This is a genomic window from Lacrimispora xylanisolvens, from assembly GCF_002934545.1.
Classification (GTDB): domain Bacteria; phylum Bacillota; class Clostridia; order Lachnospirales; family Lachnospiraceae; genus Lacrimispora; species Lacrimispora xylanisolvens.
Genome location: NZ_PTJA01000015.1, coordinates 115,344 through 168,079, shown reverse-complemented (window position 1 = coordinate 168,079; position 52,736 = coordinate 115,344). Strand labels below are relative to the sequence as shown.

Here is a 52,736-nt window from a genome sequence, read left to right as displayed (position 1 = left end):
AGGTAGATAGGGCAGAGGTGGAAGCATGGTAACATGTGCAGCTGACTGTCACTAATAGGTCGAGGGCTTAACCAGGTTGGTTTAGGTAAGAGGAAGAACGGATGAAAGATATATAACAATGTGTGGTTTTGAGGGTATATGTATTATATGTAATGCTACTTAAAATAGGAATGCGTAAATCCAGGTGTGGGTTTGCGCTTTTTTTGCTTTCGAGAAGAACTGTTACCAATCATGAAAAAGTGAGATGATTAGAATGAATAAAAATGTGAATAAGAAAACTCCAGTTATATTGATTACCGGGTATCTTGGTTCAGGGAAAACCACATTGCTTCAGGGATTGCTGGAGAGTGGTGATAACAGCGGTCTTGCACTGGTTATTAATGATATGGGCAGTGTAAATGTGGATAGTAAGCTGATAAAAAATGAAAATTGTTTACAAGAGACTGCAAAAATGGTGGAATTACAGAATGGATGTATCTGCTGTACTTTGCGGGAAGAATTTATGAATCAGATAGAAGAACTTTCTAAGGATCAAAGAGTAGAAAAAATATTAGTGGAGGCATCTGGAATCAGCAATCCGGCATCCATAGCGGAGGGGTTTTTGATGTCTGAAGAGGAAACGTATTCTTCAGGCGTATACTTACAATCCATTATTACAGTCGTGGATGCGGATCGGCTTTATTATGAATTCCTGGATGAGATGGAAGAGCAGCTGAATGACGATGGGGAAGAGGAACCTGATATCATTAACCTGGTTATAGATCAGATTGAATTTTGTAGTACAATTATTTTAAATAAGTGTGATTTATTAACTCCGGCTAAAACGGAGCAGGTAATCAGTACAATAAAGCAGATTCAGCCTGAGGCAGAAATTATTAAGACTGCATGGGGGAAAGTAGATACCAGGCTTATATTTGATGGGAAAGAGTTTGATTATGACAGAGTTATGAATTCGTCCTCTTTACAGAAAGCACTTGCCAGAGAGAAGCAACTTGATGATTCTGGTATAGATGATTATGGAGTTTCTTCTTTTGTTTATGAAGTAAGGAGGGCGTTTGACCGGGAAAGTTTTATGGAATTACTGGAAAATAACTATCCGGAAACAATCATACGGGCGAAAGGCTATATCTGGTTTTCTGATGATTCGGTACATGCCCAGCTGTTTGAACAGGCGGGAAAAAACGCCTCCATTTCAGAAGCTACCAGTTGGGTGGCGGCACTTCCAAATGACGAGAAAGAGGAGATCCTTCAGAATTATCCGGATGTGTTGGAAGATTGGGATGAGATCTTTGGTGACCGTATGAATCAGATCGTATTTATTGGCAGAAATTATGATAAATTAGAGATGACGTGCGCTTTAAACAGGTGTATTGATAAAGAACTATAAATTTATAGCAGAGCGTAGTGGAAGGAGAAATATCGAATGATCAAAGTACTATTTGTATGCCTTGGTAACATTTGCAGATCACCCATGGCAGAATTTGTAATGAAGGATCTGGTGGAAAAGAAGGATTTAGCATCTGAATTTTATATTGCATCCGCAGCTACCAGCTCAGAAGAAATTGGCAATCCGGTTCATCATGGTACGAGAAATAAATTAAAGGAATTGGGGATTTCTACAGCAGGAAAGTGCGCGGTTCAGCTGAAAAAGAAAGACTATGAAGATTATGATTATATATTGGGAATGGAGCAGAGAAACATTGCCGGAATTATGAGAATTATAGGGAGTGACCCAAAGAGGAAGATAAAGAGGCTTCTTGATTACTCCTCCAATCCAAGAGATATTGCTGATCCGTGGTATACTGGTGATTTTGATGTGACGTATACCGATGTAAAAGAAGGATGCGAAGCATTACTGGATACTATTCTTAAGGCAGAAGGCATCAGGTAAACATAAAGCAGGTGGGCGTTCCCTTATTCTTTGGTGAACGTCCACCTGTTTCATTTATTCTGTTAATCATCCATGTCTATAATAGTGATATTAAGAGCTTCACTTGATAAATTAATTTCCTTGCCTGCCACACTGGCTGGATTAATGAAGCGAATGATTGGCCGAAGTGCAAATCCTGGAGTATTGTCTTTGACAACAGCTGTGCTTCCATCACTTAATCTGACAATGGTGCCAATCGGATAGGCGGAAACACATTGGAAAAAGGCGGATAACAGTTCCGGGTCAAAATGGGAATTACAGCAGCTGGTCAGATAATCAAAAATCTTTCTTGGATTCCATGCCTTTCGGTATGGTCTTGTGGCACTTAAGGCATCATAAACATCTGCAATAGCAAGGATACGGCCGTATAGAGGAATGTTCTCCCCTGCAAGACCAAAAGGATAACCGCTTCCGTCATATTTCTCATGGTGAGTCTGGATTCCCTGAAGTACTGCCTGGGAAATGGAATTACAGTTAAACAGCTTATCATAGGAAAGACTGGGATGCTGCTTCATAATCTCAAACTCTTCCTTGGTTAAAGGTCCTGGCTTATTGGTAATTTCAATTGGAATATCAGTTTTCCCGATATCGTGGAGAAGACCGCATAGAGCCAGGTCATTCAGCTTTGAAATAGGGAGACCAATATAACGCCCAATAAGTACACTTAAAATACCTACATACAAACTGTGGGAATAGGTATAGCTGTCATAGTCTCTGATGTCAATCATCTGAAAAAGATACTTGTCCATGTTTAAAACATTCATAACGACGGTTTTTGCTACGTCGGCAATATTCTCATATATCTGTCTGCTGGTCTGAAAGGTGACTTTTTTCAGGCTTTCTTCAAATGTTTCCTGTATGCTGATCAGCATTTTGGCCTTTAATTCAGGCTCCACGATATCTACTGGCTCGATTCCTTCAGTCAGTTCAGTCTGAATATAAGCTCCCTGAATTCCTATACTCATCATTCTGTTTATCGTGCGTTCATTCAGGACGTAGCCAGTTACGGCGAAAGGCAGCATTGGGTTTAAACCTGGTATGTTGCGGGCTAATTCCATACCTGCAGTCAATTTTTCAATTGGTAAATAAATCAATTCTTTGCACCTCAACAGACTATATGACAGTCTATTCTTTCTGTTCAGTAGTTTCCTATTTATGTTAGAATTAGAAATAATTGTATATTAATATCTTAAATTATAGTTGGATTTGACAAATGCGTCAATGAAAATTTGATATCTGACAGGTGGATTATTGTAGAAAATTGTGGTTTCATTTTGTACAATAACATGATAAGGTGGTAAAATATGGTAATTTTAATATAAAATTAATTCATAAGAAATTAAAATAGAACCATTCATACTTGACCGTCATCCTGCATAAGTATGTAAAAACGTCCTAGCAGGGGGATTTTCTTGAAGGAATATATTGAAGAACGCGCGGTTGCGATCGCCAACTACATCATAGACTACCATGCAACCGTTAGGCAGACAGCAAAGAAATTTGGGATATCCAAATCTACGGTACATAAGGATGTGACAGATCGTTTAGAGCACATCAATCCGTCCCTGGCAGCCCGGGCCAGGGTCATCCTGGACATTAACAAATCCGAGCGCCATATCAGAGGCGGCCTCGCCACCAAGGAAAAGTATCAGCACCGACTTCAGATGTGCAGTAAAAAAGATTTATAAAACAAATGAGTGGGGGGACAGCCGCTGTTTGAGAAATGGTAGACATTCTCAGACAGCGGCTGTTCTATTTCATGAAAGACAAAAATTTTACAAAAAACTGGTTGACATGAATCCGTAAAATATGTTATTCTTTACCCCAGTATGAAGAGACATTATCGTTTTCATGCAAATATTGACCACTTCGTAAGAAGTTAAGCCCAGACGGACAGGCGGGTCAGCTGCCGAACGTGGGAAACCACATTATTGATTGAGTTAGAAGCTCAAATTTTATAAGTTGATTACTTTATAATCAGTGCATCTGCACATCATCTTGTGAAACGATCAATAATAGCAGGGACAGTATATTTGCTATGTAGACTCGAAAACGGTAATTGTCATGAATAGTTAGCAGACGGAGGGTGACTCCGTTAAAAGATTCATGAGATTTCAGGCAGGTGATGTACATTCACCTGCTTTTTTTGATTGTAAGGAATTTTATTGCAGAGAGGTAATTTGCCATATGAACAGAGACGATCAGATGAGAGCTCCGATTTATGATGCTCTTGAGACATTTAGAAAGAAAAGAGTAGTGCCCTTTGATGTACCCGGGCATAAACGGGGAAGAGGAAATCCGGAGCTGGCACAGCTTCTCGGTGAGCGTTGTGTAGGGCTTGATGTGAATTCCATGAAGCCGCTTGATAATTTGTGCCATCCCGTGTCAGTGATCCGGGATGCGGAACGACTGGCTGCGGAGGCTTTTGGAGCGGCAGATGCGTTCTTAATGGTAGGAGGAACAACTTCGGCAGTACAGAGCATGATTCTCTCTGTCTGCAAGGCCGGAGATAAGATTATTCTTCCGAGAAATGTCCATAAAAGTGCGATTAACGCTTTAGTGCTTTGCGGAGCAGTTCCCGTTTATGTTAATCCGGAAGTAAACAGTATGCTTGGGATTTCCCTTGGAATGGAGATCAGCCAGGTTGAGAAGGCAATTGAGGAGAATCCGGATGCTGTGGCAGTGTTTGTTAACAATCCCACTTATTACGGAATCTGTTCCGATATCCGTTCCATTGTGCGTCTGGCTCATGCACATGGTATGAAGGTTCTGGCAGATGAAGCTCATGGAACTCATCTTTACTTCGGTAAAAACCTGCCTGTTTCCGCTATGGCGGCAGGAGCAGATATGGCCGCGATTTCCATGCACAAATCAGGAGGAAGTCTGACTCAAAGCTCACTTCTTCTGCTCAATACCGGTGTGAACGGGGATTATGTGCGTCAGATCATTAATTTAACACAGACGACCAGTGCGTCCTATCTCCTTCTTTCCAGCCTTGACATTTCCAGACGGAACCTGGCGCTCAGAGGAGAAGAATCCTTTGCGAGGGTGACTGAAATGGCAGAGTATGCCAGGGAAGAAATCAATTCCATTGGGGGATATTATGCATATGGCAGAGATTTGATAAATGGTACCAGCATCTTCGACTATGACGTGACCAAGCTTTCCGTTTATACCCTTGGAAATGGTCTGGCAGGAATTGAAGTGTATGATCTCCTTCGGGATGAATATGATATTCAGATTGAATTTGGAGATATCTGCAACATCCTTGCCTATATTTCCATTGGTGACAGAATACAGGATATAGAGCGCCTGGTAGGTGCTCTGGCAGATGTAGAGCGTCTTTATAAAAAAGACAGGACAGGTATGCTATCAGGAGAGTACATAGCACCAAAAGTGGTGATATCTCCCCAGAAAGCATTTTATTCAAAGAAGGTATCTGTTCCGGTAAAAGAATCAGCTGGTAAGATCAGCGGAGAGTTTGTGATGTGCTATCCGCCAGGGATCCCGATTTTAGCGCCTGGAGAGATGATTACAGAAGAAATTGTGGAATATATCGTCTATGCAAGAGAGAAGGGATGCTCTATGCAGGGAACAGAAGATCCGGCAGTGGAGAATTTAATGGTACTGACAGAGTAATTTCCGGTAAGTGGGAAAGATGGAGGAAAAGATGGAGATATGGTTTTCAGAATTGCATACATCCAATGTTAAGCTTTCCGTCCGGATTGACAAGCAGCTTTTTTCCGGCGAAAGTGAATATCAGAGAATCGATGTATTTGAATCCCAGGAATTCGGAAAGTTTGTAGCCCTTGACGGAGACATTGTTTTTTCGGACAAAGATGAATTTATTTATGATGAGATGGTTACCCATGTACCCATGGCAGTTCACCCCGATGTGAGGAATGTACTGATTATCGGTGGAGGTGACGGAGGTGTGGCAAAGGAGCTTTTGCAGTATCCTTCCATTGAATCCATTGATGTGGTTGAAACGGATAAACTGTTTGTAGATGTATGCCGGGATATATTTCCTGAGGTGGCATGCGGGCTGGATGATAAGAGGGTGAAGGTTTATTACGATGACGGACTTCGTTTTCTGAGAAACAAAAAAGAAGAATACGATCTGATTATTAATGATTCCACCGATCCGTTTGGACATACTGAGGGACTTTTTACCAAAGAGTTTTATGGAAGCTGCTATAAGGCGCTTAAGAGCGACGGAATCATGGTTTATCAGCATGGCAGCCCTTTTTATGACGAAGATGAGCTGGCTTGCAGAAGCATGCACAGGAAGGTTTATCGTTCCTTCCCCATCAGCCGTGTTTATCAGGCTCATATTCCGACCTGCCCGTCAGGCTACTGGCTGTTTGGTTTTGCATCAAAAAAATATCACCCCATTAATGACTTTAAACCTGATAAATGGAACAAAATGAAAATAGAGACATGGTATTACACTACCAATCTTCACACAGGAGCATTTATGCTTCCAAAATATGTGGAAGATCTACTGGAAGAGGAGGAAAAGGAATGAGCAGATTATTAGTAATCGGATGCGGCGGAGTTGCCGCAGTAGCAATCAACAAGTGCTGCCAGAACAGCGAGGTATTTACAGACATTTGCATCGCAAGCAGAACAAAGGAAAAATGTGACGCGTTAAAGGCAAAGCTGGAGGGAAAGACAAAAACAAGAATTGAAACCGCAAGAGTTGATGCAGATCACACAGAGGAAGTCATTGCCTTAATTAAGAGCTATCAGCCCGATGCCGTGTTAAACGTGGCACTTCCCTATCAGGATTTAACCATTATGGATGCCTGCCTGGCTGCAGGGGTGGATTATATCGATACGGCTAACTATGAGTCGGAAGATACGGAAGATCCCCAGTGGAGAGCAATCTATGAGAAACGGTGTGAGGAGCTTGGTTTTACAGCCTACTTTGATTATTCCTGGCAGTGGAATTACAGAGAGAGATTTGAAAAGGCAAACATTACGGCTCTTCTTGGAACCGGATTTGATCCTGGCGTTACCAGTGTGTTTTCCGCTTATGCTCTGAAACATTATTTTGATGAAATTCACACCATCGATATTTTAGACTGTAACGGCGGTGATCACGGATATCCATTTGCAACAAACTTTAACCCTGAGATTAATTTAAGAGAAGTATCTGCAAACGGATCTTACTGGGAAGATGGCCACTGGATTGAGACGAAACCTATGGAACTGAAATCCAGGTACAATTTCCCAGAGGTGGGTGAAAAGGACATGTATCTCCTTCATCATGAAGAGATCGAATCTCTGGCTAAGAACATTCCTGGCGTTAAGAGAATCCGCTTCTTTATGACCTTTGGACAAAGCTACTTAACACATATGAAATGTCTGGAAAACGTTGGAATGCTTTCAACGGCTCCCATTGAATTTAATGGCCAGAGCATTGTTCCGATCCAGTTTTTAAAGGCACTTCTTCCTGATCCGGCGTCCCTGGGACCAAGAACAGTTGGAAAGACCAACATCGGCTGCATTTTTACAGGAATCAAAGATGGAAAAGAGAAAACCATCTACATCTACAACGTATGCGATCATCAGGAGTGCTACAAAGAGGTGGAATCACAGGCAATTTCCTATACAACCGGAGTTCCGGCAATGATCGGTGCCATGATGGTGGTGACAGGACAGTGGAAAAAACCAGGTGTGTTCAATGTAGAGGAATTTGATCCCGATCCATATATGGAGGCTTTAAACAAATGGGGACTTCCCTGGGTAGTCTGCGAAGATCCTGAGACTGTAACTGTGTGGAGACAGGAATAATCATGAAGATAGAGGAACTAAAGACTCCCTGCTACGTAATTGATGAGGGCAGGCTGACTGATAATTTGAAGATTTTAAATGGGGTGAGAGAGAGAACCGGATGCAGCATTCTTCTTGCACAAAAGGCATTTTCCTGCTTTGCAGAGTATCCGTTAATTGCAAAATATATTGATGGAACCACTGCAAGCGGTCTGTATGAAGCCAGACTTGGGAAAGAGGAGATGGGACTTTCAAACCATGTTTTTGCCCCTGCTTATAAAGAAGCGGATTTTGAAGAACTGACAAAAATCTGTGATCACATTGTATTTAACTCTTTTTCCCAATTGAAGAAGTATAAGGACTGCCTGAAGGGGGTAAAAGCCGGCATCCGGGTAAACCCCCAATGCTCCACACAAGATGGGCATGCCATTTATGATCCCTGTGCACCCGGCTCCAGGCTGGGTGTGACAAGGGAGCAGTTTGAGGAGGAGTATCTGCCTTATATCTCCGGCATTCATTTTCATACTCTTTGTGAACAGAATGCAGATGCACTGAAAACGACTCTGGATGCAGTGGAAGAACAGTTCGGAGAATATTTTTCCCGGTTATCCTGGATTAATATGGGCGGAGGACATCATATAACCAGAGAGGATTATGATCTGGAGCTTTTGGAATCCTGTATCAGGAGAATTCAGGACCGGTACGGGCTTCGTGTTTATTTAGAACCTGGAGAGGCAGTCGCTTTAAATGCTGGTTATTTAGTGACAGAAGTGCTTGATGTGGTGGATAACGGAATTAAAACCTTAATTCTTGACGCTTCCGCATCCTGCCATATGCCGGATGTACTGGAAATGCCTTATCGTCCGCCGTTAAAGGACAGCGCAGAACCGGATGAAAAGCCGTTTACTTACCGCCTGTCTTCCTGTACCTGTCTGGCTGGAGATGTAATCGGAGATTATTCCTTTGATCATGAGATTAAGCCTGGGGACAAACTGTATTTTATGGACATGGCTATTTACTCCATGGTGAAAAACAACACATTTAACGGCATGCCCCTTCCTTCCATAGCGATTATGGATCAGGCTGGAGAATGCCGCATTATAAAAGAATTTGGATACGAAGATTTTAAAAACAGGCTGTCTTAATGTGCCTGATATGAGGAATGAAATATGAGAAAGCGATCCACACTGCCGGCAGAGGAAGGATTTTACATGCCGGGGGAATTTGAACCTCACAGAGGCTGCATTATGATCTGGCCCAGAAGGCCGGGCTCCTGGCCATATGGGGCGGTTAAAGCAAGAAAGGCTTTTGCAGAAATTGCAGAAGCCATTGCAGACAGTGAACAGTTAATCATGCTGACCCATGAGGATTCGTATGACAATGCCAGAGCCATGCTTTCTGATCGGATCGAAGTGATGGTGATGGAATCTGACGATGCGTGGGCGAGAGACGTTGGTCCTACTTTTGTGAAAGATAAGTCAGGTCGTGTCAGGGGAATTGACTGGCAGTTTAATGCCTGGGGAGGTAGCTTTGATGGCCTGTATCAGGACTGGGAGAAGGATAATCTTCTTGCAGGCCGGTTTTGTGAAAAGCTGGGATATGAAGTTTATGATGCCGGACATTTCGTTCTGGAAGGCGGTTCCATTCATTCAGATGGAGAAGGGACGGTTCTTGTAACTGAAAGCTGTCTCTTAAGTAAGGGGAGAAATCCACTTCTGACCAGGGAACAAATTGAGGCAAAGCTAAAGGAATATCTGGGAGCAGAGAAAATTATCTGGCTGAAGTATGGCATCTATCAGGATGAAACCAATGAGCATGTGGATAATGTCTGCGCATTTGTGCGTCCCGGTGAAGTGGTGTTAGCATGGACTGACGACAGGGAAGATCCTCAGTATGAAATGTCAATGGAGGATTTAAGGATTCTTGAGAAAGAGACCGATGCAAAGGGCCGGCATTTTGTTGTTCATAAGCTGCCCATTCCTAAGATTCCTGTCTGTATTACGAAAGAGGAACTGGCGGGCTTTGCCTTCGAACCCGGTGAAGATGAGCGGGAACCTGGTGAACGGCTGGCTGCCAGCTATGTGAATTTCTATATTTCAAATGGAGGGGTAATTGTCCCTCAGTTTGAAGATGAACATGACAGGGAAGCAGTGCGTATTCTATCTGGCTGCTTTCCAGAGAGAACGATTTATCCGGTCTATGCCAGAGATATTATTGCAGGCGGAGGAAATATCCACTGCATCACGCAGCAGATACCAAAAGGAGAAATAGATGAGAAAGGTAACAGTTGCGGCAGTTCAGATGAAGTGCTGCCAGGACGTTGATAAAAATATTGCCAGTGCAGAGAAGCTTGTAAGGAAGGCAGCGGCAGAGGGAGCCGAAATCATACTGCTTCCGGAGTTGTTTGAACGTCAATATTTCTGTCAGGAGAGACGCTACGAATATTATGAATATGCAAAGCCAGCTGAGGAAAATGATGCAGTCATTCATTTTTCCCGGATCGCAGCAGAACTTTCTGTGGTAATTCCGGTCAGTTTTTATGAACGGTCCGGAAACAACATGTTTAATTCCGTTGCAGTTCTTGATGCAGATGGGACGAATCTGGGGATTTACCGGAAAACCCATATCCCAGATGACCACTATTATCAGGAAAAATTTTATTTTACCCCCGGAGATACCGGATTTAAGGTATTTGATACAAGATACGGAAAAGTAGGAATTGGGATCTGCTGGGATCAATGGTTTCCGGAGACAGCAAGAAGTCTTGCACTTTTAGGGGCAGAACTGATATTTTATCCCACTGCCATTGGAAGTGAGCCCATACTGGAATGTGACAGCATGGAACACTGGAGACGCTGTATGATGGGGCATTCTGCCTCCAACATTATACCAGTCATTGCCGCAAACCGCATTGGAGAGGAATCGGTATCACCCTGTGAGGAAAATGGCAATCAGAGTTCTTCTTTAAAGTTTTATGGCTCCTCATTTATTACAGACAGTACAGGTGCTTTGATTCAGTCTATGGGAAGAGAAGAGGAAGGCGTAATTCTGGCGGAGTTTGATCTGGATGAAATCAGCAGAGATCGCAGAAACTGGGGACTTTTCCGGGACAGAAGACCGCAACAGTACGAAATTATCTCAGGAATGATTAAATAGCAGAGGGGGAGTTCTCCTCTCTGATAAAAAAGTTTCATAAAAACAGCTTACTCCCCATATAAATAGTAATAATCAATAAGTTGGGGAGTGCGCTATGAAGAGACTGTTTAACAGAAAATGGATGATTTTTTTCGGCCTCGCTATGTGGGTGCTGGTGGTTCGTACCTTAAGCGGGTGTACAGTAAACGGGGATAATGGAAACAAGGTACGGGATCTGGATTTCACTGTGGTTGCAGATACGGATATTCCGCAGGAACTCAAACAGATAATAGCAGAAAAACAACAGTCACCCTTTAAACTGACTTACAGTGATGATAAAAATCTTTACATAGTAGTAGGATATGGAAAGCAGGCCAGCGGCGGTTACAGCATAGCAGTCAATGATCTTTATCTCACTGACAATTCCATCGTTCTTGATACGGAGTTAATCGGTCCGGATAAGGGCGAGAACACAGGGACAGAACCATCTTATCCATTTATCGTGATCAAGACGGAGATGTCGGAACTTCCAGTTGTATTTCAATAAGTGATAATGTAAGAAAATGGCTGTTCTGTAAATAAGTTGCAGAGCAGCTATTTTAAATTTCTCTTTTTTCTTTTGCCGCCATATGTTATACTACATCAAACAGGAGTCGAAAGTAAGGAGAAGAGGAAGGTTCGTATGATAATAAAAGATATATGGCTTGATGTGAAGGCAGTAAAGCAGCGGGATCCGGCAGCCAGGAATGAACTGGAAGTCCTGCTTTTGTATCAGGGGGTTCATGCACTCATCTGGCATCGCTTTGCCCACTGGTTTTATCAGCACAAGATGTTTTTTATTGCAAGAATGATTTCCCAGACTGCCAGATTTTTTACACTGATTGAGATTCACCCCGGTGCAAAAATGGGGCATGGAATACTGATTGATCATGGTTGCGGCGTGGTAATCGGAGAAACTGCGGTTGTAGGGGATAACTGTACGATTTATCAGGGCGTTACTCTTGGCGGCGTTGGTTTAAATAAAGGAAAGCGCCATCCTACCCTTGGGAATAATGTGACGGTAGGAGCAGGAGCTAAGATTCTTGGTTCTTTTGAAGTAGGAGATAACTGTACCATAGCAGCCAATGCGGTACTGTTAAAGCCTCTGGAGAACAATGTGACGGCTGTGGGAATTCCCGCACGGCCGGTAAAAATTGACGGCGTTCCCATACCAAAGAAAGAAAGCAATATGGTTACCATGGAGCATTACTGCATGATGGAAGAACGTGTAAAGGAATTGGAAGAGAAACTTCATAAACTGGAAAACCCGCTTTCAGAAAAGGAAACACAAAATTCAGAGGAAGAGGAGAAATCCCAGGATTAGAATAAAAAAAGTATATTGGAACATGCACCTGCATACACTTTCTTAAAGGAATAAAAGAAGGTAAGGCAGGTGCTTTTTCATGTTGGAGCTGGTGAAGAAAAACATACATATGAATCGTTGGAAAGGAAACGCCACATCCCAGATTACGCTTGACGATGATTTCATTGTCCCTGACAGCATGGATGATGTGGAGCAGATTATTCTTAGTTCCGGTGAGATTACCATGGATTCCGTTAAGAACCAGGCGGAGCGGGTAGTAGTCCGGGGAAAGATGGATTTTACCATATTGTATCGGGGAGCAGAGGGCGGACTTTGTACGTTAAGCGGGAGCATTAATTTTGAAGAACCAATTAATGTCCCGGGACTTGATGAGAAAGATTTAGTTTCAGTTTCCTGCGACTTGGAAGATTTAAACGCAGGGATCATCAATTCCAGAAAATTAAGTGTAAAGGCGATTGTTACGCTTCAGGTAAAGGTTGAGACCCTTTGCGACGTAGATGCTGCCGTAGAAGTGGACACGAAACCCGCCTCAGGCGATGCTCCCAGTGTAGAAACTCTTCGCAAAAAGGTGGATGTAGCAACCGTTGCTCTTCACCATAAGGACACGTTTCGGATAAAGGATACCATCAGCCTGTCTGGGAATAAGCCTAATATTGATCATATATTGTGGAATGAAATGATATTAAGGGGCGTAACCACCAGGCCTACGAACGGAAAGATGATGCTTGACGGCGAACTGATGGTCTTTATTATTTATCAGGGAGAAGGGGAAAATGCTCCCGTTCAGTGGATGGAAGAAAGTATTCCATTTTCAGGCGAAATAGAGGTTCCGGATGTAACAGAAGACATGGTGCCGGTAGTCACAGTACGGCTGATTCACAGGGATATTGAAGCGAAGCCTGATTCAGACGGTGAGATGCGGGAAATTGATGTGGATGCAGTTCTGGAACTGGATATGAAGCTTTATAAAGAAGAAAGTATGGAGCTTTTAAATGACTTATATTCGACTAACCGTGATCTTGCACTCCAGACCGGAGAAGCCTGTTTTGATAAGATCCTGACCAAGAATATGAGTAAATGTAAAATAGTTGAGAAAATAACCCTGGATCAGGCGGACCGGATCCTTCAGATCTGTCATAGTGAGGGTACCGTTAAAATTGACGATACGGAAGTAAAGGAAGACGGACTTCATGTGGAGGGTGTTCTGGAAGTTAAGATCCTTTATATGACCTCTGATGACACACAGCCCATTCAATGTGCAGTGGAGGATATTCCATTCCATTTCCTGATTGAGGCTCCTGGAATTAATGATTTGACCATCTGTCAGCTGAATCCTGGGCTGGAGCAGCTAAGTGCTGTTATGATCGGTGGAGGAAACGTTGAGGTGAAGGCGACCATTTCCCTTGATCTTCTGGCCTTACAGCCGGTTTGCGAACAAATCATTACCGGAGTAACGGATTCCCCCATGGATTTCAATAATTTGCAAAAACTTCCTGGAATTGTTGGTTATATTGTTCAGCCTGGTGATACTTTGTGGAAAATTGCTAAAAAATTCCATACAACTGTTGATACCATTATGACCACCAATGGTCTTACGGAAAGTACCATTAAGCCAGGGGACCGCTTAATTCTTGTAAAAGAAGTTTCATAAAATAAGTGCCAGACAAAAGCACCTGCTTTTGTCTGGCACTTTTGACAGGGATCTGCTGAATGATTTTAGTAAAACAGGGTAATATAAAGATTGTTATTCACATATCGGCAAGTCCTGTTATATAATATATTATAGCTTAAGCTTTGTTCAACCATCGACGGCGCCATAACGCATCCAGCTGGTGCTTAAGATAGATGACAGGTTAGCCTGGGCGGTAGTGACGCGATTGCAAGGCGTTATTACCGTTTACATAGCATCATATTTACAGATGGAGAAGAAAAATGAATTATACTTATTTGGTCAAATGTGCGGATAATACTCTTTACTGCGGATGGACAAACCATTTAGAAAAAAGAATGGAAGCCCATAACCAGGGAAAGGGTGCCAAATACACAAAGACAAGGAGACCGGTGGAACTGGTTTATTATGAATCTTATCCAACAAAGGAAGAGGCTATGCGCCGTGAAGTGCAGATTAAAAAGCTTTCCAGAAAGGACAAGCTGTTTCTGATCGAAAAATCTGAAAGTCTCCATTGACTTTTTTGCTTTCTTACTTTAGTATAGTAAATTATTACATCTAGGAAAGACTATATTGACGGAGGAATCTGGAATGGATCAGTTTGAGCGCGTAGCAGTAATAAAGAAAGCAAATATCTACCATGGCGGAAAGGTAACCAGCCGCACAATTTTGTTTGAAGACGGAACCAGAAAGACCCTGGGAATCATTTTACCGGGAGAATATGAGTTTGGTACAGATGAGAAAGAGCTGATGGAAATTCTTGGTGGTAACTTAAAAGCCCTTCTTCCAGGCAGCGATAACTGGGAAATTTATGAAGCAGGACAGGCTTTTACAGTACCCGCTTCCAGCAGATTTAAAGTTTCAACGGATGAAGTAACGGATTATTGCTGTTCCTATATAAAGGAATAGAGAAAAAAAGAAGACTGATCAGGCATTCTGGTTGAATGTACTCAGTCTTCTTTCTATTTTAAGTTAAGCCACGAAATGATACATGAGAACGTAGTGACAGAAGCTTCCTCCCATTACAAACAGATGAAACAGTTCATGATTGCCAAAGCTCTTATGTCTGGACTGAAACAGGGGAAGCTTTAACGCATAGATAATGCCTCCGATTGTATAAATCAGTCCGCCTGCAAGAAGCCAGATGAAGGCAGCAGGAGGAAGTGCTAATACGATTTTACGAAAAGCCAGGACACAGATCCAGCCCATGGCAATATAAATGACGGAAGAAAACCACCTTGGACACATGACAAAGAACGCTTTAATAATCATTCCTAAGACAGCAATGCCCCACACAAGAGCAAGAAGGCTTAAACCGGTTTTGTCACCCAGAACAATTAAGCAGACAGGAGTGTAGGTTCCTGCAATCAGGATAAATATCATCATGTGATCTAATTTTTTCAACAGCTTATTAATCTTAGGTGAAATATCAAGGGTATGATAGATCGTGCTGGCTGCGTAGAGAAGCACCATGCTGATGCAGAATACCGCCAGGGCTGCAAGATGAAGTTCCCCATCTGCAGAAGCTTTTATCAGAAGGGGAGTAGCTGCGATCAGGGCGAGAAGCATGGCGATAAAGTGAGTGCCTGCGCTGACGGGATCTTTAATTTTTATGTTCATAGTAAAACCTCCTTGCATGAGAAATAAAAACATGTGATGTAGTAATGAAAACTATGTTATATCTTTTTATATACTATACACTTTTGGGGAAAAGAATGCAAGTATTTTTTGAGTTTCAAAGTAAAAATCTTCATTGCTATTATGAACCATTTGAAATATAATCAATGAAACAAACGTGTTAAAAAGAGAGGAATATAATCATATGAACAATACGGTGAAGGAACTGATGGAGAGAAAGTCTGTCCGTGTTTATGAAGACAGGCAGATTGAGCAGGAAAAGAAGGCGGCTATCGTGGAAGCAGCACTGCAGGCACCTACGGCTGGTAATATGACCTTATATTCCATTATAGATGTGACGGACCCAGAGCTAAAACAGAAACTGTCTGTAACCTGTGATAATCAGCCATTTATTGCAAAGGCTCCCATGGTTCTTGTGTTCGTGGCAGATTATCAGAAATGGTATGATCTGTTTTGCAAGTATGAAGATACAGTCAGAACTCCAGGAATGGGAGATTTTATGCTGGCAGCCGATGATGCGTTAATTGCAGCGCAGAATGCAGTGGTTGCAGCTGAGTCAATGGGAATTGGATCCTGTTATATTGGGGATATTTTAGAACAGTACGAAACTCACCGGGAATTATTTTCTCTTCCCAGATATGCAGTGCCAGCTGCAATGGTGGTATTTGGCTATCCTGTTCCCCAGCAAACGGAGAGAGTGAAGCCGAAACGATTAAGACCGGAGGCGGTTGTTTTTGAGAATACTTACCGCCGTATGGAGCCGGAAGAATTTCAACATGAATTAAATAAGGTCACAGACAGAGGCGAAGATTTTGAACGGTGGATCCGGGCATTCTGCCAGCGTAAATGGAATTGCGATTTTAGTATTGAGATGAGCCGCTCTGTTAAGGCTATGATGAATCAGTGGGAAAATAAGGAGCAGCAGACGGATGAAGCTTAATATATTATTTGAAGATGATGATATTCTTGTGGTAGAAAAACCGGCAGGAATTGAGTCTCAGTCCGGGAAGACGTTTGAACCGGATATGGTCAGTGAGATAAAGAAACATATCAACATACAATCCACAAAGAATGGGGAGCCATATGTGGGAGTTATCCACAGACTGGACAAGCCGGTTGGCGGTGTAATGGTTTATGCAAAATCTCAAATTGCCGCAGAGGCTTTAAGCAGACAGGTTTCCGGGCATCAGATGGAAAAAATTTATTATGCTGTTGTTTGTGGAAAACCTGTGGATAACTTTTGCACCTACGTGGATTATTTGTGGAAAGACGGAAAAAATAATTGTTCAAAAATTGTGGAAAAGGGGATAAAAAGTGCAAAACCGGCAGAACTGGATTACTGGTTTGTGGATAGCAAAATTTTAGATGGTAAGGAAGTGAGCCTTCTTAAAATAAAGTTAAAAACCGGGCGGCATCACCAGATCCGTGTACAGATGGCAGGTCACGGCACACCTTTATGGGGAGACCGTAAGTATAATCCTGAATTTCAGAATCATGTTACAAAAGGAAATGTTGCTCTTTTTGCCTCTGGTCTCTCATTTCTTCACCCAAAAACAAAAAAGAAAATGACTTTTTCCATAAAGCCAAAAGAAGGATTGTTTGAGCTTTTTTCCTGGCAGGATGCATTTTAAAAGGAATTTTTTACTATCATGGTTTCTGCATATTTTTCACCGTTTGATTTATAATAACAGTGTACAAAAGAAGTACAAATCAGAAACAGGTGAGTCCATGGAGAAACCGAGCAGGAAACTGAAGAAAACAATTTTAATATTGGGAGTTACAGGGGCGGTCTATTTAAGCTTTCGATTTTTGCTGCCTCTTGTGATTCCCTTTTTGATTGCATATGTATTTGCCCTTTCCCTCCGTCCTTCTGCCCTTTGGATTGAAAGGAAAACCCGGTTCAATTATAAAAAAAGAGTGATTTCTCTCCCTCTTGCCTTGATTGGCGGAATTGAAATCTTACTTTTTATGATCGTTCTTGGCGTCTTTCTTTATTTTGCAGGCAGAAAGCTTTTCTTAGAGGCAAAGCTGTTGTTAGAAAATCTTCCTAAGATATTAGACGGTATTAACGCCTGGCTTATGGATAACTGTTCCTTTGTGGAACGGTTCTTAAAGCTGCCTGATGGTTATATGGTGAATGTGGTCAGTGATATTTTAATTGGTGGGGAAGCTGCCGTGAAAAGCAGGGCTATGCCTTTTTTAATGTCAAATTCCATGACCGTCTTAAAATGGGTGGTTCAGCTGACTGTTATTATAGTGATCTTAATGATTGCTACTGTTTTATCTCTGCAGGAGATGGATGATATCCGCACACGGCGGGATAATTCCATGTTCTGTTACGAATATGCAATGCTTGGTAACCGTCTGATGACAGTAGGCAGTGCATGGTTAAAGACTCAGGCAACCATTATGCTGTTTACAATGATAATCTGTTCTGTGGGATTGTTTCTATTAAAAAACCCATATTTTATTTTGCTGGGTATTATAATCGGATTACTGGATGCCATGCCGATATTCGGAACCGGAACTGTTTTAATACCCTGGGCGCTGATTGCTCTTGTTGAAAAAAAATGGCTTACGGGAGTAGGTCTTATCATTATTTATATTATCTGCTATTTTGTAAGAGAAATAATGGAAGCTAAGATTATGGGCGGAAAGGTGGGGTTAACACCTTTAGAAACTCTTGTGGCCATGTATGTGGGGCTGCAGCTTTTTGGAATTCTGGGATTTATTCTTGGACCAATCGGACTTTTGATTATTGAAGATATCGTGGAGCTTTATGAAGGAACGTGCTATAATGACCAAAAGAATGACAGGAAAAATGAAAAAGGAGAGGTGCCATGAATCCGGAACAATTAATAGAATTTTTAGGAGTGCTGGAAAAATTAAAATGCAACACCCGGCATAACTGGACGACAAACGGAAGGCAGGAAAGTGTGGCAGAGCACAGCTGGCGGCTGGCTGTGCTTGCGATGCTGATGGAAGAAGATTTTCCTGAGCTTAATATGAATAAGGTTATCCGCATGTGTCTGATCCATGACTGGGGGGAAGCTGTCACCGGAGATATACCAGCATTTATTAAGACAGAGGCGGACGAAGAGAAAGAGGCTGACGCGATTGAAACACTGCTAAAGAATCTGCCGGAAACGATTTCTTCTGGGTTTTTAACCATGTTTAAGGAAATGTCGGATCTTACTTCGGATGAAGCCATACTGGTAAAGGCTCTTGACAAAATTGAAACATTAATACAGCATAATGAATCAGGTTCCGGTGCATGGCTGCCTCTGGAATACGATCTGAACTTAACTTATGGCAATGAAGTCTGCGGGCATTTTGAAAAAACGCAGCAGCTTCGTGACAAAGTAAGAGAGCATACGTTACGGATTATCAATGAGGAGAGAAGAGAACATCGTGAGTGATACATATGAACAGATATGGAAAGAAATAAAGAATTTGAGAAAAGAACTTCATGACTGTCCGGAAAAATCAGGATCTGAGAAGGAGACCATGAAGCGTCTGAAAGAATTTTTGAAAGAACGGACTTCTCTTAAGATTGTAGATTGTGATACGTGGTTTTACGCTGTACATGAGGAAGAAGGAGCCTGGACCAGCAAGGCATTCCGAGCTGATATGGATGCGGTAATGGGGGAGGATGGCCGGCTTTTTCATGGCTGTGGGCATGATGGTCACAGCGCCGTGCTGGCCGGATTGTGTCTTCTGCTGGAGGGAAGAAAGACGGGAAACAATGTATATGCGATTTTTCAGCCCGCAGAAGAAACCGGTCAGGGGGCCAAGCTCTGCAGCAGACTTCTGGAGGAGAAAGGAATTCGGGAAATATACGGATTTCATAATCTGCCTGGATATCCCGCAGGAAAAGCAGTGGTGAAAAAAGGAACCTTTGCCTGTGCTTCCAGGGGGCTCATACTCAATCTGGAAGGCAGGCAGTGCCATGCGGCCTATCCGGAGGAGGGGATCAATCCTGCCTGGCTGATCGCTGAACTGATCAGCAGTCTGCCAACACTGACAGAAAAGGCGGGTTCTCAGGGTATGGTGCTCGCTACCATTATTGAAGTGAAGGCAGGAGGAGAAAATTTTGGAGTTTCTCCTGCTGACGGGAAGCTGGCATTAACGATCCGTGCTGAGCGTTTAACGGAATTAAACCGACTTCAGTCCTCTATACTTTCTCTTGCCCAAAAACGTGCGGTTGAAGGAGGATTAAAGTTTCAGTATGAGATATTGGATGAGTTTCCCGATACATACAATGAACCTGATATGGCTGATGCCTGCAAAAGAAGATTTGAGGAAGGGAAAATTCCTTATCTGGAAGAGAATGTGCCCTTTCGCTGGTCGGAAGATTTTGGCTGGTATTTAATGAAAACTCCTGGATTGTTTTTTGGTGTGGGAGCTGGAGAGGACTGTCCTGGTCTTCATACGGCTGCCTATGAATTTCCAGATGATATTATGGAATCTGCAGTACGGGCGTTTGAAGCCCTTTTATAGGAAATGTCTGGGAAAATGCTTTGTCCTCCTCTTGACAAACATATGTAAATAACGTAAAATCAACCATACGATCTATATAATTATAGGAAATATGACGTTGAAGAGGATTAATAAGTAATGATGTATCACAGAGAGAAGGCCCTTAGCTGAAAAGCCTTTATACCACTCATCACCCAACCTGCCTCGGAGTCCCGCAGAAAACTGCGGCGCGTATCCTGCGTTATCGGATTCAAAGTGAGCCGCATGAAAGCAGCGGCTAAATTGGGTGGCACCGCCGAGCTGTTCGGTCCCTTTTATAGGGATTGGATGGCTCTTTTTGTATCCATCTACGCTACAAAAGCGTGGGCTTTAACAATGAAATACCCTACGGGTATCCCTATATGCCCAAAAAGCGTGGGCTTTAACAATGAAATACCCTACGGGTATCCCTTTATGCCCAAAAAGCGTGGGCATGAATAATGAAACACCCTACGGGTATCCCTTTATGCCCAAAAAACATGGGCATGAATAATGAAAGGAGAGATTAGTCATGGCAAAGGACAAGAAATTAGTAGAGGCAATCACATCCATGGATGTGGATTTCGCACAGTGGTACACAGACGTAGTTAAAAAAGCAGAATTAATCGATTACTCCAGTGTAAAAGGCTGTATGGTAATTAAACCAGCAGGTTATGCGATCTGGGAAAATATTCAGAAGGAACTGGATTTTAGATTTAAGGAAACAGGTGTAGAAAATGTTTATATGCCTATGTTCATTCCGGAAAGCTTATTAGAGAAAGAAAAAGATCACGTAGAGGGTTTTGCTCCGGAGGTTGCCTGGGTAACTCATGGAGGACTGGAGCCATTACAGGAGAGACTTTGTGTAAGACCTACATCTGAAACCTTATTCTGTGATTTCTATTCCAGAGAGATTCAGTCTTACCGGGATCTTCCGAAATTATATAACCAGTGGTGCTCCGTAGTACGCTGGGAAAAAACAACCAGACCATTCCTTCGTTCCAGAGAATTTTTATGGCAGGAAGGTCATACTGCTCATGCTACTGCCAAAGAAGCTGAGGAAAGAACAGAAATGATGCTGAACTTATACGCGGATTTCTGTGAAGAAGTACTTGCTATGCCTGTCATTCGTGGACAGAAAACAGATAAAGAAAAATTTGCGGGTGCAGAGGCTACTTATACAATTGAAGCCCTGATGCATGACGGAAAAGCTCTTCAGTCAGGAACCAGCCACAACTTTGGAAGCGGATTTGCAAAGGCTTTCGAGATTCAGTATTCAGATAAGAAAAATAAGCTTCAGTACGTTCACCAGACCTCCTGGGGATTAACTACCAGACTTATCGGCGCTATTATCATGGTTCATGGTGATGACAACGGACTTGTACTTCCTCCTAGAATTGCTCCGGTTCAGGTTATAATTGTGCCTGTACAGCAGCAGAAGGAAGGCGTTCTTGAGAAAGCATATGAATTAAAGAATGTTCTTTCTAATTATAAAGTAAAAGTTGATGATTCAGATAAGAGTCCTGGCTGGAAATTCAGCGAATCCGAGATGAGAGGAATTCCGGTTCGTGTTGAGATCGGACCAAGAGATATTGCTGAAAATCAGGCTGTTCTTGTCCGTCGTGATACTCATGAAAAAATGACAGTATCCTTAGATGAATTAAATGAAAAAGTTGGAGAGCTTTTAAGTACCATTCAAAGTGATATGCTTGCCCGTGCCCGTGCTCACAGGGATGCCCATACTTATGAGGCTGTGGATATGGACAGCTTTGTAAAAACTGTAGAAGAAAAGCCAGGCTTTGTTAAAGCAATGTGGTGTGGATCCCAGGAGTGTGAGGATAAAATCAAGGAACTGACTGGCGCCACGTCCAGATGTATGCCATTTAAGCAGGAGCATCTGTCCGATACCTGTATTTGTTGCGGCAAGCCGGCGGTAAAAATGGTTTATTGGGGCAGAGCTTATTAATCAGGAAATATAAAGATGCAGGAGGAAATGCAGTGATAACAATTCAGGTACCAGATGCAGCAGGAAAGATCATAAGACAACTGAATACCCATGGGTTTGAGGCATATGCGGTGGGCGGATGTGTGAGAGACAGCCTGCTTTTACGGGTACCAAAAGACTGGGATATCACCACCTCCGCAAAACCAGAACAGGTTAAGGAAATATTTGCAAGAACGGTTGATACGGGGATTTTGCACGGTACAGTAACCGTGCTGATGGAACACGAAGCCTATGAAGTGACAACCTACCGCATTGATGGAGAGTATGAAGATGGAAGACACCCCAAGTCTGTGGAATTTACCGGCAATCTGCTGGAAGATTTAAAACGAAGGGATTTTACCATTAATGCGATGGCATACAGTGAAAGAGACGGGCTGGTAGATGCCTTTGGCGGAGTCCGGGATTTAGAAGCCGGAATTATCCGCTGTGTGGGAAATCCCATGGATCGTTTTAATGAGGATGCTTTGCGGATTCTCAGGGCAATCCGGTTTTCTGCACAGCTGGGATTTGAGATTGAACGGGAAACCAGTAAAGCCATTTCTGCAATTGCACCAAATATGGAAAAAGTCAGTAAAGAGAGGATTGCGGTGGAACTGACAAAGCTTCTTCTCTCTGACTATCCTGAGAAAATGTCGGCTGTATTTGAAAGCGGGATTGCACCTTATGTTTCCCGGCATTTTAACACGGCTAAAACAGGCCTCTTCCAGCTTGAGAAGCTTAAAATGCTGCCTTCCAGCAAGCATGTACGCTGGTCTGGTCTTTTGCGTTTCTTAGACCCAAAGGAGGCAGCAGGAATTTTAAAAGAACTGAAACTGGACAATGATACGGTTGATCAGGTTAAAATCCTCTCTGAACTATGGAAGAATGAAATTCCTGCGTCAAAGCCCGAAATCAGAAAAGTTATGAGCAGAATTAATGCTCCATTAATTGATGATCTCCTGAATTTTCAATCTGTATTTTTAGACGGCTCTTATCTGGAACAGCTAAAAACAGTGAGACAGTATGCCGGGGAAATCATTGATGATGGAGACTGTATCTGTCTGAAGGATATGGCAGTAACCGGGAGGGATCTGATTCAAGCAGGTGTAAAACCCGGTCCTCAAATGGGTGAAATACTGGAAGCATTATTGAACCAGGTCTTAAAAAATCCGGAACATAACAGCCGTGAATATCTTCTGAATTATTCCAAAGATCTCTTCTGAAAACAGACCTGAGCATGGATAACTTTCCCCTGGAGTTTGCATATTTTTTTCCGCCCCTTCATACCCTAGAAGTAGCTGATTAGCTAAGAGTTGGAGGGGTGGTTGTGAACGAGAAATACACAGAGGTGCTTTCGCAGTATGAGCTTGAAATTCTGGATGTGAAACGCGGCCGGGGCGCCTGGCTGTGTGAAACAGATCAGGGGCTTAAGCTGCTGAGGGAATATAAAGGAACCATCAAGCGCCTGGAATTTGAGGATCAGGTATTTTTACAACTGGAAGAAACCGGCCACTTGAGTGTGGATCGCTACGTTAGAAATAAAGAAGGTGAAATTCTTTCCAGTGCAGAGGATGGCACCAGATGGATTGTGAAAAACTGGTATTCAGACCGGGAATGCAATTTAAAGGATAGTAAAGAGGTTCTTTGCGCCATTGAACGGATTGCTTTATTACATAAAATGTTTCGCAAAGTAAAGTTTAAAGATGAATGGAACTTAGGCTCCATTCTGGTGCAGCAGCCGGCTGAGGAGATGGAACGTCACAACAGGGAACTGATACGAGCCCGCAGTTTTATCCGCAGTAAAAGAAAGAAGTCCGAATTTGAACTATGTGTCATGGGAAATTATGACGTATTTTTTGATCAGGCTATGGAAGCCTGTAAAGGACTTGCAGGCTTTTGCGAGGAATGCGGGATTGGGGAGGGGTATTTGTGTCATGGAGACTTAAACCAGCATCATATTCTGATGTGTACCCATGACGTTGCAATTGTAGAATTTAACCGGATGCACAGAGGCATGCAGATGGAGGATCTTTATCACTTTATGAGGAAGGCTATGGAAAAGCATGACTGGAATTTAAAGCTGGGTATGTCCATGCTGGATACTTATTCAAAAGTGCTTCCTTTGTCAGGTGCAGACAGGACCTGCCTGTATTATCTGTTTTTGTATCCGGAAAAATACTGGAAGCAGATTAACTTTTATTATAATGCCAATAAGGCCTGGATACCGGCCAGAAATATTGAAAAACTAAGGGATTTGGAGATTCAGCAGCCTATGCGGAATCTTTTCCTGTCGAGAATAAAATAATGGGAATCTGCTTTCCTTTTGCCATGTTATGATTTATAATAGCCATAATATGAAGTGGAGAGAAGGGAGCATTTTGCTTATGAAAGATTACAGAAGCATCTATGAAGAATGGTTATCAAATCCATACTTTGATGAGGCGACGAAAGAAGAACTCCAAAGAATTAAAGATGATGACAATGAAATCAAAGAGCGTTTCTACCAGGATCTGGAATTCGGTACCGCCGGTTTAAGAGGCGTGATCGGAGCAGGCATCAACCGCATGAACATTTATGTGGTCAGAAAAGCCACCCAGGGTCTTGCAAATTATATCATAAAACAGGGCGGAGCCCACAAAGGCGTAGCCATAGCATATGACTCCAGACATATGTCTCCGGAATTCGCAGAGGAGGCTGCACTGACACTTGCTGCCAATGGTATCAAAGCATATAAATTTGAATCTCTGCGCCCTACTCCGGAGCTTTCATTTGCTGTGAGAAAACTGGGCTGTATCGCAGGTCTTAATATAACCGCCAGCCACAATCCACCGGAATATAACGGATATAAGGTTTATTGGGAAGATGGTGCACAGTTTACACCTCCTCACGATCGGGGAGTTACTGCTGAGGTTTTAGCAATTACAGATATTTCTACGGTTAAGACCATCAAAAGAGAAGAAGCTGTTGCAGCAGATAAATATGAAATAATTGGTGCGGCTGTTGACGATGCTTACATTGCACAGGTAAAGGCTCAGGTTATGAATCAGTCTGCAATCCATGAGATGAAGGATGAACTTTCCATTGTTTATACCCCTCTCCATGGTACAGGCAATGTTCCCGCAAGAAGAGTCTTAAGAGAACTTGGATTTACCAAAGTTTATGTGGTGCCGGAGCAGGAACTGCCAGATGGAGATTTTCCCACTGTCAGCTATCCCAATCCAGAGGCGGAGGAAGCCTTTCAGCTGGGGCTTTCCCTGGCAAAAGAAAAGGATGCAGACCTGGTTTTAGCCACAGATCCCGATGCAGACCGACTGGGTGTTTATGTAAAGGATTATAAATCCGGAGAGTATATTCCGCTCACCGGCAATATGTCCGGTTCCCTGCTCTGCGAATATGTATTAAGCCAGAGACAGGAACGTGGTGATATCCCATCTGACGGACAGGTGGTAAAGTCCATCGTAACCACCAATCTGGTAGATGCAGTGGCTAAGTCTTACGGATGTGAACTCATTGAAGTGCTCACTGGATTTAAGTATATCGGGCAGCAGATTTTAAAAGAAGAGGCTACCGGTTATGGAACCTACCTGTTTGGTCTGGAAGAAAGCTATGGATGCCTGATCGGCACCTATGCCAGGGATAAAGATGCAATCTCTGCAACGGCCGCTCTCTGTGAGGCTGCCGCTTATTATAAGACAAAAGGCATGAGTCTTTGGGATGCCATGATTGCAATGTATGAGAAATATGGATACTATAAAGATGCGGTTAATTCAATCGGATTAAAAGGCATTGAGGGTCAGGCAAAGATCCGTGCAATTATGGAAGCCATGAGAAGCAATACACCAGCGGTGTTTGGTGGATATAAAGTTCTTTCAGCAAGAGACTATAAGGCAGATACGGTAAAGAATATGGAAACGGGAGCTGTTAAACCCACTGGTCTGCCGTCTTCTGACGTGCTTTATTATGAACTGGAGGAGGATGCGTGGCTATGCGTCAGACCTTCCGGAACAGAGCCTAAGATTAAGTTCTATTATGGGATTAAGGGAAGTTCCATGGCAGATGCAGAAGAGAAATCTGCGAAGCTGGGGAAAGCCCTTATGGAAATGGTAGATCAAATGATATAAATGAAAAAGAAGGATCCAATTGAGATCCTTCTTTTTTTATTTTTTGAATTTTTTTGCATTTTCCTTTAATTCCCGAAGTGCTTCCCCAAACATACGGGATGAAGCAGAAGGGTTACGCCTGAGAATACCTTTCGGATAAAATGTAAGCCGGCTCGTTAATTTTTCCCTTGTCTCAGTCAGGGCCTGAAGTCTCTCTGCCAATGCAGATTCCTTAATGGCATTCGTTGTTTCTGTTTTAAGAGAAGTAAGCTTTACCATGGTTTCTTCTTTTACGGAAGCCGCCATTTGCATGGTTTCAGATTTTAACTCAGAAACCTTCTGGGCAGTTTCAGCTTTTAATAATGACATCTGTACCTGAACCTCTTCCAGCTCCGCCCTGATTTTAGTTAAGGATTCCAGTACCTTGCCAAGATCAAGAGCTGCCTTGGTGGATTGAACGGTGTCATAGACAAATAGGATGCCAATCCCAGTTACCAGAAAGATGCATGTCGTTGCACTCAGGCGAAACACCAGCCATTCTAAGGGGCGGTGAACCACTTCTGTTAGAAGAATGGTGAGAAAGCCCCAGGCGATGGAAGTGCCCAGACAGACATATCCGTTTAAATTAAAAGGGTTTTTACTGTAATCCCAGTATTTCATTTTAAATAACCGTTCCATGATATAACCGGTTAAGTACTCAAGAACAGAAGCACCGATCATACCAAAGAGAAAAACCAGAAGCAGGTTGCCTTTCACAGGAAGAGACAGAAAAAGCATAAGGATTGCGCCGCTGCCATAGAGCGGGAGTAAGGGAAGTCTTAAAAATCCACGGTTTACAAAATGAAAGCTCCTTACGGAAACATAAGTCGATTCGATTACCCAGCCGATAAAGCAGTAAATGAAAAAAAACAGCAGCCACTGATACCATGTATATACGTACATGCTTAGATTCCTTTCTTCATGTATTCATGTTGGATCTATCATATACGGTTTTGTCCGTTTTTGCAACCATAATGAGTAAGAGTAAGGCAAAATATGCTTGCCTTAATTGCTCGGTTCATGTAGAATTATGATGTTTCGGTTAGTGGAATTGCACTTATGAAGGAGTTTTTTGATGAGTATATTAAACGTAGAACATTTGACCCATGGATTTGGAGACCGCGCCATCTTTCAGGACGTGTCATTCCGGTTATTAAAAGGAGAACACATCGGCCTGATCGGAGCCAATGGAGAGGGTAAATCCACATTTATGAATATCATAACGGCGAAGCTTCAGCCGGATGAAGGAAAAGTTGAGTGGGCAAAGAGAGTCCGTGTGGGCTATTTAGACCAGCATACTGTATTGGAAAAAGGGATGACCATCCGCGACGTATTAAAAAGCGCATTTGCTTTTTTGTTTCAGATGGAAGAACAGATGAATGAGATCTGCGACCGTATGGGAGAGGCAGACGAAGAGACCATGAATTCCATGATGGAAGAGCTTGGTACGATTCAGGATTTATTAATGGCACATGATTTTTATATCATTGATTCCAAAGTGGAAGAAGTGGCCAGAGCATTGGGATTAAGTGATATGGGGATTGATAAGGATGTAACGGAACTGAGCGGGGGCCAGAGAACCAAGGTTCTTTTGGGAAAGCTGTTGTTAGAGAAGCCGGATATCCTTCTTTTGGACGAGCCTACCAATTACCTGGATGTACAGCATATTGAATGGCTGAAACGTTATCTTCTTGAGTATGAAAATGCGTTCATTCTGATATCCCATGATATTCCGTTCCTAAACAGCGTGGTAAATATTATCTATCATATGGAAAATCAGGCGTTAGACCGTTATGTAGGTGATTATGACAAGTTCCAGGAAGTGTATGCTGTAAAGCGTGCTCAGCTGGAATCAGCTTATAAGAGGCAGCAGCAGGAAATCGCAGAGCTGGAGGATTTTGTGGCGCGCAACAAAGCCCGGGTTTCCACCAGAAATATGGCCATGTCCAGACAGAAAAAGCTGGACAAAATGGATGTAATTGAGCTTTCTAAAGATAAACCAAAACCTGAGTTTCATTTTATGGAAGCCCGTACTGCAGGAAAAATGATATTTGAGACAAAGGAACTGGTGATTGGATACGAGGAACCATTATCAAAACCACTGAATCTGATCATGGAAAGAGGAGAAAAGGTAGTTTTATCAGGAGCCAACGGCATTGGAAAGACTACTTTATTAAAAAGCATTCTGGGACTGACACCTTCCTTAAAAGGAAACGTGGAGCTGGGAGATTATCTGTCCATTGGTTATTTTGAGCAGGAGATGGCTCCTGGAAACACTACCACCTGCATTGAAGAGATCTGGAAAGAGTTTCCTTCCTATACCCAGTATCAGGTTCGCTCTGCTCTTGCCAAATGCGGACTTACCACCAACCATATTGAAAGCCAGGTGCGGGTGCTCAGCGGAGGCGAACAGGCAAAGGTTCGTTTGTGCAAGCTGTTAAACAGAGAGACCAATGTTCTTTTGCTGGATGAGCCGACCAACCATCTTGATGTGGAGGCAAAAGAAGAGTTAAAAAGGGCGCTGATGGAATATAAGGGCAGTATCCTTTTGATCTGTCATGAACCGGAATTTTATGAGGGAGTTGCAACGAAAGTAATTGATTGCCGGGAGTGGGCATTAAAGTTATCCTGATAATACAAAAAGACGGGATTTGATTTCTTGAAAAAGAATCAAATCCCGATTTTGAATAAAAAAAATCCGCTTCCGCCATTGGGAAACAGATTCGTCAATCTTTTAGGGGGGCCGGACGGTTTGCACCGTCCGGTATGAGTATGAAAAAGCTTTGTGATTTCAAGTAAGTTACTTGAAACAAAAGGCCCGTCATCCTTTCGGATAACGTATTATCAGTATATGATATAAATGTGAAGAAAATGTGTCTCGTACATTAAAAAAACATAAACAAAATAAAAATTAAAAAAACCCTTTCAAAACGTAATGTTATTGTATATAATAAGATAGAAAATGCGACTTCATTTACCAATTAACATAAATTTGAAGATAAAGGAAACCCTGGGAACAGGATACAGCGAACAGGAGGAAGATTATTATGATGATGTCTAATGACATTGGAATTGATTTAGGTACAGCAAGCATACTGGTTTATATCAAAGGAAAAGGTGTAGTTTTAAAAGAGCCGTCAGTTGTGGCCATAGACCGTGATACCAATAAAATAAAGGCAATCGGAGAAGAAGCAAGACTGATGATCGGAAGAACACCCGGTAATATTGTAGCAGTCAGACCTTTGCGCCAGGGTGTTATTTCTGATTACACAGTAACAGAAAAGATGCTGAAGTATTTTATCAACAAAGCAGTAGGAAAGAAAACATTAAGAAAGCCAAGAATCAGTGTCTGCATCCCCAGCGGTGCCACTGAAGTTGAAAAGAAAGCAGTAGAAGATGCAACTTATCAGGCAGGAGCCAGAGAAGTTGCAATTATTGAAGAGCCGGTTGCAGCAGCAATTGGGGCTGGTATTGATATTTCCAAGGCATGCGGCAATATGATCGTTGATATTGGCGGCGGTACTTCCGATATCGCAGTGATTTCATTAGGCGGTACAGTTGTCAGCACTTCTATTAAAGTTGCTGGTGATGATTTTGATGAGGCTCTTGTCCGCTATATGCGTAAGAAGCATAACCTTTTAATTGGTGAGAGAACTGCAGAAGAGATCAAGATCAATATTGGAGCTGCTTACCGCAGACCAGAAGTTTTAACCATGGAAGTAAGAGGAAGAAACTTGGTAACAGGCCTTCCAAAGACCATTGTAGTTACTTCGGACGAGACTCTTGATGCATTAAAAGAGCCGGCGATGCAGATCGTAGACGCCGTTCATAATGTTCTGGAGAGAACTCCACCAGAACTGGCTGCTGATATTTTTGACAGAGGAATTGTTTTAACAGGAGGCGGTTCTTTATTAAGCGGATTAGATGCACTGATCGAAGAGAAGACAGGCATCACAACTATGATAGCGGAGGATCCGCTGACTGCAGTTGCCATTGGAACCGGTAAATTTATTGAATTTACACATGGCGGAAACAATAAAACAGAATTTTAACTGCTCTTAACAGCCCTGGCGGTATCCATTGATTCCGGCAGGGTTCCTTTTGCGGCAGTCTCTTACCATTTACGGAGGAAACATGGCGACAGTCTGCGGATTTGTAGAAAAAATTAAATACAGGAACGAAGACAACGGTTATACGGTGTTGAGCCTTTCAGAAGATGGTGAGGAGTATACGCTGGTAGGCAATTTTCATTATATCAGTGAAGGGGAACGGATTGAAGCGGTTGGGATTTTAACGGAACACCCCGTTTATGGGGAGCAGATGTCTGTGGAAAGCTATGAAATCAAAGCTCCTGAGGATACTGCTGCCATGGAACGTTACTTAGGTTCCGGAGCGATAAAGGGTGTGGGTGCTGCATTGGCGGCCAGAATTGTCCGCCGGTTTAAAGCCGATACCTTCCGGATCATGGAAGAAGAGCCGGAACGCCTTTCTGAGGTAAAGGGTGTCAGTGAAAAGCTTGCCATGTCTATTTCCAATCAGGTGGAACAAAAGAAAGAGATGCGCCAGGCTATGATGTTCCTTCAGGAATATGGCATTTCCATGAATCTTGCAGTGAAGATCTACCAGGAATATGGCCCCAGGCTCTACAGCATTGTGAAGGAGAATCCTTATCAGATGGCAGATGACATATCCGGCGTGGGATTTAAAATGGCGGATGAGATTGCCAGAAAAGCAGGTATTTTTACAGACTCGGATTTTCGGATTAAATGCGGAGTTTTGTATACCCTTTTACAGGCCACTTCAAACGGTCATACTTATCTGCCGGAAGAGGAGCTCCTTTCCTCTGCCTCTGAGCTGCTGAAAGTGGAGCAGGCATCCATAGAAAAGCATCTGATGGACATGCAGCTGGACAAACGTCTCGTGATCAGAGAGACGGACGAAAAGCGGACTGTCTATGCCTCCCAGTATTACTATATGGAACTGAATGTGGCTAAGATGCTTCACGATTTAAATATAAGAGGAACCATGCCTGAGGACGAGATCAGAACCAGGCTTATTAAGATTCAGGAAAAAGAGCAGATTGAGCTGGATGAAAAGCAGGTAATGGCGGTAGTAGAAGCGGTAAACAGCGGTCTTTTGATTATTACGGGAGGACCTGGAACCGGAAAAACAACTACCATTAATACCATTATCCGTTTTTTTGAAAGCGAGGAGATGGAGATATTGCTGGCGGCTCCTACGGGCAGGGCAGCAAAGCGCATGACAGAAGCAACTGGTTATGAGGCGCGGACCATACACCGGCTGTTAGAACTGTCCGGTGTTCCGGGAGACGAGCGTTCCGTATCCATGCATTTTGAACGGAATGAAGAGAATCCTTTGGATGCCGATGCTGTGATCATCGATGAGACATCCATGGTGGACATTCATCTGATGCAGTCTCTCTTAAAAGCCATAAACCCCGGAACCAGGTTGATACTGGTGGGAGATGTGGACCAGCTTCCCAGCGTTGGGCCCGGGAATGTGCTGCGGGATCTAATTGAATCCCAAAGTTTTAATGTAGTAATGCTGACAAAAATTTTTCGTCAGGCGAACCAGAGTGATATTGTTGTGAATGCGCATATGATTAACCGGGGAGAAACGGTTCCTCTTGGGAAAAAGAGTAATGACTTTTTATTCATTAAAAGGGAAGAACCTAATACCATCATCAATGCCATGATTACACTGGTACAAAGTAAACTTCCTTCCTATGTACAGGCAGATCCCTTTGACATTCAGATCATGACACCTATGAGAAAAGGTGCCATGGGAGTGGAACGGCTCAATACCATTCTTCAGGAATATTTAAATCCCCCTTCCGAGGCAAAGCAGGAACGGGAATCGGCAGGCGTGATTTACCGGACCGGCGATAAAGTGATGCAGATTAAGAACAACTATAATATGGAATGGGAAGTCAGAAACAAGTATGGGATTCCGGTGGAAAAGGGAACGGGAATTTATAACGGAGATATAGGAATTATTCGTGAGATGAATTCCTTTGCCGAGCTTGTGACTGTGGAATTTGACGAGGGACGGCTGGTGGAATACAGCTATAAGCAGTTAGAAGAATTAGAACTGGCTTATGCCATAACCATTCACAAATCCCAGGGAAGTGAGTATCCGGCAGTGGTAATTCCTGTTTTCCCCGGACCAAGAATGCTGATGACGAGAAACTTAATCTATACAGCGGTTACCCGGGCAAAGACCTGCGTCTGCCTGGTTGGTCTGCCAGGTACGTTTCAGGATATGGTAAACAATGAAATGGAACAGCGCAGATATTCCGGCCTGAAAGATCGTATCTGCGAAATATATAAGCTGCCTTAAATTCTATGGGCAGACATGGGTCCATGTCTGCCCGTCTTTCCATTCTTAAAAGGAGAATCAGTCCTTATGCAATCCTCTTTTTTTATCGACCTCTTATTTCCAAGAAGATGTCCGGTCTGTGACGGAATTGTCATGCCAAAAGGCAGGCTCATCTGCCCTGATTGTGTCCGGGTGCTTTCCTTTGTAAAAGATCCTGTGTGCAAAAAGTGCGGTAAGGAGCTTTTCAGCAGTGACATGGAATATTGTTTTGACTGTGTAAAGCACAAAAGAAGCTTTGAGTATGGCAGGGCTCTGATTAATTATGACGAGCACGCAAAAACCTCAATGGCGAAAATAAAATATAAAAATAAACGGGAGTATCTGGATTTTTACGGAGATGCCATAAGCCTGCGTTATGAAAAGATTATAAGACGTATGGATGCCGGCGGTCTGGTCCCCGTTCCGGTTCATCCTTCGAGAAGAAAAGAGAGAGGATTTAATCAGGCAGAAGTTCTTGCGCAAAAGATCGGAGCAAAACTTCAGATTCCTGTTTTTCCTGATATGCTGGTAAGAAATAAAAAAACTATGCCTCAGAAAGCCCTTAATCCTACAGAACGTTTAAAGAATCTGGAAGAAGCGTTTATGCCGGGAAAAATAGTTTCTGGTGTAAAAAATGTGATTTTAATTGATGATATTTATACCACTGGAAGTACGGTGGAAGCATGTACCCGTGTACTGAAAAAATCGGGAATTAATAAGGTGTATATTTTGACAATTTGTATTGGACGAGGGCAGTAGTTTGATGTATGATACTAAAATAAATAATACTGATCAACTCAGGAGGAATGGGAATGAATATCAGGACCGCAGAAGAAAAAGATATGCAGCAGCTCTTGGATATATATAATTATGAGGCAGAACATGGTTTTGCAACCTTTGATTTTACTCCAAAAACCATGGAGGAACGTATGGTCTGGTTTCGTGAGCATAATGTGAAAAATCACCCCCTGATTGTGGCAGAGGAAGATGGGAAAGCAGTTGGCTATGCAAGCCTCTCCGCTTATCGCCCAAAAGAAGCATACAAAGAAACAGTAGAACTTTCTATCTACGTTGATAAGGATTACCGCAGAAGAGGAATTGCCGGAAAGCTGGCGGTGGCGATTCTTGATATGGCCAGAGAAAGAGAAGATATTCATACAGTTGTGTCCGTAATTACAGGAGGTAATGATGCAAGTATGAAACTTCACGAACAGCTTGGTTTCGTTCATTGCGGGACAATACGTGAAGTAGGGAAAAAGTTTGGAAAAATTCTGGATATAGAAAATTATCAGATCATTCTGTAATATGGGGTAAATGGAGAGGGGGAGAAGAATATGAATCATATGGAGGGATATTATACTTCCGGGGAGTTTGCAAAGAAGGCCAGTGTCTCTATACGGACCATCCGTTATTATGACAAACAGGGACTGTTAAAGCCGGCATGCATGAGTGCAGGCGGATACCGGCTTTATACTGATTCGGATTTTGCTAAACTGCAAAAGATACTCTCTCTCAAATATCTTGGATTTTCACTGGATGAAATCCGCTCCATTACCATTAATGATAAGGATCATGACTATGTGGGAGAATCAATCAAACTTCAGCTCAGTCTGATCCGTAAGAGAATTGAACATTTAAAACTGGTAGAGCAGACGTTAACAGAAACCTCAAAACTGGTGGAGGACCACCAGGCTGCAGACTGGAATAAAATTCTTCACTTAATCCATATTACAAATATGGAAAAGACTCTGGTGGAACAATATAAGGATGCAGCCAATGTGAGCATCCGGATTGGTCTCCATAAAAAGTATGCCACCAATCCCGAGGGCTGGTTCCAGTGGCTTTATAAACAGATGGAGCCTTTAAATGGCAGGCACATTCTGGAACTTGGCTGCGGAAATGGAGAATTATGGCGGGTAAATAAAGAACGGATTCCCGCCGATGCGAAGCTATGCCTTACAGATATATCCAAGGGTATGGTTCGTGATGCTCAGGAAAATTTAAAACAGGTGAAGGGGCAGATAACATTTGAAGTTATGGACTGCAGGCAGATTAAAAAGCCGGAAGAAAGCTTTGATGTTACCGCTGCCAATCACGTGCTGTTTTATTTAACCAATCTGGATGCTGCACTGACTCAGGTTACCAGCGTCTTAAAAAAAGACGGAATCTTTTATTGTAGCACCTATGGCAGGGAACATATGAAGGAGATCAGACAGCTGGTGATGGAGTTTGATTCCAGAATCGCACTTTCTGAGGTAAATCTTTATGATGTGTTCGGACTGGAGAATGGAGAAGAGATTTTAGGTAAACATTTTAAAACTGTAAGAAAAGAAATATACGATGACCATCTGGAAGTGACGGATGCTGGTGCACTGATGGAATATATATTATCCTGTCACGGCAATCAGCAGGAGTTTCTTAGCGACAGATATGAAGAATTCCGGGACTATCTGGAAAAGAAGATGGGAAAAAAGGGATATATTCCGATTACAAAGCAGGCAGGGGTATTTATTTGCAGAAAATAAGAAAAAAGTAATAGAAAAAGACTTGACCGTGACGTTACGTCACCCTTTATGATAGCTGTATGAATGAATATGGAGGAAACAACGAATGAAGGGAATAATTCTTGCCGGGGGGTCCGGCACCAGGCTGTATCCACTTACTATGGTAACGTCGAAACAGTTACTGCCGATCTATGATAAACCCATGATTTACTATCCGCTTTCTGTTTTAATGAATGCAGGAATCCGGGATATCCTGATTATATCCACTCCCGATGATACACCACGGTTTGAGGCGCTGTTAGGAAATGGCTCACAGTTTGGAATTCAGTTAACTTACGCAGTGCAGCCTTCTCCCGATGGTCTTGCCCAGGCGTTTATCATCGGAGAAGAATTTATTGGAGACGACAGCGTCGCCATGATTCTTGGAGATAACATTTTTGCGGGCCACGGTCTTACCAAACGACTTCTTCATGCAGCAAATAAAAAAGATGGAGCAACCGTTTTCGGTTATTACGTGGATGATCCGGAGCGTTTTGGTATTGTGGAATTTGATTCCGAAGGAAAAGCCATTTCCATTGAAGAAAAGCCATCTGCTCCCAAGAGCAATTACTGCGTGACAGGACTTTATTTCTACGATAATAAAGTTGTGGAATATGCGAAGAACTTAAAGCCTTCCGCCCGCGGTGAACTGGAGATTACAGATTTAAACCGCATTTACTTAGAAGAGGGAATGCTTGATGTGGAACTTCTGGGTCAGGGCTTTACCTGGCTTGACACAGGGACTCATGAGTCTTTGGTAGATGCCACTAATTTCGTTCGTACCATGGAAACCCATCAGCACAGAAAAATTGCCTGTCTGGAGGAGATTGCTTATTTAAACCACTGGATCACACAGGATCAGCTGGAAAAGAGCATAGAACCTTTAAAGAAGAATCAGTACGGACAGTATCTGATGGATGTGCTTGCAGGAAAATATATCGATAAGTAAAGGAGAAAATCATGAAAATTATTGTAACCGGAGGAGCTGGATTTATCGGCGGAAACTTCGTACATCATATGGTAAATAAATACCCGGACTATGAGATTATCAATCTGGATCTCTTAACCTATGCAGGTAATTTAGAGACTTTAAAACCAGTAGAAGACAAACCGAATTATCGCTTCATCAAAGGTGATATTGCAGACAGAGCCTTTATTTTTGAACTGTTTGAAAAAGAAAAACCAGATATGGTGGTTAACTTTGCAGCAGAAAGTCACGTAGACCGTTCTATCACAGATCCTGAAAGCTTTGTAAGAACTAATGTAATGGGGACAACCACATTACTTGACGCATGCCGCACCTATGGCATTCAGCGTTACCATCAGGTTTCTACCGATGAAGTTTACGGTGATTTACCTCTTGACCGCCCGGATTTATTCTTTACAGAAGAAACTCCGCTCCATACATCAAGTCCTTATTCTTCCTCAAAAGCCAGTGCAGACTTATTTGTTCTGGCATATCAGAGAACCTTCGGACTTCCTGTTACTATTTCCAGATGCTCCAATAACTACGGCCCCTATCATTTCCCTGAAAAACTGATTCCGCTTATTATCAGCCGTGCGCTGGCAGATGAGGATCTTCCAGTATACGGAACAGGAGAGAATGTAAGAGACTGGCTTCATGTATCGGATCACTGCGAGGCGATCGATTTAATCATTCACGAAGGCAGAGTAGGAGAAGTCTATAATGTAGGCGGACACAACGAGCGCACTAATTTAGAAGTAGTAAAAACTATATTAAGAGAACTGGATAAACCGGAAAGCTTAATCAAATATGTAACAGACCGTCCGGGGCATGACAGACGCTACGCCATTGACCCGAAGAAGCTGGAAACAGAGCTTGGCTGGAAGCCGAAGTACAATTTTGACACCGGAATCCGCCAGACCATTCAGTGGTATCTGGATCATGAGGACTGGTGGAAACATATTGTAAACGGAGAATACCAGAATTATTTTGACAATATGTACGGAAAACGTTTATAAATTCCAATGGTAAAGTGAGGCAGCGATGAAAGTATTAGTTACTGGCGTAAAAGGCCAGCTTGGTTATGACGTAGTAAATGAGCTGAAAAAACGAGGCCATGAGGCAGTGGGTGTGGACATTGAAGAGATGGATATTACGGATGAGGAAAGCGTAAACCGGGTGATCCGGGAAGCTGCTCCTGATGCAGTCATTCATTGTGCCGCATATACAGCTGTGGATGCAGCAGAGGACAACGTGGATTTATGCAGAGCTGTGAATGCCAGGGGAACCGGTAACATTGCCAGGGTGTGTAAAGCACTGGATATCCGCATGATGTATATCAGTACGGATTACGTATTTAACGGTCAGGGAACCCGCCCCTGGGAGCCTGACGATCAAAGAGAGCCGTTGAATATCTACGGACAGACCAAGTACGAGGGAGAACTGGAAGTAGAAGAGAATCTTAAAAAGTATTTCATCGTACGGATTGCCTGGGTATTTGGAGTAAATGGCAAAAACTTTATAAAGACCATGCTGAATCTGGGAAAAACAAGAGATAAACTGAGTGTGGTAGCAGACCAGATTGGTTCTCCTACTTATACCTTTGATCTTGCCCGCCTTCTGGTGGATATGATTGAAACAGAAAAATACGGCCGTTACCATGCGACCAATGAAGGACTTTGCAGCTGGTATGAATTTGCCTGTGAGATTTTTAAACAGGCAGGCATGAATGTTACAGTTGAGCCGGTTACCTCCGATCAGTTCCCGGTGAAGGCAAAACGTCCCATGAACAGCCGTATCAGCAAGGATAAGCTGATGGAAAACGGTTTTCAGCCGCTGCCCACCTGGCAGGATGCGTTAAGGCGGTATCTGACAGAGATCGAGTATTAAAAACAGACACGGGAAACTTTAGGCTTGCTTTTTTAAGTTTCCCGTGTTATAATGTCTGAATCCTACAATTTAGCAGGTTTTACAAAAAAAGATTGACGAATCCAGTCCCATATGTTATAGTAATTGGGCGAATGGAAGAGCTTAGGTCTTTTTTTTATGCTCAAAATTTCTTGAAGCAGAAAAAAGGGACTGAAAACACAACAACGATAATTTAAGTGGAGGTGGAAGTCGTGCGCACAAAAATCACACTGGCATGTACTGAATGTAAACAGCGTAACTACAACATGACCAAGGATAAGAAGACTCATCCGGACAGAATGGAAACCAAGAAGTATTGCCGATTCTGTAAGAGCCATACAATGCACAAAGAAACGAAGTAATTAGTTTAGGAGGCAGTTTATGGGAGATACAGTGAACAACGAGGGAGTTCAGAAAAAAAGTTTTTTCAAAGGCATAAAGTCTGAATTCTCCAAGATCGTTTGGCCTGACAAAGAAACCGTAACGAAACAAACAATCGCTGTAACGTCATCTGCGGTTGCTCTAGGACTGATTATTGCGATTCTTGATCTGATCATCAAGTTTGGTCTCAGTTTTATCTTATAATTCGTAAGGGTTAAGGTGAGTTTATGTCAGAAGCAAATTGGTATGTAGTCCATACCTATTCAGGTTATGAAAACAAAGTAAAAGTTGACATTGAAAAAACAATCGAAAACAGAAACTTGCAGGATCAGATTCTGGAAGTATCGGTTCCTCTTGAATCCGTCATCGAACTGAAGAATGGCGTGGAGAAAAAGGCCGATAAAAAGATGTTCCCCGGTTATGTACTGATTCACATGTTCATGAATGATGATACATGGTATGTTGTACGTAATACCCGTGGTGTGACAGGCTTTGTAGGTCCTGGATCAAAACCGGTTCCTCTGACAGAAGATGAGATGCAAAAGCTTGGATTCAAGAATGAAGAAGTCATTGTTGGCTTTGAAGTGGGAGATACCGTTGTGGTAACTTCCGGTGCATGGAAGGATACTGTTGGTGCTATCAAGTCCATCAACGAAAGTAAGAAAACCATCACCATTAACGTTGAGATGTTTGGCCGGGAGACTCCGGTAGAACTGAACTTCAGCGAGATAAAGAAGATGTAACAAGTAAAAGCGGCTTATACCGTTGTATAGGCTCGTGGGAGGGAAATCCCCGACAATACCACATTTATTTAGGAGGTGCCTCATTATGGCAAAGAAAGTAACGGGATATATCAAATTGCAGATTCCAGCAGGAAAAGCTACACCAGCTCCTCCTGTAGGTCCGGCACTTGGACAGCATGGTGTAAACATCGTACAGTTTACAAAAGAGTTCAATGCAAGAACAGCTGACCAGGGAGATTTAATCATTCCGGTTGTTATTACTGTTTATGCGGACAGAAGCTTCAGCTTCATAACCAAAACTCCGCCAGCTGCTGTATTACTGAAGAAAGCCTGCAAGCTTAAATCAGGATCTGCAGTTCCAAACAAGACAAAAGTAGCTACCATTTCCAAGGCTGAGTTACAGAAGATTGCTGAACTTAAGATGCCAGATTTAAATGCTGCATCTGTTGAAGCAGCTATGAGCATGATCGCTGGTACCGCAAGAAGTATGGGTATCACAGTAGAGGCTTAAGCTTCTTATCAAAGCCAAGTATAGCGCCGGCAGAGTTTCATACTCATGCCGTTCGATGAGCCGCGAAGCAAATCGGACTTCCTTTATCTTGGATGGCGATGTTTTGTAACGTGGGAGGGAAAATCCCCGACAATACCACTAGGAGGTTATTTAGAATGAAAAGAGGAAAAAGATACGCAGAGGCAGCTAAGACAGTAGATCGTGCTGTTCTCTACGATGCACCAGTAGCAATCTCTTTAGTTAAGACGAATGCAAGTGCTAAATTTGATGAAACCATTGAAGCTCATATCAGAACCGGTTGTGACGGACGTCACGCAGACCAGCAGATCCGTGGTGCCGTAGTACTTCCTCACGGTACAGGTAAGACTGTTCGCATCTTAGTTTTCGCTAAGGGTCCTAAGGCTGATGAAGCACAGGCTGCAGGAGCAGACTACGTTGGAGCAGAGGAATTAATTCCGAAGATCCAGAACGAAGGCTGGTTGGATTTTGATGTAGTTGTTGCTACTCCAGACATGATGGGTGTAGTTGGTCGTTTAGGACGTGTCCTTGGACCTAAGGGCTTAATGCCAAACCCAAAAGCTGGTACCGTTACCATGGATGTAACAAAAGCAATCAATGATATCAAAGCTGGTAAGGTTGAGTACAGACTTGATAAAACAAATATTATCCACGTGCCAGTTGGAAAAGCTTCTTTTACAGAAGAGCAGTTAGCGGACAACTTCCAGACGCTTGTTGATGCAATCGTTAAAGCAAAACCAAGTACAGTTAAAGGTGCTTATTTAAAGAGCGTTACCCTTGCTTCCACCATGGGACCTGGCGTAAAGCTGAATGTAGCAAAGTTAATGAACTAATTTTGCTTTGTGGTTGACATGTATTATATATAATGTTATACTATTTTAGTATTAACTGCCGAAGACAGCAGGTGCCGCAAGGCATAAGGTGATAACGCCTGCCGAGGAATGTACAAGAATCATTTTATGTAAATGAATTGTAAACCTCTCTGTCCATTTGGCGGAGAGGTTTTTCTTTGGTATATTTTTCTGAGTGAGATCATGCGTAAGCGTTGACTGAGTTTGGAAAAATAGCCGTTCAGTTAGCCCTCTGGGCTAATCGGACTTCCTTTGCAGTTTATACGAACAGGCTTTTGCAGGCAGCTGCAGGGCTTAGACTAAACAGGAGGTAAACCATAATGGCAAAAGTTGAATTAAAACAGCCAGTAGTAAGCGAGATTAAGGAATTACTGGAAGGCGCTGAGACTGCAGTAGTTGTAGACTACCGTGGTATCACAGTTGCTCAGGATACAGAACTTCGTAAGAAATTAAGAGAGGCTGGAATTTCTTACAAGGTATATAAAAATACCATGATCCGTTTCGCTGCTAAGGGAACAGATTTTGAAGCACTGGGTCCAGTTCTGGAAGGACCTACAGCAATCGCTGTATCCAAGACAGATGCAACAGCACCAGCAAGAATTCTGGCTGAATTCGCAAAGAAAGCTCCAGCTCTTGAAATCAAGGGCGGCGTTGTAGAAGGCGTATTCTATGATGCAAAAGCTATGGAGAAGATCTCCAGCATTCCTTCCAGAGAAATTCTTCTTGGAAAGTTACTGGGAAGCATCCAGTCTCCTATTACAAACTTTGCACGTGTTCTCAAGCAGATTGCAGACGGACAGGGCGCAGAAGCATAATTTTCTTAATGAAAGCAAGCGAAACGCAGCTTGAATTTAGAAAATTAGCTGTTCAGTGAGCCAAAGGCGAGCTGAACTACCATTAAAAAATCAAACATATTAATTACGGAGGTATATTATCATGGCAAAGTTAACAACAGCTGAATTTATCGAAGCGATCAAAGAATTATCTGTATTAGAATTAAACGAATTAGTAAAGGCATGTGAGGAAGAATTTGGTGTATCTGCAGCAGCAGGCGTAGTAGTTGCAGCAGCAGGCCCAGCAGCAGAAGCAGAAGAGAAGACTGAATTCGACGTAGAATTAACAGAAGTTGGTCCTAACAAGGTTAAAGTTATCAAAGTTGTTCGTGAAGCTACTGGCTTAGGCTTAAAAGAAGCAAAAGACGTAGTTGACGGAGCTCCTAAGGTATTAAAGGCTGGCGCTTCCAAAGAAGAAGCAGATCAGATCAAAGCTGCTTTAGAAGCAGAAGGCGCAAAAGTTACTTTAAAGTAATTAAATTTTCGTCAATAACAGAACAGGGCCCATACCTCTTGAAACAGAGATTGGACCCTGTTTTTAATATAGGGGAATATTAGTTTTGGCTTGACATTTTTGCGTTTTCGGGGTAGAATGTACGTGTAATATCGAATGGAGTTATGATTTCACATATTTTTGTAAGTCATTATTTTCGGATGATGGTTTACAAAAATATGTGATTTTTTGTTTCATCGATATATCAAATTATTTTTTATTTATTATAGGAGGTACACGTTATGAACAACGGTACAGTAAAATGGTTTAATGGTGCTAAGGGATATGGTTTCATCGTTAATGATGCAACAGGCGAGGAAGTATTCGTACACTTCTCCGGAATCGTTTCTGATGGTTACAAGACTCTTGAAGAGGGCCAGAAGGTAACTTATGAAACAACAGAAGGAAATCGCGGTCTGCAGGCAGTTAATGTTTGCCTGGCTTAATTAGATCTTTAGCTGACATAAGCCTTTTAAGGGCTGTCCCCATTTTTATGGAAGGGCAGCCCTTTTTGCATGGGCATAACTATTTTGTTCTTTATAGAATCTTTATATCTGGTCCCATATCCCCACTATCATTTTTATGAGTATATTTTGTAAAATAGGGTTGAAAATGAGTATGAACCGACAGAAGGGAAGGATGACCTTATATGCTGTTTCAAAAAATGAAGACAATTATTATTGTTGGAGCCGGCGAGTTTGGTATGGGACTGGCTAACCGGCTTTCCACACGTAATACAAGAATGATAGTGATTGATTTGTCAGAGGAAGCATTTCAAAGACTGCCCGGAGTATTTGCCGGCGAGCAGGTGTTGGGAGACGGAACTGATGCAGAGCTGTTAAGAAAAGCAGGCATCAGCCAGGCTCAGATTTTTGTTGCAGCCACTGGTGATGATAATGTAAATCTGCTGGCAGCTCAGATTGCAGAAAGAATATATCATGTACCGGAAGTATTTTTAAGATTGAATGATAAAAGCAAGGAGAAGCTGATTCAGAATTATCATATGAAACCAATTTATCCATTTGCTCTCTCAGCTGATGAATTTGACCGCCTTACAGAGAAATTATATGAGGAGGTATCTGCATCATGAAAATTGGAATAGCGGGTGGGAGAGAGGAAGCGGATTACCTGATCGGACTTCTTATGAAAGACAAACACAGGCTGATTGTAATAAATGACGACAGAACATACTGTGAGCATCTTGCTGCTGAGTATGATAAAATATCCGTTGTTTACGGTAACCCTGGAAGCGAAGAAGTATTAAGTGACGCAGGCATCAGAGGAGCAGATGTGATGATTGCATTAAGCGGCAAAGATGCAGATAACCTGGAAATATGCCAGATGGCAAAACAGATGTTTTCTGTGAGGAAAACCGTCTGCATGGTAAAAAATCCTGGAAATGTGGAGATTTTTAAGGAGCTTGGAATTGATCAGGTCATCAGCCCGGTTCATATTCTGGCACAGTATCTCACGCAGTCATCTTGATGGAGGATTGAAGAATTACCCGGTTTGTGCTATGTTAGAAGAAATAAAACGGGAAGGAAGCCGCCGGTCATTCATGGAGATGAAAAATAGGATCTTTACAGGATTCGGAAAACTAAGAAGTTTCGGAAAGATAGCAGTTATCTGGGGATTGTCTACATTATTCGCTACTGTTTTAAGCCATATAGGCGTAAGGGCTGAAAATCTGCTTTTGATTTATGTGGTAGGCGTCATCCTTTGCAGTGTGGAAACCAGAAGTATGCTCTGGAGTATTTCATCATCCATTGTGTTTGTTTTCACGTTTAATTTTCTTTTAACCTCACCCAGATTTACTTTTCAGGTGGATGATCCCAACTATATTATTTCTTTGCTGATTTTTATTATTGTTGCATTTATTGCGGCATCATTAACCGACAAGCTGCAAAAGCAAATGAATCTGGACCGGGAACGGGCGGAGATTCTGCTTAAGCTAAATACCATAGGAAGTGGTTTCCTAAATCTTTCCGGGCGGCAGGCTGTTATTTCCTACAGTATGAAGAGCCTTCATAATCTGACTGGGAAAAAAACAGAATTGTTACTCAAAATGAAAGATGAGAGATTCTCTGACCAGGCAGCAGAGTGGTGCTTTCGAAATTCCACTGTGTGCGGCTATGGAGAAGCCCAGTATGGGGATCGTCCCTGTCTCTATGTGCCAGTCTGCAGTCTGAGTAAGACGTATGGTGTGATTATCTTCTGGTGCAGCAATGGAGGGCTTACAAAAGAGGAGCGTATGTATGTGGAAATGGTCATTTCCCAGATTACTCTTGTGCTGGAACGGGAACAGCTGAATGAGGAAAAAGAGGAATCAGGACTTCAGATCGAACGGGAAAGACTTAAAAGTACATTGCTCAGAAGCATTTCCCATGATTTAAGAACTCCACTGACCGGGATTGCAGGCAACTCCAACTTCCTTTATGAGAATTATGATCTGGTAGATGAAGAAAGTGCCAAAAGCATGCTGCTTGATATCAGTACAGAATCGGAGTGGCTTAATTCCATGGTTGAGAATCTGTTAAACATGACCAGAATTCAGGAAGGAAAGCTGGAAATACGAAAAAAAAGAGAAGTGGTGGATGATCTGATATCTGGTGCAGCCGCACTGGTTTCCAAACGACTGGGAGATCATACATTAAAGACGGTAACACCACCGGAGATAGAACTTATAAGTGTAGATGCAAGACTATTTACCCAGGTTCTGGTAAACCTGATTGATAACGGAATTCGCCATTCAGGAGATAATACGGTTATTACCGTATCTGCAGGAGCAGAAGGCAGAAATATGGTATTTACAGTAAGTGACAATGGAACAGGCATTCCAGAGGATAAGCTGGATCATATTTTTGACAGCTTTTTTACAGCCGCTTACCGGGAAGGAGACCGTCAGAGGGGAGCTGGTCTTGGGCTTGCTATCTGTAAGGCAATTGTAGAGGCTCATGGCGGAAAAATTACAATTGACCAGAGTTGGAAAAAAGGCACGGCTTTTCGAATTGAGATGCCTATGGAGGAGACCTATGATCAATGATATCAGCGTTCTTGTGATCGAGGATGACAAGAGCATTCAGAATTTTATCAGAATTACCCTGAAAAGCAAGGGATACAACTCTGTCTTTGCAGATGACGGTCTCACTGGAATCTCTTACTTTTATGCCAATAACCCGGATATTATACTTCTGGATCTTGGTCTGCCGGATATTGACGGTATGGAGGTTTTATCCCAGATCAGGAAGGAGTCTGATATTCCCATTATAGTGGTATCTGCACGAGGGATGGAGCAGGAAAAAGTAGCTGCTCTTGATGAGGGGGCAGATGATTATCTGACCAAACCGTTTCATGCAGGAGAACTGCTGGCCCGTATCCGTGTGGCATTAAGGCACAAAAGCGGTATGATAAAACAGGAAGCGGCTTTTGAGCTGGATGGGTTTTATATGGATTTTGAAAAGAGAAGATTAATTGTAAGAGGGGAAGAGGTTCACGTTACTCCCATTGAATATAAAATGCTGAAACTGCTGGTTTTAAATGCCGGAAAGGTTTTGACCCACCATTTTATTCAGAATGAGATCTGGGGATACGATACAAATGATGATTATCAGTCCATACGTGTTTTTATGGCAAACATCAGAAGAAAAATTGAAGAGGACTCTGCCAATCCCCGGTTTATAATAACTGAGGTGGGTGTGGGATACCGGTTTACTGAAAATTAAAACAGGCAGGAATCAGAAATAATACAGGGTCTTTCTGGTTTCTGCCTGTTTTTGTTCTGTAAAATAATTTTAAGTGGGATTATGTATTGGTTTTAGTTGGATCAGATGATAAGGAGTCGGTATAGAGATGTTTGATTGTGTCAATTGTTTGTGGAATTCCAAGCTTGCTGATGTTAAACAGAATCTGATGGGATTCAATACTTCCCCAGCTCTGGTCTGTATATGTTTCATAATACTGTTTGCGGCGGTGATCCATTTTTTTTATGGAAGCCTCTGCTTCTTTTTTTGAGATGTTATAGCGCTTCATAATGCGTTCTGCGCGGTCTTTTTGTGATGCGTAGACAAATATATTCATGCACTGGGGATATTCCCGTAAAACATAATCTGCGCACCTTCCTACGAATATACACGGTCCTTTTTGTGCCAGGCTTTCTATGATTTTACTTTGTGTCTCGAACGTGCTGTCATTTAATGGTACTCTTCTTGGGGCAAAACCGTTATAACGGTAGGATGAAAGAAATGAGTTAAATACAGATTCATCCACAGCTTCCACCGTTATTTCTGACAAACCCAGTTTATCCGCTGCCATCTCCACCAGATCCCGGTCGTACATGGGAATCCCCAGTTCCTCAGATAATCGGGAGGCGATTTCGTGCCCTCCACTTCCAAACTGTCTGCCGATTGCAATGATCTTGTGCTCCATTTAAATCCGCTCCTTCCACTTAGGGATTGTACACAATATTTGAATATATATTTATAATAACTTAATTATAACGCATTTTAGAGGGAAAAGATAGAAAAAAACAGAAATATTCTGGTTGTATTTTCGCCTCAAAGGCCATAGATTGATTAATAAAAGCAGAAAGCCGGCTTGTAAGTTTATGAAAATCAGATGGAAATTGGCCTGTCTGTTGGCAGTCATTATACTTGATATCGTCTTTGCAGGGGCGTTGTTTTTTAATTATAGTGAGGCGAAAAATACGTTGTTTCTGCCAGCAGATGCCGGAGGAGAAGCAAAGGAGGAAGTCCGGGAACAATTTTCCGGCAGTAAGCAGATTGCACTGACGTTTGATGACGGACCGCATTCTGTATATACGCCCCTGCTTTTAGATGGCCTTCGTAAACGGGGTGTCCATGCTACCTTTTTCCTGTTGGGAGAAAATGTGAAGGGCAAGGAAGCAATTGTAAAGCAGATGCAGGAGGATGGGCATCTGATCGGAAACCACGGATACAGCCACGTACAGATGAGCAGAGAGGCCGTAGCCAATGCCTGTGAACAGATTGAAGAAAATAATCGGCAGATCGAAGCGATTACAGGAGTCAGGCCCCAGTACCTCCGGCCGCCCTATGGGTCCTGGAACGAGGAACTGGAGTGCACAACCAATATGACAGTGGTACTGTGGGATGTGGATACATCGGATACACTTAGAAAATGATAAGGGATAGAAAGAAGAAGTGCAGGAAAATACTCTTACCGGGTAATTTCCTGTACTTCTTTTGCAGCAGTTATTTCATAAAGCATCTTTCCCACGTTCTCCAGTTCGGATTCTTACCACATCATCCACATCATAGATAAAAATCTTACCGTCACCGTAATTACCGGTATTTATTTGTGTTACTATTTCATTGACAATTACTTCTGCAACATCTGTAGGTACCACAGTTTCCACTTTTAATTTCGGAAGCAGATTCACGGTTGTTTCCGTTCCTCTATATATCGTCTTATAACCCTTCTGGTTGCCATAGCCCATGATATTTGAAATCATTAAACCATTTGCCTTATTGTCATTGAGAATTTTCTTTACATCTTCCAACCGTTCAGGTTTAATAATGATCTCCAGTTTCTTCATAGAATTACCTCCTTTTGGCACATTGCCCTAATGTTTGGTTACCCCTTTTTTAATCTGTCTAACTGCTTAATTTCTGCGTTGTCAGCAGAGTCAAAATCCAGCTCAGACTTTACTAACTGAAGATCCGGATATGCGACTACTCCCATTTCCGGAATGTCAAGTCCGGCAAGTTCTGCTTCTGGTGATACCCTTAACCCCCAAACTTTGTCCAGAACTCTGAAGAATAAATAAGATGCACCAAATCCCCATACAATAAGCACAATTACTGCAATAATCTGGGCTGCAAACTGGGAAGCATCCCCATAGAATAAACCTCTCACCCCACCTGCGACACCATTGACTCCATCTCCGTAGGAGCCATCGGCGAATAAACCTAAAGAAAGTACTCCCCAAAGTCCATTTACGCAGTGAACAGAAATGGCACCTACCGGATCATCCAGCCTTAAATGATTCTCTACAAAAGATACTGCCAGACAAACCAATATACCCGCTATTAGTCCAATGATAAAAGAAGAAGCGGCATTTACAAACGCACAGGGTGCAGTAATGGCAACCAAACCTGCCAGAGCACCGTTTGCTGTCATGGAAGGATCCGGTTTCCCATATCTGATCCACATATAAAACATGGCTGCCAGACCACCGATTGCACCGGCTATCATGGTGTTGGTAGCAACAACGGAAAGCCTGAAATCCGAAGCGTTCAGCGTGGAACCGGCATTAAAAGAAAACCAGCAGAAGAATAGGATAATGGTTCCAATAATGGCCATAGGAATATCGTGTCCCGGAAAGGCTCTTGTAGTTCCGTCTTTTTTGAATTTACCAATTCTTGGACCAATCACAATTGCGCCAGCCAGTGCCAGCATACCGCCCATGGAGTGAACAACTGCAGAACCAGCAAAATCTACTACGCCGTGTCCCAAACCAAAGTTTTTACCAAGGGTTGACAGCCAGCCTCCGCCCCATACCCAGTTCCCGAACAAAGGATAGAGAAACATGGAAATAAAAAAAGATGTGATAACAATGGCAGAATATTTTACTCGTTCTGCAACAGCACCGGTTGGAATTGTAACTGTGGTATCCATAAATACCATCTGGAAGAAAAATAATGCATAGATACCAGGATCATAGATACCGTCACCAGATAATAAAAATCCTTTATAACCCAGAATACCACCAATTCCGGGTATTGACAGCATGGCATTGAGTGCACTTCCCCCGGTTCCCAAGCCAGCAGCGCCGCCGGAACCACCAAACTGGAGTGCAAAACCAACAAGAAAATATCCTACAGCACCAACTAAAAATACCATAAAGTTCATTGTCATAGTGTGAGCTGCATTTTTACCACGGCAGAATCCGGTTTCAACCATGGCAAAGCCGCACTGGAAAAAGAATACCATAAATCCTGTTAACATAATCCAGGTAAAATTAGCACCATAATAAGCTTTGTTGGCTATCGTGGCCACATCTGTAATTGTCTCTTTTCCGGTAGGCATTACATAGGAAGCACCTGTTGGATCAGCACTGCCTGGTGAGGAAAAAGCCAAAGCCAATGCGATCGCCGCTATTCCTAATACGACCAGTAAACCAATGATTGTTCCTGTTTTTTTCATGAAAATAACCTCCTTTTTATTGAAACATTTTTCACTTCCCAAGAATCTTACTTCTTCTTTTCTTTCATAAAATGACTCCAGCAAAACTCCGACGTACTTTTATAGACTTCCTCCTTAAGCCTGCCTACCGAGAAATAATACCGGATACCCAGATACATCACCAATAACCCCAATATCACCCCGGGAATCCGTGAATTTAAAACCTGAAAGCTAATATTATTAAAAAAACTGAAAGCACAAAAAAACATACCAAGAAAAATAATGAATAAGGCTGATCCAAAAAGTACTGTCAGGGACAGGGCTTTTTGTCTTAAGGTTGTTGACTGGTTTTGCTTTTTCATAAGTTCCTCCTTTTAAAAATAAATAAAAAAAGAGCCCAGCCTAAGAAGGCATAAACTCCATTGTTAATTAGTTAAAAATTAAGTTTTCAATTATAAAAGAAGTCAAAACGCACGCGTTCTGACTTCTTCGTCGATTAAATGAATAATATAACCTTAATATATTACTTTGCTTCGTAAAATGCAACTGTAAATCGTAATACACATTTAGCTATAATGTGACATTTTTCGATATTCACAATAACCTGGTTTCAACATTGTCATTTTAATATTTGATTGAAATTGGTTTGGTTATTAAACTATTATGTTGATTGATTTTGTTTTGTTGATTGAAAATTGTTTAAATCTCTAATTCGATAAAATACAAAAGAAAAAAATGTAAAAACAACACAAAGTCAACAATAAAACAACTTAAAACAAAAATAAATCAATAAAAATAAATAAAAATATTGAAAAAGCAAAAATAATATGCTACAATTTCCACATAAAGGACATATCGGGGTGTGTCCGGAGCAATAAACTATATTTTTCATTTTAAGGAGGTTTATTTTTATGAAAAAGGGGTTAGCAATGGTTCTTGCGGCAACGTTGATTTTATCAGCGACAGGATGCGGCAGCGGGACAACAGCAGCAACTACAGCTGCGGAAACAGAGAAAAAAACAGAAGCTTCAAAAACAGAAGAAACCACAACAGCAGCACAGAAGGTAGCAGACGCACAAGCTGCCGGTTCTCTGAAAGGTAAGAAAGTCGCAGTAGTCAGAAATTTAGCTGCCGGCGATCATACACAGCAATTCCTCGATGGCTGTGTATCAGAAGGCAAAAAATTTGGGTGGACTGTGGATACGTTTGTTACAGATGGGGATGATGCAAAAGCACAGGAGACGGTAGCTCAGGTAATTGCAAAAGGTTATGACGGTCTGATTGTATCTCATGGACAGCTTTCTTATTCTTACGATATGTTAAAGCCTGCAAGAGATAAGGGAATGGCAGTTGTTACGTTTGATACCATGCCATTTAAAGGCGGAGATGCAAACGGTCTTCTTCTGGATGGTGTAACATCAACCGCTCAGAATGATCAGGCACTTGCAGAACTATCCCTGGGCCATATGATGAAGGAATTTGAGGCAAAGGGAGGCAAATATCCCATGAAGGTGCTGAAAACATTTATGGGCCCTGGCATTCCTCCTCTGGACAGGCGTAATGAGATTTATGCAAAGCTGGAAGATGAAGGAAAGATTAAGACTCTGGAAGTAATTGCACCCTCTGACTCTGCCAATGCAAGAGGAGATATGACTAATAAAACAGCGGCGATTCTGCCCAAGTACCCGGAAGGATCCGTAGATGCAATCTGGGGATGCTATGACGAACTTGCCAAGGGAGTTCTGCAGGCGCTCAATGATGCGGGCAGAACAGATATTCCTATGTATACCATTGACGTATCCAATGATGATATTCAGCTGATGGTTAAGAATCCTCAGGTGTGGAAATCGACTGCGGCAGTTGATCCAAAGCTGATTGGAATCGTGGATACCCGTCTTCTTGCTCTTAAGTTATTAGGAGCAGAGACTCCAAGTTATTTTGATTTAAATGCAAGTAACATCGAAACAACGCAGCTGAGTGCAGAGACCACCATGGGTGATCTTGGCAAGATTGTAGATGGCTGGGGCGATGCCGAAGATCCGAAAGGAGCCCTGTTTACCGATGTAATTAAAGGGCTTTATGTAGAATAGCGGGATTCATTTCACAGTCATTACATAGGTAAGGAAGAGACGTCATGAACGAGATAAAGCTTGAAATGAAGGATATATCCATAGAGTTTCCAGGGGTTAAAGCTCTGAATGGAGTTGATTTTAGTTTGACAAGTGGCAGCATTCATGCGCTCGTTGGAGCCAATGGTGCCGGCAAGTCTACGCTGATGAAAGTGCTTGCCGGTGTTAACACACATTATACAGGACAAATCAGTGTCGGAGGGGAACCGGTGGAAATCCGGTGCCCCAAAGATGCAAAAAATCTGGGAATAGAAATTGTGTTTCAGGAAGTTGACACAGCTTTGATCCCATATCTGACTGTAGCTGAAAATGTGATGTTTAACACCCTGGTTAATAAAATGGGGAAAAAACAGGTTGTACATTGGAAGGAAATCAAACGGGCGGCAAAAGCAGTACTTGAAAAGTTAAATGTGGCAGTGGATATTAATAAACCAGTATCTGCACTGACACTTGCACAAAAGCAGATGGTTCTGATTGCACGGTGTGTGGTGGAAAAGTGCCGTTTTCTCATATTAGATGAACCGACTGCACCTCTTTCCAATTCCGAGACACTGGAACTTTTCAGGGTTGTCCGGGAATTAGCAAAAGAGAATGTTGGTGTGGTATTTATTTCTCACAGGCTGAGTGAGCTATACGAAATTTGTGAAAGCATCACCATCATGAGAGACGGAATGCTGGTAACAAATCTGCCTCTTACGAAAGAACTGGAGGTAAATACCCTGGTGGAATATATGCTGGGACGCTGCTATGAGGATAATTACATTAAAAAAGCATGTAAAATTGGAGAACCGCTCCTTGAAATAGAGGACCTTACCGAAAAAGAAGGCAAGGTGAAGAATATAACCATAACCGTACGCGAAGGGGAAATCGTAGGTGTGGCAGGTTTGGTAGGAGCCGGAAAGACAGAACTGTGTAAGACGTTGTTTTCTGCCTATCAGCTTAAAAGCGGTACCATGAAGCTCCGGGGAAAAGTAATCCGTGCAAAAGGTCCCACCCAGGCGGTAAAAAACGGTCTGGCTCTGGTTCCGGAGGAACGCAGGAAGGAAGGCGTTTTAATCTCAGATACGGTAGTATCCAACATTTCCGTGGCGGCTATGGAGAAATATACCAACAAATTATCGGTTGTTAATAAAAAACGGGAGAAAGAGGATGCAAGAAGTATGATCCGTGATCTTGGGATCAAGACACCGTCTGAAAACCAGGTGGTTTCTCTTTTGTCCGGTGGAAATCAGCAGAAGGTAGTAGTTGGAAAGTGGCTGAATAAAGATTCGGAAGTTTATATTTTCGATGAGCCCACAAAAGGAATTGATGTAGGTGCCAAACAGGATATGTATGAGCTGATTGAAGGCCTTGCTGCCAAAGGAAAAGGCATTATCTATGCAACCTGCGAATTTCAGGAAATATTAAGTATCTGTGACCGGATCTATGTCATGTATGACGGAGAGATTATCAGGGAGCTAACAGCAGCGGATACGGATGAGAAGGAACTGCTTTATTATTCGACGGGAGGTAAATGATATGTCTGGGGCAGAGAAGGTAAAAAAGAAAGGTAATTTAGGGGATTTCGTAACAAGATGGGGTACGATTGCAACAATGGTAATCCTGTTTGTTCTGTTTACGTTTGGTAACTGGAGTAAGGATACGGGGACAAGCATGTTTCTGACTCAATCCAATATGATCACAATTTTGC

General features: G+C 42.4%; 55 protein-coding genes and 2 other annotated features (1 of these 57 only partly in view). Of the genes, 48 read left to right on the top strand and 7 right to left on the bottom strand.

The genetic code is table 11. The annotated features are described in order from the left end of the window. Positions 1–253 precede the first annotated feature (253 nt). Positions 254–1,387 (top strand): CobW family GTP-binding protein, encoded by a 1,134-nt coding sequence (locus BXY41_RS23030; RefSeq protein WP_104439227.1) that lies wholly within the window; start codon positions 254–256, stop codon positions 1,385–1,387. Positions 1,388–1,423: 36 nt separating this feature from the next. Further along, the gene (locus BXY41_RS23025) at positions 1,424–1,891 is read left to right on the top strand and encodes a low molecular weight protein-tyrosine-phosphatase (protein ID WP_104439226.1); all 468 of its coding nucleotides are present in this window, start codon (positions 1,424–1,426) and stop codon (positions 1,889–1,891) included. A gap of 62 nt (positions 1,892–1,953) precedes the next feature. On the opposite strand, the gene BXY41_RS23020 is transcribed toward BXY41_RS23025, so the two are convergent. Continuing rightward, entirely contained in the window at positions 1,954–3,024 is a 1,071-nt protein-coding gene (locus tag BXY41_RS23020) for an HD-GYP domain-containing protein (protein ID WP_104439225.1), read from the bottom strand. A gap of 318 nt (positions 3,025–3,342) precedes the next feature. Between BXY41_RS23020 and spoIIID the strand changes: the two genes are divergently transcribed. From spoIIID to ppnP, 12 genes are all read left to right on the top strand, one after another. Continuing rightward, positions 3,343–3,618: a sporulation transcriptional regulator SpoIIID gene (spoIIID, locus tag BXY41_RS23015; protein WP_104439224.1), complete on the top strand. Its 276-nt coding sequence runs from the start codon at positions 3,343–3,345 to the stop codon at positions 3,616–3,618. A 499-nt stretch (positions 3,619–4,117) separates the two neighbouring features. Continuing rightward, on the top strand, positions 4,118–5,569 hold the full coding sequence (locus BXY41_RS23010; RefSeq protein WP_104439238.1) for an aminotransferase class I/II-fold pyridoxal phosphate-dependent enzyme: 1,452 nt from the start codon (positions 4,118–4,120) through the stop codon (positions 5,567–5,569). Between the two features lie 31 nt (positions 5,570–5,600). After that, complete coding sequence (gene speE / locus BXY41_RS23005) at positions 5,601–6,458, top strand: polyamine aminopropyltransferase (protein WP_104439223.1); 858 nt, start codon at positions 5,601–5,603, stop codon at positions 6,456–6,458. Next, complete coding sequence (locus BXY41_RS23000) at positions 6,455–7,729, top strand: saccharopine dehydrogenase family protein (protein WP_104439222.1); 1,275 nt, start codon at positions 6,455–6,457, stop codon at positions 7,727–7,729. Before speE ends, BXY41_RS23000 begins: the two co-directional genes overlap by 4 nt. Positions 7,730–7,731: 2 nt before the next feature. Continuing rightward, positions 7,732–8,853 (top strand): carboxynorspermidine decarboxylase, encoded by a 1,122-nt coding sequence (gene nspC, locus BXY41_RS22995; RefSeq protein WP_104439221.1) that lies wholly within the window; start codon positions 7,732–7,734, stop codon positions 8,851–8,853. 24 nt (positions 8,854–8,877) lie between these two features. Next, positions 8,878–10,032 (top strand): agmatine deiminase, encoded by a 1,155-nt coding sequence (aguA, locus tag BXY41_RS22990; RefSeq protein ID WP_104439220.1) that lies wholly within the window; start codon positions 8,878–8,880, stop codon positions 10,030–10,032. Further along, on the top strand, positions 9,980–10,864 hold the full coding sequence (aguB, locus tag BXY41_RS22985; protein WP_104439219.1) for an N-carbamoylputrescine amidase: 885 nt from the start codon (positions 9,980–9,982) through the stop codon (positions 10,862–10,864). Before aguA ends, aguB begins: the two co-directional genes overlap by 53 nt. A gap of 142 nt (positions 10,865–11,006) precedes the next feature. Further along, a complete protein-coding gene (locus BXY41_RS22980; protein WP_242980329.1) occupies positions 11,007–11,390 on the top strand; it encodes a protease complex subunit PrcB family protein in 384 nt (127 codons plus the stop codon). Between the two features lie 135 nt (positions 11,391–11,525). Continuing rightward, the gene (gene cysE / locus BXY41_RS22975) at positions 11,526–12,206 is read left to right on the top strand and encodes a serine O-acetyltransferase (protein ID WP_104439217.1); all 681 of its coding nucleotides are present in this window, start codon (positions 11,526–11,528) and stop codon (positions 12,204–12,206) included. Positions 12,207–12,285: 79 nt separating this feature from the next. Beyond that, positions 12,286–13,857: a DUF3794 and LysM peptidoglycan-binding domain-containing protein gene (locus BXY41_RS22970; protein ID WP_104439216.1), complete on the top strand. Its 1,572-nt coding sequence runs from the start codon at positions 12,286–12,288 to the stop codon at positions 13,855–13,857. 281 nt (positions 13,858–14,138) lie between these two features. Further along, complete coding sequence (locus tag BXY41_RS22965; RefSeq protein WP_104439215.1) at positions 14,139–14,393, top strand: GIY-YIG nuclease family protein; 255 nt, start codon at positions 14,139–14,141, stop codon at positions 14,391–14,393. A gap of 73 nt (positions 14,394–14,466) precedes the next feature. Beyond that, complete coding sequence (ppnP, locus tag BXY41_RS22960) at positions 14,467–14,784, top strand: pyrimidine/purine nucleoside phosphorylase (RefSeq protein WP_104439214.1); 318 nt, start codon at positions 14,467–14,469, stop codon at positions 14,782–14,784. Positions 14,785–14,847: 63 nt separating this feature from the next. Here ppnP and trhA read toward each other — a convergent pair whose 3' ends face one another. Then, positions 14,848–15,495, bottom strand: a complete 648-nt coding sequence (trhA, locus tag BXY41_RS22955) for a PAQR family membrane homeostasis protein TrhA (RefSeq protein ID WP_104439213.1) — start codon at positions 15,493–15,495, stop codon at positions 14,848–14,850. 202 nt (positions 15,496–15,697) lie between these two features. Here trhA and BXY41_RS22950 point away from each other — a divergent pair, with 202 nt between their 5' ends. The 9 genes from BXY41_RS22950 (at position 15,698) to BXY41_RS22905 (ending at position 26,115) form a co-directional block, all read left to right on the top strand. Then, on the top strand, positions 15,698–16,453 hold the full coding sequence (locus BXY41_RS22950) for a nitroreductase family protein (protein WP_104439212.1): 756 nt from the start codon (positions 15,698–15,700) through the stop codon (positions 16,451–16,453). After that, positions 16,443–17,144, top strand: a complete 702-nt coding sequence (locus tag BXY41_RS22945; protein WP_104439211.1) for an RluA family pseudouridine synthase — start codon at positions 16,443–16,445, stop codon at positions 17,142–17,144. Before BXY41_RS22950 ends, BXY41_RS22945 begins: the two co-directional genes overlap by 11 nt. 97 nt (positions 17,145–17,241) lie before the next feature. Beyond that, positions 17,242–18,357 (top strand): AI-2E family transporter, encoded by a 1,116-nt coding sequence (locus BXY41_RS22940; RefSeq protein WP_104439237.1) that lies wholly within the window; start codon positions 17,242–17,244, stop codon positions 18,355–18,357. Continuing rightward, on the top strand, positions 18,354–18,932 hold the full coding sequence (locus BXY41_RS22935) for an HD domain-containing protein (RefSeq protein ID WP_104439210.1): 579 nt from the start codon (positions 18,354–18,356) through the stop codon (positions 18,930–18,932). The genes BXY41_RS22940 and BXY41_RS22935 overlap by 4 nt, the downstream gene beginning before the upstream one ends. Then, a complete protein-coding gene (locus BXY41_RS22930; protein WP_170072551.1) occupies positions 18,925–20,013 on the top strand; it encodes a M20 metallopeptidase family protein in 1,089 nt (362 codons plus the stop codon). Before BXY41_RS22935 ends, BXY41_RS22930 begins: the two co-directional genes overlap by 8 nt. 88 nt (positions 20,014–20,101) lie before the next feature. Next, positions 20,102–20,308: a binding site (T-box leader), on the top strand. 234 nt (positions 20,309–20,542) lie between these two features. Beyond that, positions 20,543–21,976 carry a proline--tRNA ligase gene (gene proS, locus BXY41_RS22920; RefSeq protein WP_104439207.1) on the top strand — a complete coding sequence of 478 codons (1,434 nt, stop codon included), beginning with the start codon at positions 20,543–20,545 and terminating at the stop codon, positions 21,974–21,976. A 35-nt stretch (positions 21,977–22,011) separates the two neighbouring features. Beyond that, on the top strand, positions 22,012–23,217 hold the full coding sequence (locus tag BXY41_RS22915) for a CCA tRNA nucleotidyltransferase (protein WP_104439236.1): 1,206 nt from the start codon (positions 22,012–22,014) through the stop codon (positions 23,215–23,217). A gap of 104 nt (positions 23,218–23,321) precedes the next feature. Continuing rightward, positions 23,322–24,299, top strand: a complete 978-nt coding sequence (locus BXY41_RS22910) for a protein kinase family protein (RefSeq protein WP_104439206.1) — start codon at positions 23,322–23,324, stop codon at positions 24,297–24,299. Between the two features lie 79 nt (positions 24,300–24,378). Next, a complete protein-coding gene (locus BXY41_RS22905; RefSeq protein ID WP_104439205.1) occupies positions 24,379–26,115 on the top strand; it encodes a phospho-sugar mutase in 1,737 nt (578 codons plus the stop codon). A gap of 36 nt (positions 26,116–26,151) precedes the next feature. On the opposite strand, the gene BXY41_RS22900 is transcribed toward BXY41_RS22905, so the two are convergent. Further along, positions 26,152–27,036 carry a putative ABC transporter permease gene (locus BXY41_RS22900; RefSeq protein ID WP_104439204.1) on the bottom strand — a complete coding sequence of 295 codons (885 nt, stop codon included), beginning with the start codon at positions 27,034–27,036 and terminating at the stop codon, positions 26,152–26,154. Between the two features lie 172 nt (positions 27,037–27,208). On the opposite strand from BXY41_RS22900, the gene BXY41_RS22895 reads away from it, so the two are divergent. The 21 genes from BXY41_RS22895 to BXY41_RS22795 all read left to right on the top strand — a co-directional run bounded on the left by BXY41_RS22895 (position 27,209) and on the right by BXY41_RS22795 (position 45,478). Continuing rightward, entirely contained in the window at positions 27,209–28,765 is a 1,557-nt protein-coding gene (locus BXY41_RS22895; RefSeq protein ID WP_104439203.1) for an ABC-F family ATP-binding cassette domain-containing protein, read from the top strand. A 409-nt stretch (positions 28,766–29,174) separates the two neighbouring features. Then, positions 29,175–30,185 carry a rod shape-determining protein gene (locus BXY41_RS22890; protein WP_104439202.1) on the top strand — a complete coding sequence of 337 codons (1,011 nt, stop codon included), beginning with the start codon at positions 29,175–29,177 and terminating at the stop codon, positions 30,183–30,185. Between the two features lie 82 nt (positions 30,186–30,267). Further along, on the top strand, positions 30,268–32,493 hold the full coding sequence (recD2, locus tag BXY41_RS22885) for an SF1B family DNA helicase RecD2 (protein WP_104439235.1): 2,226 nt from the start codon (positions 30,268–30,270) through the stop codon (positions 32,491–32,493). 66 nt (positions 32,494–32,559) lie between these two features. Then, positions 32,560–33,270 carry a ComF family protein gene (locus BXY41_RS22880; RefSeq protein WP_104439201.1) on the top strand — a complete coding sequence of 237 codons (711 nt, stop codon included), beginning with the start codon at positions 32,560–32,562 and terminating at the stop codon, positions 33,268–33,270. 53 nt (positions 33,271–33,323) lie between these two features. Then, positions 33,324–33,815 (top strand): GNAT family N-acetyltransferase, encoded by a 492-nt coding sequence (locus BXY41_RS22875; protein WP_104439200.1) that lies wholly within the window; start codon positions 33,324–33,326, stop codon positions 33,813–33,815. A 39-nt stretch (positions 33,816–33,854) separates the two neighbouring features. Next, positions 33,855–35,036: a MerR family transcriptional regulator gene (locus BXY41_RS22870; protein WP_104439234.1), complete on the top strand. Its 1,182-nt coding sequence runs from the start codon at positions 33,855–33,857 to the stop codon at positions 35,034–35,036. Between the two features lie 85 nt (positions 35,037–35,121). Further along, the gene (rfbA, locus tag BXY41_RS22865; RefSeq protein ID WP_104439199.1) at positions 35,122–36,003 is read left to right on the top strand and encodes a glucose-1-phosphate thymidylyltransferase RfbA; all 882 of its coding nucleotides are present in this window, start codon (positions 35,122–35,124) and stop codon (positions 36,001–36,003) included. An 11-nt stretch (positions 36,004–36,014) separates the two neighbouring features. Continuing rightward, positions 36,015–37,037: a dTDP-glucose 4,6-dehydratase gene (gene rfbB, locus BXY41_RS22860; RefSeq protein WP_104439198.1), complete on the top strand. Its 1,023-nt coding sequence runs from the start codon at positions 36,015–36,017 to the stop codon at positions 37,035–37,037. Between the two features lie 25 nt (positions 37,038–37,062). Beyond that, the gene (gene rfbD / locus BXY41_RS22855) at positions 37,063–37,908 is read left to right on the top strand and encodes a dTDP-4-dehydrorhamnose reductase (RefSeq protein ID WP_104439197.1); all 846 of its coding nucleotides are present in this window, start codon (positions 37,063–37,065) and stop codon (positions 37,906–37,908) included. Between the two features lie 230 nt (positions 37,909–38,138). After that, positions 38,139–38,288 (top strand): 50S ribosomal protein L33, encoded by a 150-nt coding sequence (gene rpmG, locus BXY41_RS22850; RefSeq protein WP_013271142.1) that lies wholly within the window; start codon positions 38,139–38,141, stop codon positions 38,286–38,288. A 19-nt stretch (positions 38,289–38,307) separates the two neighbouring features. Next, positions 38,308–38,511, top strand: a complete 204-nt coding sequence (secE, locus tag BXY41_RS22845; RefSeq protein ID WP_104439196.1) for a preprotein translocase subunit SecE — start codon at positions 38,308–38,310, stop codon at positions 38,509–38,511. A 23-nt stretch (positions 38,512–38,534) separates the two neighbouring features. Then, positions 38,535–39,050 carry a transcription termination/antitermination protein NusG gene (gene nusG, locus BXY41_RS22840; protein WP_104439195.1) on the top strand — a complete coding sequence of 172 codons (516 nt, stop codon included), beginning with the start codon at positions 38,535–38,537 and terminating at the stop codon, positions 39,048–39,050. An 85-nt stretch (positions 39,051–39,135) separates the two neighbouring features. Further along, on the top strand, positions 39,136–39,561 hold the full coding sequence (rplK, locus tag BXY41_RS22835; RefSeq protein WP_097002672.1) for a 50S ribosomal protein L11: 426 nt from the start codon (positions 39,136–39,138) through the stop codon (positions 39,559–39,561). A 155-nt stretch (positions 39,562–39,716) separates the two neighbouring features. Beyond that, positions 39,717–40,412 (top strand): 50S ribosomal protein L1, encoded by a 696-nt coding sequence (gene rplA, locus BXY41_RS22830; protein WP_104439194.1) that lies wholly within the window; start codon positions 39,717–39,719, stop codon positions 40,410–40,412. Between the two features lie 40 nt (positions 40,413–40,452). Beyond that, positions 40,453–40,596: a sequence feature (ribosomal protein L10 leader region), on the top strand. A 154-nt stretch (positions 40,597–40,750) separates the two neighbouring features. Beyond that, positions 40,751–41,245 carry a 50S ribosomal protein L10 gene (gene rplJ / locus BXY41_RS22825; RefSeq protein WP_104439193.1) on the top strand — a complete coding sequence of 165 codons (495 nt, stop codon included), beginning with the start codon at positions 40,751–40,753 and terminating at the stop codon, positions 41,243–41,245. Between the two features lie 121 nt (positions 41,246–41,366). Then, on the top strand, positions 41,367–41,738 hold the full coding sequence (rplL, locus tag BXY41_RS22820; protein WP_104439192.1) for a 50S ribosomal protein L7/L12: 372 nt from the start codon (positions 41,367–41,369) through the stop codon (positions 41,736–41,738). Between the two features lie 260 nt (positions 41,739–41,998). Beyond that, complete coding sequence (locus BXY41_RS22815) at positions 41,999–42,202, top strand: cold-shock protein (RefSeq protein WP_104439191.1); 204 nt, start codon at positions 41,999–42,001, stop codon at positions 42,200–42,202. A gap of 203 nt (positions 42,203–42,405) precedes the next feature. Then, positions 42,406–42,846, top strand: a complete 441-nt coding sequence (locus BXY41_RS22810) for a potassium channel family protein (RefSeq protein ID WP_104439190.1) — start codon at positions 42,406–42,408, stop codon at positions 42,844–42,846. Further along, positions 42,843–43,241, top strand: a complete 399-nt coding sequence (locus tag BXY41_RS22805; RefSeq protein WP_104439189.1) for a potassium channel family protein — start codon at positions 42,843–42,845, stop codon at positions 43,239–43,241. The genes BXY41_RS22810 and BXY41_RS22805 overlap by 4 nt, the downstream gene beginning before the upstream one ends. Further along, a complete protein-coding gene (locus tag BXY41_RS22800) occupies positions 43,183–44,799 on the top strand; it encodes an ATP-binding protein (protein WP_242980327.1) in 1,617 nt (538 codons plus the stop codon). The genes BXY41_RS22805 and BXY41_RS22800 overlap by 59 nt, the downstream gene beginning before the upstream one ends. After that, the gene (locus BXY41_RS22795; protein WP_432765530.1) at positions 44,789–45,478 is read left to right on the top strand and encodes a response regulator; all 690 of its coding nucleotides are present in this window, start codon (positions 44,789–44,791) and stop codon (positions 45,476–45,478) included. The genes BXY41_RS22800 and BXY41_RS22795 overlap by 11 nt, the downstream gene beginning before the upstream one ends. A 79-nt stretch (positions 45,479–45,557) precedes the next feature. On the opposite strand, the gene BXY41_RS22790 is transcribed toward BXY41_RS22795, so the two are convergent. Then, the gene (locus BXY41_RS22790; RefSeq protein ID WP_104439188.1) at positions 45,558–46,181 is read right to left on the bottom strand and encodes a cytidylate kinase-like family protein; all 624 of its coding nucleotides are present in this window, start codon (positions 46,179–46,181) and stop codon (positions 45,558–45,560) included. Between the two features lie 178 nt (positions 46,182–46,359). On the opposite strand from BXY41_RS22790, the gene BXY41_RS22785 reads away from it, so the two are divergent. Beyond that, a complete protein-coding gene (locus BXY41_RS22785; protein WP_104439187.1) occupies positions 46,360–46,914 on the top strand; it encodes a polysaccharide deacetylase family protein in 555 nt (184 codons plus the stop codon). A 75-nt stretch (positions 46,915–46,989) separates the two neighbouring features. Here BXY41_RS22785 and BXY41_RS22780 read toward each other — a convergent pair whose 3' ends face one another. The 3 genes from BXY41_RS22780 to BXY41_RS22770 are packed head-to-tail and all read right to left on the bottom strand — an operon-like array spanning position 46,990 to position 49,279. Continuing rightward, positions 46,990–47,328, bottom strand: coding sequence for a P-II family nitrogen regulator (locus tag BXY41_RS22780; protein ID WP_104439186.1), 339 nt, complete (start codon positions 47,326–47,328; stop codon positions 46,990–46,992). Between the two features lie 38 nt (positions 47,329–47,366). Next, positions 47,367–48,938, bottom strand: coding sequence for an ammonium transporter (locus tag BXY41_RS22775; protein WP_104439231.1), 1,572 nt, complete (start codon positions 48,936–48,938; stop codon positions 47,367–47,369). A gap of 47 nt (positions 48,939–48,985) precedes the next feature. Then, positions 48,986–49,279, bottom strand: a complete 294-nt coding sequence (locus tag BXY41_RS22770) for a hypothetical protein (protein WP_104439185.1) — start codon at positions 49,277–49,279, stop codon at positions 48,986–48,988. A gap of 549 nt (positions 49,280–49,828) precedes the next feature. On the opposite strand from BXY41_RS22770, the gene BXY41_RS22765 reads away from it, so the two are divergent. The 3 genes in view from BXY41_RS22765 to BXY41_RS22755 are tightly spaced (at most 44 nt apart) and all read left to right on the top strand, a layout consistent with a single transcriptional unit that may run on beyond the window. Next, a complete protein-coding gene (locus tag BXY41_RS22765; RefSeq protein WP_104439184.1) occupies positions 49,829–51,007 on the top strand; it encodes a sugar ABC transporter substrate-binding protein in 1,179 nt (392 codons plus the stop codon). 44 nt (positions 51,008–51,051) lie between these two features. After that, the gene (locus tag BXY41_RS22760) at positions 51,052–52,563 is read left to right on the top strand and encodes a sugar ABC transporter ATP-binding protein (RefSeq protein ID WP_104439183.1); all 1,512 of its coding nucleotides are present in this window, start codon (positions 51,052–51,054) and stop codon (positions 52,561–52,563) included. A gap of 1 nt (position 52,564) precedes the next feature. Then, on the top strand, positions 52,565–52,736 hold the start of the coding sequence (locus BXY41_RS22755; RefSeq protein ID WP_104439182.1) for an ABC transporter permease. Its footprint extends 848 nt past the window's final position; 172 of the gene's 1,020 nt are visible here — the first part of the coding sequence; the start codon lies at positions 52,565–52,567; the stop codon falls past the right edge of the window.

What these genes read in the sequence shown, in the direction of transcription:
- BXY41_RS23030 (WP_104439227.1), top strand. Translation starts at nt 254, where the DNA reads ATGAATAAAAATGTGAATAAGAAAACTCCAGTTATATTGATTACCGGG.
- BXY41_RS23025 (WP_104439226.1), top strand. Translation starts at nt 1,424, where the DNA reads ATGATCAAAGTACTATTTGTATGCCTTGGTAACATTTGCAGATCACCC.
- BXY41_RS23010 (WP_104439238.1), top strand. Translation starts at nt 4,118, where the DNA reads ATGAACAGAGACGATCAGATGAGAGCTCCGATTTATGATGCTCTTGAG.
- speE (WP_104439223.1), top strand. Translation starts at nt 5,601, where the DNA reads ATGGAGATATGGTTTTCAGAATTGCATACATCCAATGTTAAGCTTTCC.
- BXY41_RS23000 (WP_104439222.1), top strand. Translation starts at nt 6,455, where the DNA reads ATGAGCAGATTATTAGTAATCGGATGCGGCGGAGTTGCCGCAGTAGCA.
- nspC (WP_104439221.1), top strand. Translation starts at nt 7,732, where the DNA reads ATGAAGATAGAGGAACTAAAGACTCCCTGCTACGTAATTGATGAGGGC.
- aguA (WP_104439220.1), top strand. Translation starts at nt 8,878, where the DNA reads ATGAGAAAGCGATCCACACTGCCGGCAGAGGAAGGATTTTACATGCCG.
- aguB (WP_104439219.1), top strand. Translation starts at nt 9,980, where the DNA reads ATGAGAAAGGTAACAGTTGCGGCAGTTCAGATGAAGTGCTGCCAGGAC.
- BXY41_RS22980 (WP_242980329.1), top strand. Translation starts at nt 11,007, where the DNA reads ATGTGGGTGCTGGTGGTTCGTACCTTAAGCGGGTGTACAGTAAACGGG.
- cysE (WP_104439217.1), top strand. Translation starts at nt 11,526, where the DNA reads ATGATAATAAAAGATATATGGCTTGATGTGAAGGCAGTAAAGCAGCGG.
- BXY41_RS22970 (WP_104439216.1), top strand. Translation starts at nt 12,286, where the DNA reads ATGTTGGAGCTGGTGAAGAAAAACATACATATGAATCGTTGGAAAGGA.
- BXY41_RS22965 (WP_104439215.1), top strand. Translation starts at nt 14,139, where the DNA reads ATGAATTATACTTATTTGGTCAAATGTGCGGATAATACTCTTTACTGC.
- ppnP (WP_104439214.1), top strand. Translation starts at nt 14,467, where the DNA reads ATGGATCAGTTTGAGCGCGTAGCAGTAATAAAGAAAGCAAATATCTAC.
- trhA (WP_104439213.1), bottom strand. Translation starts at nt 15,495, where the DNA reads ATGAACATAAAAATTAAAGATCCCGTCAGCGCAGGCACTCACTTTATC.
- BXY41_RS22950 (WP_104439212.1), top strand. Translation starts at nt 15,698, where the DNA reads ATGAACAATACGGTGAAGGAACTGATGGAGAGAAAGTCTGTCCGTGTT.
- BXY41_RS22945 (WP_104439211.1), top strand. Translation starts at nt 16,443, where the DNA reads ATGAAGCTTAATATATTATTTGAAGATGATGATATTCTTGTGGTAGAA.
- BXY41_RS22940 (WP_104439237.1), top strand. Translation starts at nt 17,242, where the DNA reads ATGGAGAAACCGAGCAGGAAACTGAAGAAAACAATTTTAATATTGGGA.
- BXY41_RS22935 (WP_104439210.1), top strand. Translation starts at nt 18,354, where the DNA reads ATGAATCCGGAACAATTAATAGAATTTTTAGGAGTGCTGGAAAAATTA.
- proS (WP_104439207.1), top strand. Translation starts at nt 20,543, where the DNA reads ATGGCAAAGGACAAGAAATTAGTAGAGGCAATCACATCCATGGATGTG.
- BXY41_RS22905 (WP_104439205.1), top strand. Translation starts at nt 24,379, where the DNA reads ATGAAAGATTACAGAAGCATCTATGAAGAATGGTTATCAAATCCATAC.
- BXY41_RS22900 (WP_104439204.1), bottom strand. Translation starts at nt 27,036, where the DNA reads ATGTACGTATATACATGGTATCAGTGGCTGCTGTTTTTTTTCATTTAC.
- BXY41_RS22895 (WP_104439203.1), top strand. Translation starts at nt 27,209, where the DNA reads ATGAGTATATTAAACGTAGAACATTTGACCCATGGATTTGGAGACCGC.
- recD2 (WP_104439235.1), top strand. Translation starts at nt 30,268, where the DNA reads ATGGCGACAGTCTGCGGATTTGTAGAAAAAATTAAATACAGGAACGAA.
- BXY41_RS22880 (WP_104439201.1), top strand. Translation starts at nt 32,560, where the DNA reads ATGCAATCCTCTTTTTTTATCGACCTCTTATTTCCAAGAAGATGTCCG.
- BXY41_RS22875 (WP_104439200.1), top strand. Translation starts at nt 33,324, where the DNA reads ATGAATATCAGGACCGCAGAAGAAAAAGATATGCAGCAGCTCTTGGAT.
- BXY41_RS22870 (WP_104439234.1), top strand. Translation starts at nt 33,855, where the DNA reads ATGGAGGGATATTATACTTCCGGGGAGTTTGCAAAGAAGGCCAGTGTC.
- rfbA (WP_104439199.1), top strand. Translation starts at nt 35,122, where the DNA reads ATGAAGGGAATAATTCTTGCCGGGGGGTCCGGCACCAGGCTGTATCCA.
- rfbB (WP_104439198.1), top strand. Translation starts at nt 36,015, where the DNA reads ATGAAAATTATTGTAACCGGAGGAGCTGGATTTATCGGCGGAAACTTC.
- rfbD (WP_104439197.1), top strand. Translation starts at nt 37,063, where the DNA reads ATGAAAGTATTAGTTACTGGCGTAAAAGGCCAGCTTGGTTATGACGTA.
- secE (WP_104439196.1), top strand. Translation starts at nt 38,308, where the DNA reads ATGGGAGATACAGTGAACAACGAGGGAGTTCAGAAAAAAAGTTTTTTC.
- nusG (WP_104439195.1), top strand. Translation starts at nt 38,535, where the DNA reads ATGTCAGAAGCAAATTGGTATGTAGTCCATACCTATTCAGGTTATGAA.
- rplK (WP_097002672.1), top strand. Translation starts at nt 39,136, where the DNA reads ATGGCAAAGAAAGTAACGGGATATATCAAATTGCAGATTCCAGCAGGA.
- rplA (WP_104439194.1), top strand. Translation starts at nt 39,717, where the DNA reads ATGAAAAGAGGAAAAAGATACGCAGAGGCAGCTAAGACAGTAGATCGT.
- rplJ (WP_104439193.1), top strand. Translation starts at nt 40,751, where the DNA reads ATGGCAAAAGTTGAATTAAAACAGCCAGTAGTAAGCGAGATTAAGGAA.
- rplL (WP_104439192.1), top strand. Translation starts at nt 41,367, where the DNA reads ATGGCAAAGTTAACAACAGCTGAATTTATCGAAGCGATCAAAGAATTA.
- BXY41_RS22815 (WP_104439191.1), top strand. Translation starts at nt 41,999, where the DNA reads ATGAACAACGGTACAGTAAAATGGTTTAATGGTGCTAAGGGATATGGT.
- BXY41_RS22810 (WP_104439190.1), top strand. Translation starts at nt 42,406, where the DNA reads ATGCTGTTTCAAAAAATGAAGACAATTATTATTGTTGGAGCCGGCGAG.
- BXY41_RS22805 (WP_104439189.1), top strand. Translation starts at nt 42,843, where the DNA reads ATGAAAATTGGAATAGCGGGTGGGAGAGAGGAAGCGGATTACCTGATC.
- BXY41_RS22795 (WP_432765530.1), top strand. Translation starts at nt 44,789, where the DNA reads ATGATCAATGATATCAGCGTTCTTGTGATCGAGGATGACAAGAGCATT.
- BXY41_RS22790 (WP_104439188.1), bottom strand. Translation starts at nt 46,181, where the DNA reads ATGGAGCACAAGATCATTGCAATCGGCAGACAGTTTGGAAGTGGAGGG.
- BXY41_RS22785 (WP_104439187.1), top strand. Translation starts at nt 46,360, where the DNA reads ATGAAAATCAGATGGAAATTGGCCTGTCTGTTGGCAGTCATTATACTT.
- BXY41_RS22780 (WP_104439186.1), bottom strand. Translation starts at nt 47,328, where the DNA reads ATGAAGAAACTGGAGATCATTATTAAACCTGAACGGTTGGAAGATGTA.
- BXY41_RS22775 (WP_104439231.1), bottom strand. Translation starts at nt 48,938, where the DNA reads ATGAAAAAAACAGGAACAATCATTGGTTTACTGGTCGTATTAGGAATA.
- BXY41_RS22770 (WP_104439185.1), bottom strand. Translation starts at nt 49,279, where the DNA reads ATGAAAAAGCAAAACCAGTCAACAACCTTAAGACAAAAAGCCCTGTCC.
- BXY41_RS22765 (WP_104439184.1), top strand. Translation starts at nt 49,829, where the DNA reads ATGAAAAAGGGGTTAGCAATGGTTCTTGCGGCAACGTTGATTTTATCA.
- BXY41_RS22760 (WP_104439183.1), top strand. Translation starts at nt 51,052, where the DNA reads ATGAACGAGATAAAGCTTGAAATGAAGGATATATCCATAGAGTTTCCA.